Genomic DNA, 55,455 nt, shown 5'->3' with positions numbered 1-55,455 from the left:
TACCAGGAGATCATCAAGGGAGCCATCATCGTCCTCGCCGTCGTCATCGATCAATACAGACGATCAAGACAGGCAAGGGCATGAAAAGGCGCCGGCTGCAATCGAGACGTCCGCAGACATGACCGGAGCAACCCGATAATGTGGACGCCTCAAAACTTGATGGCGGCCGCGACGGGCGGCAATTTAGAGGACAGACAACATGGCGAACATCGACCTCAACAGTGATCTGGGCGAAAGCTTCGGTGCCTGGGCAATGGGCGATGATGTTTCGATGCTATCGATCGTCACCAGCGCCAACATTGCCTGCGGCTTCCATGCCGGTGATCCGGCAGGCATCCTGTCCGTTCTAGAGGAAGCGGCAAAACGCGGCGTATCGGTCGGGGCGCATATCGGCTACCGCGATCTGGTCGGGTTCGGTCGCCGCAACATGGATCCGTCCAGCACAGAGCTCATCGGCGATACCATCTACCAGATCGGCGCCTTGCAGGGTCTGGCGAAAGCGGCAGGCACCTCGGTGCGTTATGTCAAACCGCATGGGGCTCTCTACAACACGATTGCGAATGATGCCCGGCAGGCATACGATGTCATCACCGGCATCAAGGCGGTGGATCCCTCACTGGCACTACTGGCGCTTTCTGGCGCGCCAATTGTCGAGCAGGCGCGTGCGGCAGGGCTTACAGTTGTCTGCGAGGCCTTCGCCGACCGGGCCTACAACGCCGATGGCAGTCTTGTCAGCCGCCGCTTGCCAGGCGCGATCATCCACGATCCGAAAGCCATTGCCGAGCGGATGCTGCGCTTGGTCGCGGAAGGCCGCATTGCTGCTGTTGACGGCACGGACATAGAGCTCGAAGCGCAATCGATCTGTGTCCACGGCGACACTCCGGCGGCGGTCGCCATCGCCCGCGTCTTGCGCGAGGCGCTGGCGACCAATCGTGTTGACCTCAAGCCCTTTACGGAAGTCGACCATGGCTGACCAACTACGCTTTCTGCCCGCCGGCAGCGGTGCCTTTCTCGTCGAACTCGACGATCTGGAAACGACGCTGACGCTGCTCGACCGACTTCTGGCCGATCGCCCGGAGGGTGTCATTGAGCTGGTGCCCGCCGCTAGAACGGTGATGGTCCGCTTCGATCCCCGCGTGACAGATCGGGCACGGCTTTGCACACATATATGCGCGTTTGATCTTGGTCAGCGTAGCTCTCGCCAGGGAGAGACGATCGAGGTCCCGGTCAGCTATGACGGTGAAGACATCGCCGACGTCGCCGAAATCCTCGGCTGGTCGATCGATGAGGTCATTCGCCGTCACACGGAAGCCACTTATACGGTTGCCTTCACCGGCTTCGCGCCCGGTTTCGCCTATATGACATCAGACGATCCGGATTTCGACGTGCCGCGCCGCAAGAGCCCGCGCGTGCGCATTCCCGCAGGCGCCGTAGCGCTCGGGGGTAAGTTCGGCGGCATCTATCCCTCGGACAGCCCAGGCGGTTGGCAGATCATCGGCACCACTCCGTTGAAGATGTGGGATATCAGCCGCGCCCGCGCGGCGCTTCTGGCGCCGGGCGATCGAGTCCGCTTTCGTGAGATGGCCAAAGGTGCCGTGGTCGCGGCTGGCGTCCTCCCGGTGCCGAAAGCCGCACCATCCGCCACAGGACTTGTCGTCACCCGCGCCGACCGACCGGCGCTGTTTCAGGACTTCGGTCGGCCCGGACGTGTCGACCAAGGCGTGTCGGAATCCGGCGCGTTGGACCGGTCGGGTCTGTCCGAGGCCAATCTCAGCGTCGGCAATCCACACAATGCCGCCGCCCTGGAAATTGCCTTCGGCGGCTTCGCCGTCAAGGTCGATCGACCGGTGACTCTCGCTGTGACCGGTGCGCCGGCGCCTCTCGTCATTACCACCAACGACGGTCGTTCCGTCACCGCACCTTTCGGCAGGCCCTTCGCACTCGATGCCGGCGACGAACTGACGCTCGGCTTTCCGCCGGAAGGCATGCGCAGCTACATAGCGTTGCGCGGCGGGTTCGCTGTCCAACCCGTTCTCGGCTCCACGGCGACCGACACCTTGGCGAAGGTCGGGCCGGCGCCGGTTACGGCAGGCGTTGTACTGGTGCCGGCCAACGCACACGCCGTCGCCGTCGACCCCTTCCGGCATACCGCAAGATCGCTGCCCAAAGCCGGAGAAACCGTCGTACTTGACGTCGTCCTCGGCCCTCGCACCGACTGGTTCACGTCGAAGGGAGTCGAGACCCTCACGGCACAGGTTTGGCAGGTGACAGCAGAATCGAGCCGCGTCGGCATGCGGCTCTCCGGGGCCGAGCCGCTGGAGCGGCGGGATGCGGCGGAACTCCCGTCGGAGGGTACTTCGCTGGGCGCAATTCAGGTACCGCATAGCGGGCAACCCGTGCTCTTTCTGGCCGACCATCCGTTGACCGGAGGCTACCCGGTGATCGGCGTCGTCGCCCGCCACCATCTCGATCTCGCCGGCCAGATCCCAATCGGCGCCAATATCCGCTTCAACGTCGTCGCCCCATTCGATCCGCTCGTCAGGGAAACCAATCGATGAAAAAATTGCTCATTGCCAATCGCGGCGAAATCGCCATCCGCATCAGCCGCGCCGCCCGCGATTATGGCGTCGCTTCGGTCGCGATCTATTCAGATGCCGATGCCGCTTCGCTGCATGTCGATCTTGCCGACGAGGCCTATTGCCTGGGCGGCGGTCGCCCGGGCGACACCTATTTGAATATCGGGAAGATCTTGGACATCGCCCGCTGCGCGGGCGCCGATGCGGTCCATCCAGGTTATGGCTTCTTATCGGAGCGCGCCGAATTTGCCCGTGCCGTCATCGATGCCGGCCTCACCTGGGTCGGTCCCAAGCCTGAAGTGATCACGGCGCTCGGCGATAAGGTCGAGGCCCGTCGGATCGCCGAAAAGGTCGGAGCGCCCCTCGTCAAAGGGTCGGACGGCCCTCTGGCAACCGCCGAGGAAGCCATCGCCTTTGCGCGGCAGGCCGGCTTGCCGTTGGCGATCAAGGCTGCCTTCGGCGGCGGCGGCCGCGGCATGAAGGTCGTTCACCGCATCGAGGATGTCGGCGAGTTCTTCGAATCTGCCGTGCGCGAGGCGAAGGAGGCCTTCGGACGCGGCGAATGTTATGCCGAGCAATTCCTGGAAAAGCCACGCCATATCGAAGCGCAGATCATCGCCGATAGCCACGGCAATACGGTTGTGCTCGGCACTCGTGATTGCTCACTGCAGCGGCGCAACCAGAAGCTGGTCGAGGAAGCCCCAGCACCCTTCATCTCCGAGGAGCAGCGCGGCCGTATTCATGATGCCGCCAAGGCGATCTGCGCATCGGCCGGCTATACAGGCGCCGGTACGGTCGAATTTCTGCTGTCGCAGAATGGTGTCATTTCCTTCCTCGAGGTCAATACCCGTTTGCAGGTCGAACATCCGGTGACGGAGGAAACGACCGGGGTCGATATCGTCATCGAGCAGCTGCGCATCGCCGATGGGCTGCCGCTTTCTGTCACTCAGACCCCTGTCCCGCGCGGGCACGCCTTTGAGTTCCGCATCAATGCCGAGGATCCGGGGCGCGGTTTCCTGCCGACACCGGGACTAATCACGAGCTTTCGCGCCCCGTCCGGCCCGGGCATCCGGCTCGACAGCGGTGTAGAAACGGGCTCGGAAATTCCAGGTCTCTACGACTCGATGATGGCCAAGCTGATCGTTACCGGCGCCACCCGCGAGGAAGCCTTGATCCGCGCCCGCCGGGCGCTTGCCGAATTCAAAATCGAAGGTGTCGCTTCCGTGCTCCCGTTCCACCGCGCCGTGCTGGAGGAACCGGCCTTCACAGGCGAGGATGGGTTTAAGGTCTTCACCAATTGGATCGAGACGGAATTCCGTGGCGTCGAGCCTGCTCCGCGGGTTGATCCGGTGGAAGGCGGATTGCTGCGCAGTTTTATCGAGATCGACGGTAAACGCCACGCGTTCGGCCTTCCGGCGGGGCTGTTTTCCGGAGGTGCCGCGCCGAGAGTGGCGACGGGCTCAGTATCCACCACCGCAAATGAGGGTGCGCTGACAGCACCGATCCCCGGCACACTGCAAAAATGGAACGTCGAGGACGGAGCACAAGTTGCCGAGGGCGATGCCGTGGCGGTGATCGAGGCCATGAAGATGGAAACCAGGGTACTGGCGCCGAAAGCTGGCCGCATCTGCATCAAGGTCGCCCCGGGCGCAGTCGTCGCACTCGGTGCGGAACTGGCAACTATAGAGTGAGGGGTAGGCCGAGCGGATGGTGACCATTCTCGACACGATCAATCCCGACGCCAAGCGCGTGCGCCATCCTGAGAAGGCGCATCGCCCGGATACGGAGGTCATGCGCAAGCCGGACTGGATCCGCGTCAAGGCGCCGACCTCCAAGGGTTACGCCGAGACGCGGGCGATCGTGAAGGAGCACAAGCTCGTCACCGTCTGCGAGGAGGCCGGCTGCCCGAATATCGGCGAGTGCTGGGACAAGAAGCACGCCACCTTCATGATCATGGGCGAGATCTGTACCCGCGCCTGCGCCTTCTGCAACGTCGCGACCGGCAAGCCGAACGCGCTCGATATGGCCGAGCCCGAGAACGTCGCCAAGGCGGTCAGGGAGATGGGCCTGTCCCACGTCGTCATCACCTCGGTCGACCGTGATGATCTGGAAGATGGCGGCGCCGAACACTTCGAAAAGGTGATCTGGGCGATCCGTGCCGCTTCGCCGATGACGACGATCGAAATCCTGACGCCCGATTTCCTGAAGAAGCCGGGCGCGCTGGAGCGCGTTGTCGCCGCCAAGCCCGACGTCTTCAACCACAATATGGAAACGGTTGCCGGCAACTATCTGACGGTCCGCCCCGGCGCCCGTTATTTCCACTCCATCCGCCTGCTGCAGCGGGTGAAGGAACTCGATCCCACCATGTTCACCAAGTCGGGCATCATGGTCGGCCTCGGCGAGGAGCGCAACGAAGTGCTGCAGCTGATGGACGATCTGCGCACCGCCGATGTCGACTTCCTGACGATCGGCCAGTACCTGCAGCCGACCCGCAAACACCACAAGGTCGAAAGCTTCGTCACCCCGGACGAGTTCAAATCCTACGAGACCGTCGCCTACAGCAAGGGCTTCCTGATGGTCGCCTCCAGCCCGCTGACCCGCTCCTCCCATCATGCCGGCGATGATTTCGCAAGGCTGCGTGCGGCACGGGAGAAGCGGTCCAACAAAACTACCGACGATCCGCGTCACGATGATCGAATGCGATCACGTCCTGGCGACCAGGCTGTGTCCGATCGGATCGTCACACACGAAAGCCGGGGGGAAGAATGTCACTGATTGCAATGCCGCCGGCTAGCGCCGACATTCTCTCGCGTGCGTCTCAGATCATTGCAAGCCTCCAGGCAGTCCTGCCGCTCGGCACCGTCATTCACGATATCGAGGAGACGCGGGCCTATGAATGCGACGCTCTGACGGCCTATCGTTGCCCGCCGCTTGCGGTGGTTCTTCCTCGAAGTACCGATGAGGTCGCGCTCGCTATGCGTACGTGTCATGAGCTCGGCGTCCCCGTCATACCCCGAGGCGCCGGAACATCACTGGCGGGCGGTGCACTGCCGACGGCCGACAGCGTCGTGATCAGCACGATACGCCTGCGCGACATCCTCGAGATCGACACGGCCAATCGCTACATCCGCGTCCAAACCGGGGTCACCAATCTGGCGGTTACCGCGGAACTGGAAACCGAGGGCTTTTTCTACGCGCCGGATCCGTCCTCGCAACTCGCTTGCACGATCGCCGGCAACATAGCGATGAATTCCGGCGGCGCCCATTGTCTCAAATACGGCGTGACCACCAACAACCTTCTGGGGGTCCGCATTGTGACTGCGGCGGGCGAGATCGCCGAGATTGGGGGAACGGCGTGCGGCACCTTCGGCTTGGACCTTTTGGGACTGATATGCGGGTCGGAGGGTCAGTTGGCGATCGTGACCGAGGCAGTGCTGAAGATCGTGCCAAAGCCGGAAGGAGCACGACCGATGTTGATTGCCTTTGACAGTGCGGAAATTGCGGGTGAATGCGTCGCGCGCATCATTCGCTCCGGCCTGCTGCCGGTCGCGATCGAATATATGGACGATGTCTGCCTGCGGGCCGTCGAGGCCTTCGCCAAAGCCGGCTATCCGGTTTGTGCCGCGCTCCTAATTGTTGAAGTGGAAGGCTCGGAAGATGAGATTAGGAGCCAAACCGAAGCTATTCATTCGATCGCGTCCCAACTCAATCCCGTCGAATTTCGCAGCAGCAGAAATGCCGAGGAATCCCTTGCCATCTGGAAAGGCCGGAAGTCGGCCTTCGGGGCGATGGGCCGGCTTGGAGATTATCTCTGCCTCGATGGAACCGTTCCCGTATCGCAATTGCCCTATACGCTGAAACGCATCGGGAAGTTGTCGAAGGAGTATGGCCTGGAGGTGGCAAACGTCTTTCATGCCGGCGACGGAAACATGCACCCGCTCATCCTCTTTGATGCAAACACTCCCGGCGAGCTCGAAAAGGCCGAGAGGTTTGGCGCCGACATTCTGCGCCTTTGCGTCGATGTCGGCGGATGCCTGAGCGGCGAGCATGGCATTGGCATCGAGAAGCGCGACCTGATGCCGAAACAATTCACATCGGACGATCTTGCCCTTCAGATGGAGGTCAAGAGCGTCTTCGACCCCGGGTGGTTGCTCAATCCTGCAAAGGTATTTCCGTTGGATGCAAGCAGAGCTTTTCGCGAGGCGCGCGCCGATGGTGGCTAAGCCTTCTTTCGAGGATAATTGCCTCGCGCCGGTGTCTGAAGGCGAATTGTCGGACCTCGTCGCTGAGAGCGCCCGGTCCGGAACGCAGCTTCGCGTCATCGGCGGTGGTACGCGCCTTAAACCGATGAGCCCAGGGAGCGAGCGCAAGGCTGTATCCACGCGACTAATATCCGGGATTGTCGACTACGAGCCGGGCGCATTGACGCTCGTGGCGCGCGCCGGTACGCCGCTGCATCAGATCGAGACCTTGCTGGAAGGCGAAGGTCAAATCCTCGCCTTTGAACCGATGGACCATCGTCATCTACTCGAAACGACCGGCACACCCACCGTCGGGGGTGTGGTCGGTGCAAATGTCTGCGGCCCGCGCCGATTGTTTGCCGGCGCCTGCCGCGACCATCTGCTCGGTGTTCGTTTCGTCGATGGGTCGGGACGGATCGTCAAGAACGGCGGACGCGTGATGAAGAATGTCACGGGTCTTGACCTCAGCAAATTGATCTGCGGATCGTTTGGGACTCTGGGCATTGCGACCGAGGTCTCCTTTAAGACAACGCCCGCGCCGGAAAAAGAGGAAACGCTGGTCTTCAGCGATGTCACTGCATCTGAGGCAAGTACCCTCTTTGCAACGGCGCTCGCAACGCCCTTCGAGATTTCCGGGGCGGCCTACCTTCAACGGACGGCGACGATCAGAATCCAGGGTTTTTCGCAGCAGATCGCCTATCGCCGTGAACGGTTAAAAGAACTGTTTAGCAACTATTCAATCGATGTTTTCGAGGGGGAGCAAAGCAGGCAGCATTGGATGGACATCCGTGACGTCCGGCATTTTGCCGCAACCGAGCACCCCGTCTGGCAGATCCTGGTCCGGCCGACGGACGCGCCCGATGTCGCGTCTGGTCTGGAGCGGCTGGGTGGCAACACCTCGCTGGATTGGGGTGGCGGACTTATCTGGTACAACGGCGAGGCGTCGGCGGCCGACGTTCGTCGCGTCTGCGGGCGCGGCCAAGCAAGAGTGGTTCGCAGCACCAACTTCGGCCCCAAGTCGTTTTTCCCTCCTGAAAACGAATTCGTGTCGCGCGTCAGCCGGTCATTGCGAGCGACATTTGACCCTGCCGGGATCTTGAATTCCGATTTGCTGGATCACTGACATGCAGACAAATTTCGACAAGGCTCAACTCGCCGACCCCGCCATCAAACGATCAAACGAAATCCTTCGCTCTTGCGTCCATTGCGGTTTTTGCACCGCAACCTGCCCGACCTACAAGGTTCTCGGCGATGAACTCGACAGCCCACGCGGACGGATTTATCTCATCAAGGACATGCTGGAAAACAGCCGGGTCCCAGACGAGAAGACGGTTGGGCATATCGACCGCTGCCTCAGTTGCCTAAGCTGCATGACCACGTGTCCGTCGGGTGTTCACTACATGCATCTGATCGACCATGCCCGCGAATATGTCGAAACCCACTATAGGCGACCAGTTGTCGAGCGAACGCTTCGGTGGATTTTGGCGCAGATACTGCCCTATCCCGGCAGGTTCAGGCTGGCCCTTCGCTCAGCGAGGCTTCTTCGCCCGATCAAAAGCCTGCTTCCGGACGCTCGGCTGCGAGCCATGTTGGACATGGTACCGCAGCATGTGCCGGCGCCGAGCCGGAACGACAAGCCGCAGGTGTTCCGCGCCGCCGGTGCGCGACGAAAGCGAGTGGCACTTCTGACCGGATGCGCACAGCGCGCGCTGAACACAGATATCAATGATGCGACGATCAGGCTTTTGACGCGCCATGGCTGCGACGTGGTGATCCCGAAGGATCTCGGATGCTGCGGCGCGATTACCCATCATATGGGAAAGGCCGCACAAAGCCATGCCGCCGCCGCCGCTGTGATCAACGCCTTCACGGCGGAAATCGAGGGGGAGGGGCTCGACGCCATCGTCATCAATACGTCGGGATGCGGAACGACCGTCAAGGATTACGCCCATATGTTCCGCGACGGCCCGCTGGCCGGGAGAGCCGCGTGCGTCGCGGCACTGGCCAGGGACATCACGGAACTGATGAATGATCTCGGCGGGCTTCGGCAACCGCTGGTGAAACAGCGGTTGCGCGTCGGCTATCACGCCGCCTGTTCGCTTCAGCACGGCCAGCAGATTAAATCGCTCCCAAAGGATCTGTTGAAGCGCGCGGGGTTCGAGGTTGCCGAGCCGAAGGATGCCCATATTTGCTGCGGGTCGGCCGGAACCTACAATCTCATGCAGCCGGCGATATCGGCAGAACTGCGAACCCGGAAGGTAAAATCCATCGAGCTTGTCAGGCCGGATGTCATTTGCGCCGGCAATATCGGTTGCATGGTCCAGATCGGGTCGGGAACCGACATACCGTTGGTACACACAGTCGAACTGTTGGACTGGGCGACCGGTGGACCACGACCGCGTTCGCTGCCGTCTGCCGAGCAGCAGGCGCGCGAGAGCGGGTCGAGATGAGGAGCTTACGACGCGCCAAGCCGGTTGGAAACGAGCCTGGCGGCCTCGATCACGCGTTGACCTATGCGCTTCACCTGCCGGTCGGATATCCGGTGCGCAGGCCCCGATACGGAAATTCCCGCGACTGCCTCACCGTGGATATTCAAAACGGGAGCAGCGACACATCGCATCCCGGCCGCCTTTTCCTCATCATCGAAGGCATAGCCGCGTTGCCGCGTGATCTCCAATTCCTCCTTGAGCTGGTCGATCGTGCGCAAGGTATTGGCCGTGAAGCGCTGGAGGGTCGCGCCCTTGAAAAGGAAGGCGAGCCTCTCTTCGTCATAAGTGCTGAGAAGCGCCTTTCCGATCCCGGAAGCGTGCAAGGGCGAGAGCGTGCCAGGCGGAAAGAAGGCCCGGATCGATTCATGGGTTTCGACCTGACTGACGAACAAGACCTTTCCATTTTTCTCTATTCCAAGATTGGACGTCTCGCCCGTCTCCAGCATCAGTTCGCGCATGACGGGACGGCTTCGCTCGATGACGTTCGTCCGTCTGAGGAACGCGGCACCCAGGCGATAGGCCTCCGGACCGATGTGGAAAATCTGTCCGTCCGGGCTCATCTCGACATAGTCCCGTCGTTCCAGGGTTGCCAGAACGCGATGCATGGTCGCTGCGGACTGGTCCAAATGTTTTGCAAGCTCGGACAGCGTCATTCCCTCCGGCGACGCAAGCGCTTCCAAGACGTCCAAGGCGCGATCGAGCGACTGGACGACATTCTGCGTCTGGGGATCGTTGAATCCTTTCGGCCGCCCCCGGCGGCGTATCGGCACAGTCATCGGCTTCTCCCTTGCAACAACGGAATTAGATATCTGATGCACTGAAAAACATCTTCATACAATGAAAAAATATAAACTATTGAAATACATGATATTTTTTAATTAACTCATATTTTTGAAAAACATTTTCAAAAAAATATACTGTTGTTCGAGGTCGTGCTAATCATGGGTTATCACCACCAGGAAAGCTTGGAAAATGTATACGCAAAACCCCGTCTTCATACCTGGCCCGACGAACATGCCAGAAGTCTTGCGCAGGGCAACGGATCTTCCGACGATCGATCACCGATCGGCCGCCTTTGCAGACATCCTTCAGCCGGCGCTTGCCGGTGTGAGGAAGGTCGTGAAGTCCGAAAATGCGGAAATCGTAGTATTTCCGGCGACCGGGAGCGGGGGATGGGAAGCAACGATTACCAATCTGCTGAGCCCGGGGGACAAGGTTCTTGCCGCACGCTGCGGGATGTTCAGTCATCGCTGGATCGATATGTGCCAGCGCCACGGGCTGCAGGTGGATACTGTCCATTCATCCTGGCAGCAGCCGCTGCCACTGGCTGAATACGAAAAGAGGCTTTTTGCCGATAAGGGGCACGACATCAAGGCGGTGCTGGTAACGCATAATGAGACTGCGACCGGGGTCAAGTCGGACGTCGGTGCGGTCCGCCGCCTCCTCGATGACGCCAAGCATCCGGCGCTGCTTCTCGTTGATGGCGTGAGCTCGATTGCGTCCATGGACTTCCGCATGGACGAATGGAAGGTCGACGCGGCGATCACCGGTTCCCAGAAGGGCTTCATGCTTCCCGTTGGCTTGGCGATCCTTGCGCTGTCGCCGAAGGCGATGCAGGCAGCCCAATCCGCAAAGCTGCACAGGGCGTATTTTGACATCCGGGAGATGGCAAAAACCTATCCTTCGAGCGGCTATCCGTACACGCCGTCCGTCGGCCTGTTAAACGGATTGAAGATGTCGACCGAATTGCTGCTCGGGGAGGGGCTGGACAATGTTTTCAAGCGCCATGCCCGCATTGCATCTGGCGTCCGCGCAGCTGTTTCAGCCTGGGGGCTGCGCCTTTACGCGCAGGAAGAAAGCTCCTTCTCGGATACTGTAAGTGCTGTCGAGACCCCCGACGGGTTTGATGCGACCTCCATCGTCACTCATGCTGCGCAGAAATACGCCGTTGCGTTTGGCGCCGGTCTGGGTGACGTCGCCGGCCGCGTCTTCCGCATCGGTCATCTCGGAAGCATGAGCGACGTTATGGCCCTTTCAGGAATCGCGACTGCCGAGATGGCAATGGCCGATCTCGGCTTGCCGATCCGCCTAGGTTCAGGTGTGGCGGCAGCGCAAGAGATCTACCGGAACACGGCTGCTTCAGCCATTCGCAATGCAGCCTGAGGAGGCCGACATGTATATTCCGACGATCTCCGACATGTTTGAGGCGCATGACCGCATTCGCCCGTTCATCCACCGGACACCTGTGATGACCTCGGGTTACATCAATTCGCTGGTCGGCGCCGAGCTTTTCTTCAAATGCGAGAACCTCCAGAAAGCCGGCGCTTTCAAAGCCCGTGGAGCGTCAAACGCGGTCTTCGGTCTGAGCGACGAACAAGCTGCCAGGGGTGTCGCGACACATTCGTCCGGCAACCATGGGACGTGCCTGTCTTATGCCGCAGGGCGCCGTGGCATTCCCTGCACGGTCGTCATGCCGCGTAGCGCTCCGCAGGCCAAGAAGGACGCCGTGCGGGGCTACGGTGGCACGGTGGTTGAATGCGAACCCTCGACATCTTCGCGAGAGGCGGTGTTTGCCGAAGTCGTCGCGAAATCCGGAGCGGAATTCGTCCACCCTTATAATGACGCACGCGTTATCGCCGGCCAGGCGACATGCTCGCGAGAGCTTCTGGAACAGGTCGATAATCTTGACGCCGTCATTGCGCCGATCGGCGGAGGCGGCATGGTTTCGGGCGCATGCCTGACCCTGTCAAATCTTGCCCCGCGTATCAAAGTCTACGCTGCCGAGCCGGAACAGGCCGATGACGCCTACAGAAGCTTCAAGGCGGGCCACATCATTGCCGATGACGCGCCGAACACGGTTGCTGACGGGCTCAAAGTCCCGCTCAAGGAACTGACGTGGCATTTCGTGAAGCGTAACGTCAGCGATATCGTGACCGCTTCCGAAGACGAAATCATCGAGGCCATGAAGCTGATCTGGAAGAGAGCAAAGCTTGTCATGGAACCGTCGAGCGCCGTTCCGCTCGCCGCGATCTTGAAAAACAAGAGCATTTTCGCCGGCAAGCGCGTCGGCATCATCATCACCGGCGGAAATGTCGATCTCGACACCCTGCCCTGGCAATGAAGGGGAACCTCATGAACGCAGAAGCAAAATTCAATCAGCTGGACGTTGGCTATGATGTGCCGGCAGTGCCGGGCATGTCGGTAGACGAGATACAGACGCCATGTCTTATCCTCGACCTCGACGCGCTCGAGAGAAATATCCGCAAGATGGGCGACTATGCGAAGGCGCATAACATGCGTCATCGCGCCCACGGCAAGATGCATAAGTCTGTCGACGTCCTGCGGCTGCAAGAGGAACTTGGCGGGGCGATCGGCGTATGTTGCCAGAAGGTTTCGGAAGCAGAAGTGTTCGTACGCGGCGGGATCAAGGACGTTCTTGTTTCCAACCAGGTCCGCGATCCGGCGAAGATCGATCGGCTTGCCCGGCTGCCCAAGCTCGGCGCGAGAATAATTGTCTGCGTCGACGACCCGGCCAACGTCGCAGACCTTGCGAACGCTGCCCGCAAGCACGGTACGACCATTGAGTGCTTCGTCGAAATCGACGTCGGCGCGGGACGGTGCGGCGTATCTTCAAGCGCCGCGGTGGTGGATCTCGCAAAGGCCATTGCAGGTGCACAAGGGCTCCGCTTTGCCGGCATACAGGCCTATCAGGGCGCCATGCAGCATCTCGACAAGTATGTTGACCGAAAGGCGAAGCTCGATCTCGCGGTGGCACAGGTGAAGGAAGCTGTCGACGCTTTGAAGAAGGCTGGCCTGGAACCGGAACTCGTCAGCGGCGGCGGGACCGGCAGCTATTATTTCGAAAGCACGTCCGGTGTCTACAATGAGCTGCAGTGCGGAAGCTACGCGTTCATGGATGCCGACTACGGTCGCATTCTCGACGAGAACGGCAAACGTATCGACAAAGGCGAATGGGAAAATTCGCTGTTTATCCTCACGAGCGTGATGAGCCATGCCAAAGCCGACAAGGCGATCTGCGATGCTGGGCTCAAGGTGCAGTCGGTCGATTCCGGATTGCCCTTCGTCTACGGGCGGGAGGACGTGAAATACATCAAGGCAACCGACGAACACGGCGTGATCGAAGACATCCAAGGCGTTCTCAAGATCAACGACAAGCTTCGCCTGGTCCCCGGCCATTGTGACCCGACCTGCAACATCCATGACTGGTATGTCGGTGTGCGCAACGGCAAGGTCGAGACGCTCTGGCCGGTATCGGCTCGCGGCAAGGCCTACTAGTTCGCGAATTTCACTTTTGTCAGGATCAATCCGAACATGATCATCGTTCCCGAAAGCGCCATAGGCGAACTCGTTTCGCTCGAAGATTGCGTCGACGCAGTCGAAAAAGTCTTCGTATCCATGGCGGAGCGCTCGGCGCATAACTTTCCGGTCGTCCGCGAAGCAATCGGCTACGCAGACGCGCTTTTCGGGTTCAAGTCGGGTTTCGACCGCGAGGGTCTTGCCCTTGGTCTCAAAGCCGGCGGGTTCTGGCCGAACAATGCGGACAAGGGGCTGACGAACCATCAATCGACCGTGTTTCTGTTTGATCCGGAAACCGGTCGATGCCGCGCCGTGGTCGGAGGCAATCTGCTGACGGCGCTTCGTACGGCGGCGGCGTCCGCCGTATCGATCAAGCACCTGGCGCGCAACGACGCTAAAGTTTTGGGCATGGTCGGAGCGGGACATCAGTCGTCGTTCCAGTTACGCGCCGCAGTGCAGCAACGACAATTCGAAAAGGTGGTCGCGTGGAACTACCATCCGGACATGTTGCCCAAGCTTGCAGCGGTCGCCGAGGAACTCGGCATTCCCTTCGAAGCGGTCAACCTTGACCGCCTGGGCGCTGAGGCGGATGTGATCATCACGATCACGTCCTCGTTCCAGCCAATTCTCAAGGCATCACAGATTAAGCCTGGCACCCATCTGGCGTGCATGGGCACAGACACGAAGGGCAAACAGGAGGTGGATGTTGCTCTTGTCGCGGCTGCGACGCTGTTTACCGACGAGATTGCCCAGGCGATATCGATCGGCGAATGCCAGCATGCTATCGCGCAGGGCATGATCGCTCCCATCGACATCGCCGAGATCGGCGCCGTGATCAATGGGCAAAAACCGGGACGAACCTCCCCGGATGAAATTACTCTCTTCGACGGCACCGGGGTTGGCCTTCAGGATCTGGCGGTTGCGCAGGCGGCGGTCGGACTGGCGCTCGCCAGGGGCACAGCCGTCGAGTTTGATTTTTAGGTACCGCCTATGGACCGCGCTCCGCTTCGTGTTGCCATCAACGGGTTTGGTCGCATCGGCAGGACTCTTCTGCGCCAGGCAATGGACAGGGCCGATGTCGATGTCGTGCTGATCAATGATATCGCCTCGCCGGAGCTTGCTGCCTACCTTTTCCAATATGACAGTGTCTTCGGCCCCTGGCCTGGGTCTGCCGTCGTTGAAAACGATGTGCTGCACATCGACGGGTACGCGATTCCAATGGCAACCAGTGCCGACCTCGCCGAATTGGACCTGTGCGACATCGATGTCCTGTTCGAATGCACCGGTTCGGACGCCGCCGCTGCCAATGCACGTTGCTGCATTGGGAAAGGCGTTGGGCAAGTTATCGTCTCCGGCCCAGCTTCCTGGGCCGACTCGACACTGATACTCGGGGCGAACGCCGATTGTTTTCGGGGCGAGCGGATCGTCTCGAACGGTTCGTGCACGACGAATGCGCTTGCTCCGCTCCTGCGGCTTGTAGACGAACTCTTCGGCGTGATCGGCGCTCAGATGACCACGGTTCATTGCTACACCGGCAGCCAGCCAAGCGTGGATCAACCGCGTGGCGACTTCGCGCGCAGCCGCGCCGCGGCGCTGTCCATGGTGCCGACGACGACCAGCGCGCACCGTCTTTTGAAAGACGTGCTGCCGCATCTTGCCGGACTCGTTGAGGCCCGCGCAATCCGCGTTCCGACCGCAAGCGTTTCGGCGATCGATCTGACTGTCGCTGTTCGTCACAGCCGGACCGAACGTGAGATGAGCGAAGATCTGAAAAGAGCGGTGACCTCGTCGGCCACAATTGGATGGACGGACAAGCCGCTCGTCTCCGTCGACCTTCGCGCACGGCCGGAATCGCTCGTGCTTTGCGGCCCCGAAATCTCGCTGGCACGCGGCGGCCTTCTGCGGCTCTTCGGTTGGTATGACAACGAATGGGCATTTGCCGCACGCATGCTCGATATGGCGTGCTATTTGCGGACGAAGCGCGACGGAGGAAGCGATGCCGCCGTTGCTTGAGCCGATTGCTCAGCTGTCCCGCTTACGAGGGACGCTGCGTTCGAGGAAGCGGGTCATCTTTGCCGAGGGACACGACCTGCGGGTCCTTCGCGCCATTCAGTGCATTATAGAAGAACAGTCCGCCATCCCGATCGTCGTTGGCCATGAGAAAGATATTCACAAAAGGATTGCGGAAGCCAATATCGGCTTGAGGGCGGGCCATGATCTGGAGGTGGTGGAGCCGAGTGATGAGTTCGAGTTCTCCGACCAGTGGCTGGCCTACAGCTCGGCACAGCAATGGAAATGGCGTATTCCGAACCTGCCCTTGTTCATCAGAGACAGCCGCAACACGGCCTCGGCCGCGCGGATTGTAGACGGGTCGCGTGCGGATTGTGTGATTTGCGGAGCTTCGGGAGAGTTTTCCTGGCACTTCATACAGTTGAAGGAGATCCTGGCATCGCTGCAGCGGCGGACGGCCGGCACGCTGCACGTGCTATCTGCCGGCGAGCGGCTGCTATGTCTCTCCGACGTCGTCATCGAGAGTGTGGCAAATCCTTCCCAACTTGCGGAAATCGCCGTTGCCGCCGCGCAGTATGTCTCGGCGATCGGTGCGAGGCCAAGGATCGCCCTGTGTCTGGACAGATGCGGAAAAGATATTTTGTCCCTGGGCGACAAACTGCACGCGGCCGCACAGATCGTAAAGACCATGGCGGCCGACGTGGATGTTGATGGTCCGGTCGCTCTGAGGGATGCGATTGGTGCTATCGGCGGAAGCGGGCGGGCGCAAAGGACGAGCACTCGCTATAACGTCCTCGTTTTCTCCAGGACCGGAATTGCCGCGACGGTGCGAGATGTGTTGCGCTCGAATTCGGATTGGAGCGAGGTCGGCCCGTTTTTATTGGGAGCAGCAAACCGCGCCCATATCGTCACGCCGGAGATTTCATCCGAAGCACTGGTTGATATGGCGTCTTTTGCCGGAAGATGCCTGGATGAATTCAACTCGTCCGTCGGATGAACAGGGGCAGAAATGCGCATAAACCTATTGGAGGGATCATGACGACGAAGAAAGTTGACGCTGAGGTTCAAGCTTGCGATTTGAAGGCGCATTATCGGCCGGTTGCGCTAAAGGCGGTGGTCGCTGCGCATTGTATCCGCCCCAAAAGCGTCGATCGCGATTCTCGTGAGGGCGAACCCTGTAGGTTTGACCCTGGCTTCCACGGTTATCCTGAACTGGACCCATGAATGCGAAGCCCGAAACTGGGCACCCTATCGGCAGATGGTGTCATTTCATGATGTTGGCGAGTGTCTTTGAGGATGGATGACTGGTCGGATCAGGTTACCGAACTTGCGGACGGGCTCGCACCCAGTGTCGGACACCATGCAACCTTCGCGCCGAGCGTCGGGATTTTTAGGGGGGAAACGGCAGTCAGAAACGTTCCAAAATTCATGCACCCCGGCATACTCTTCGTGGTCCAGGGCATGGAAAGACTGTTCTGCGATGTTAACGTTTACAATGCAGACAAGGATCACTTTCTGCTGACATCTGCACCTGTCGCATTTCGCATCGACACGGATGCCGCCGCCGCAATCCCGCTTCTTGCCATCCATGTTGCCTTCGACCCGGCTACGGCAATGGACATTGCCCGAGAAATCACGCGGCAAGATCGGTCGACAACCAGACCCGCAGCGATATGCCGGACCTGCGGACCTATGGACAAGCCGCTGAGAGACCTCCTCGGCCGGCTGCTTAAGACACTTCGTGATCCGGTTTCCTGCCGCGTTCTGATGCCGGGCCTTATTCGCGAACTCCATTTTCTGTTGCTTCAACGTGACGATGGCCCCGCCGTCCTCGCCGGGCTGCAGGGGCAGGGAACACGCGGCAAGGTGCTGCAGACCGCTGTCGAGCTCTTGAACCGGAGGCGAACAGGAATCTCGATAGACACGGTTGCAGCCGCCGCCGGACTCGGCCCTTCATCCTATCACAGCCATTTTAGGGCGCTGTTTGGCTCTACTCCCTTGGATTATCTGAAAGCGGCGAGACTTCACGAGGCCCGCAGTTTGCTCAAATCCCCGGATATTGGAATTGCCGCCGTGGCACAGGCGGTCGGATACAAAGGTACCTCGCAATTCAGCCGCGAATTCCACCGGTATTTCGGACGCACGGCACGCGATGAGCAGAAGCTTTTGAAGGCATCCGAGAGCAATATGGACCTTATATAGGCAATGTTCCGCGTCGACCTTGAGTCTCGACTAATCAGCTTCCACTTCACCAACAGTTCATATCCCGTTGGCGAACAGGATGGGCAACGGACAAGACCACGCGCCAAAACCCACCGAGGGGTGCAATAGAAACTGCACTAAGCGTAGGTGCCCACTTAATAAGCGGTTCTTTTACGGGTCCTGTTTTTCGGACACCGCGAGTTCTTTGTGCCATCTGACAGGAGCTATTCGCCGGAAGTCACCAGGAACTGTTCGTTGTCGCGAATCCGACGCCGCGCGGCCTCGCCGAGTCGGGGGCGATCAAATTCGTGAATCCCACTCCCGGTTCTGCTCAAAATATCTGATCAGGAAATCGATAAAGGTCCGCATCTTCACGGACAATGGGCGAGAATCAAGGAAAACTGCATGGACACCAACGTCTTCGTCGATGTAGTCGGGAAGCAGTGGAACCAGCCTACCGGCGGCGAGGTCATCGCTCACGATGAAACTTGGCAGTCGGATGATGCCAATCCCCGCCAGCGCAATCTCGCGCAAAAACGCTCCACTATTGCTTCGACCGGAACCATCGACAGAAACTACGATTTCTCCGAATTGCGTCTTGAACTTCCAGCCTTGTGCATCCCCATCCGGAAGATAAAGGAGGCAATTGTGGTGCTTGAGGTCGTCGGGATGGAACGGGATGTCCTGGCGCGACAGGTAAGATGGTGCGGCACAAACAATGCGTTGAGCCGACGCTACTCTCCGCGCGATGAGGTTCGAATCAGGCATTCTGCCAATACGGATGGCAAGGTCACACCCACCGTCCATCAGGTCGATCCGATAGTTATTTAGGATCATCTCAATCTGAATCGCGCTGTACTGGGTCATGAATTCGGCCACAGCTCGAGCAACATACATCTCGCCGAAGGCGACCGGAGCATTCAAACGAATGAGGCCGCGGGGCTCGATTTGATGCCTCATCACGTTTTGATCGGCTTCCGCGAGTTCTGCGAGGATGCGTTGGCAATGTTCATAATACGCGCTGCCAGCCTCGGTCAGGTTCAAACGGCGTGTCGTCCGATTGAGGAGGCGAGTACCAAGGCGGCCTTCCAGCGAACGCATATGCTTACCGACCATGCCGGCCGACAAACCACTTGCACGGGCGGCCTCAGCCAGGCTTCCAAGCTTCACCGCGAGCACAAAGACTTCCAAACTAGTCAGTCGATCCACCAGATTACGCCCTCTCGGTATCGATTGAATGATCTATCCTCCTGATTATCATCCAAATGAATCAGAGTTAATGGAGTCCGATACTGTCCTAAGAAAGAAAGATTGGCTGCCTATGAATCGTCGTTCCGCCCTTCTCGCCACTCTGTCCGTTGCCCCTCTTGTCTTGGGGGCCGCTACTCCCGCGCATGCGGCCGACAAAGCCAAGGCGAACCGAAAGCTGCTACAAAGCTTTCTGGATGCGCTGACTGCGCATGACATGGATAAATTCAAGTCGCTCTATGTAGCCGACGGATATATTCAGCATCAGGCGTTGCCCACCAATGCCGCCTCGCTAACTGGTCGAGAAGCGGTTGTGACATATTTCGCAAAGCGGATCGAGGCGTTTCCCGATCTGGTCGTAAGCAGCGACGTCTCACTGACAGAGGGGGATTTGATCTGCGCCAATCTCATCTATACCGGCACCCACAGAGGTGAATATCTCGGAATTGCACCCACCGGAAAACACGTCACCTTCAATTCCACGGACATCATAAAGGTTCGCGACGGCAGGTTCGTCGAGCATTGGGGAGCGGCTGACCTTTTCGGCTTAAGCCAGCAGTTGCGCGGCTGACATCGGCATCTCGATGACGGATCCACGGGCTTCACCCTTGGAGCTGCGATGCCTGACGGTGTCAAGGATCCGCTCGATAAAATAAAATTTGACTCGAGGCGACCGAGTTCCCGAGGCGCGGCCAATAGATCGTTCTGCAGGTGATAGGAATTTTCTGAGATGCCTCGGACTGATCTTGCAGGCGAGCCATGGCGGCGGCACGATGACGGCGGAGTCCGAATGCGCTGACGAACCGTCGTAGCGTTGAAAGTCTGAGGTTTGGCGACCCTCTTCGGAGCGTGAAGGACCGCATTGCGCTTACAACGCAATTTCGTCTTTACAAATATCCCAATTTCTGTGAAGTAGTGTGTAACTTTACAGTAGGGAAGAATGTCTTGAACCCGACACGTTTTGCCACCCGCCTCAATTCTTTCGCATCCGGCGCGCATCTCGCGTGGCCGGGGCAGTCCGGAAAGCCGTCCGTGATGCAGATGGCGGAGCGTGCGGCCCGCGTCGATGGTTTGACCGACCTCGACCTCAATTATCCCGACCATGTGAATGAGAATCCGGCTGAATTGTCGCGGAGGCTCGGCGACCTTGGCTTGCAGATCAATGGCTTCGCGATGCGGTACTACACCAACCCGGACTTCAAACTGGGCGCATTCACTCATCCGGAAAAGGCTGTTCGCCGTGAAGCGATCGAGCTGACGAAAAAGGGCATTGACGCCGCACGTGAGGCCGGCTCGAAGCTGATGACCATCTGGCTCGGGCAGGATGGCTTCGATTACGCCTTCCAGGCCGATTACGCTGCCATGTGGCAACACGAAATTGACGGGATCCGTGAAGTTTGCCAGCACGACCCGGAATGCCTGATCTCCATCGAATACAAGCCGAACGAGCCGCGCTCCTATAGCCTCATGCCGGATGCCGCGACAACGCTGCTCGCCATCAAGGAAGTCGGCGCCGACAACCTCGGAGTGACGCTCGACTTCGCCCATGTCCTCTATGCCGACGAACAGCCCGCCTTCGCTGCGGCCCTGATAGCGCGCCACAGCCGGGTTCTCGGCGTGCATCTGAACGATGGGTACGCCAAACGCGATGACGGGCTGATGGTTGGCGCCGTTCACACGCTCCAGACCGTCGAGTTGCTCCGCCAAATTCGCCGAGACGGCTATGACGGCGCGATCTACTTCGACACCTTCCCTGATTTGACCGGTCTCGATCCGGTTCGCGAATGCGAGGTGAACATCAACACCGTCCAACGGATGTTGAAGGTTGTCGACCGCCTCGAGCAGGACAATCGCCTTTCGAGCGCAATTGACCGACAGGACGCCGTTTCCACGCAGGCCATCGTACAGGAGTTGATGTTCGGCGCGGATCACTGAAACAACTTAACTTTCCGGGAGGAATTCCATGAACAGATTTATTGCCGCGGCTCTTGCCGCCACCCTTTGTGCTGGCATCGCAACAGCGCAGGAATTGAAACCGCTCAACTCGGACTCCGAGCCGGACCGCATGGACTGGTCCGATCTCGACGCTAAGCTTGGTGCACTGCCGAAACTGCCGGAAGGTCTCAAGATCGGCGGTGTCTCCAAGACTTTGACCAATGAATACTGGCGCTCGCTCGGCGAGGGTTACCAGAAGTTCGCGAACAAGATCGGCGTGACCGTCGCCTATCAAGCCGCCCAGAGCGAAGGCGACCAACTCGGCCAGTTGACGATCGCCGAAGGCATGGTCACCCAGGGTTACAATGTTCTGCTCGTGTCTCCGCAGACGGACGCCAATCTCCAGCCCGTCATGGAACAGGCCAAGGCGGCCAATGTCCCGGTCGTGAATGTCAACGACGCCGTGATCCCGCAGGCGGAACACTATGTCGGCAATGTCCAGCGCGACAACGGCGTCCGCGTCGCCAAGTGGTTCATCGACAACCGCCCCAACGGCGGCAAGGTCGCGATCATCGAAGGCCAGGCGGGTGTCTACGCTGCCGTGCAGCGTACAGACGGCTTCAAGAGCACGATCGAGGAAGGCGGCAAGTTCACCGTGGCGGCCAGCGTTCCCGGCAACTGGGATCGTCAGATGTCCTATGACGCGGCGACCACCATCCTGCAACAGCATCCGGATCTCGTCGGTTTCTATTGCAACAACGACGGCATGGCGCTCGGCGTAGTCGAGGCTGTCAAGGCCGCCGGCCTGCAGGACAAAGTGGTAGTTTTCGGCACCGATGGCATCTCGGACGCCTACAAGTCCATCGAAGCCGGTGAGCTCACGGGCACAGTCGACAGTTTCCCGGTTCTGACGGGCGAGGTCGCGATGGAAGTCGCCCTCCGCCTCGTGACGGGCCAGAAGCTGCCACGCGTCGTGGCAACGCCGCAGGCGCTGATCACCAAGGAAAACATCAAGGACTTCCAAGGCCAGGGTATCGATGTGCGCACGGTGCTGATGAAGGCCGCGGGCAAATAAACGCCTACCAAGGCGGGACGGCCGGCGTGCAGCCGGTCGTCCAAACTCAAAGGTTTCAGTTGCATGGCTACTCCCAGACTGGCGTTCGAAAACATTTCCAAGGCTTTCCCCGGCGTGAAGGCCCTGTCCGATGTCTCTTTCGATGTCGCGCCAGGTGAGATCCACGCGCTTCTTGGTGAGAACGGCGCGGGAAAATCGACCCTCCTACGCATCCTCTCCGGTGTCTTTCGGCCGACGGAAGGCGACGTGAAGGTCGATGGGATAATCCAACATTTCCGCAAGCCGGAAAGCGCCCGCCAGGCAGGCATCGCCATGATCCATCAGGAACTCCAGCAGGTTCCTCATCTCACCGTCGCCCAGAACATGTTTCTCGGTCATTCCCTCACCAGGCTCGGCGGCATTATCGTCGACCGTCGCGAGCAGGAGCGGCGAGCAGCTGAAGCCCTGGCGATGATTGATCCGGCGATAGACCCGTCTGCTCCGATTTCATCGTTGAAAGTGGCCCAGCGACAAGTCGTGGAGATTGCCCGGGCGCTTCTCGATAAAGCCAAGATCGTCGCCATGGACGAGCCGACATCGAGCCTCACACCCAGTGAGTTCGACAAACTGGCCAAAATCATCGAGCGGCTGGCCGCGAGCGGCGTGTCGATCATCTATGTGTCCCACAAGATGGACGAGGTCTTCCGGGTCTGCCAAAGGGCATCCGTCATGCGCGACGGGCGGGTCGTCCGCGCGGGCGTCGATCTTCAGAAGACGGCGCCAGACGACGTCATTGCCATGATGGTCGGTCGCGAATTGCTGACCGAGGAGCACCATTCGCACGCAACCCGCACGGTGGGCGTCGAAGTTCGCAATCTTTCGAGCCATCGTATTCACGACGTCTCGTTCGACCTCCATCAGGGAGAAGTTCTGGGTGTGGCCGGTCTGGTCGGCTCCGGCCGGACCGAGCTTCTGCGTGCGATCTCCGGCGCTGACCGGGTGACGTCAGGCACGGTAAAGGTCGACGGGACGATCTTGGCGCTATCCGATCCTCGTGCGGCGATCGCCGCCGGAATTGGCCTGCTACCGGAAGAGCGTAAGCGGGAAGGGATCATTCCGGGCAGGTCGGTGACGTCAAATGTGGCCCTGCCTTCGATGGCGCGTTTCTCCAAGGCTGGTATCATCAACCACCACAAGCTCAAGCGGACGGCGGAAGACCTTCTTAAGCGGGTCAATCTTCGGCCGTTTCAGCTCGACCGGCAAATCAAGCTTTTCAGCGGCGGCAATCAGCAGAAGGCCATCATCGCACGCTGGCTCGCCGCCGGCTCGCGCATCCTTCTCTTCGATGAGCCGACCCGCGGCATCGACGTCGGCGCGAAATCCGAAATCTATCATCTGATCGAAGACCTCGCCGCCGACGGGCATTGTGTGATCGTCGTTTCCTCAGAACTTCCGGAGGTGATGAGGGTGTCCGACCGTGTGCTCGTGATGCGCGACGGCGCTATCGTGGCCGAACTTGGTCGCGACGAGCTCAGCGAAGAAACCATCGTCTCCCATGCCGTCGGCGCGCCCGACAGCCGCCTCGGCGCGGCATGACCAACAGGAAGAAGCTTATGTCCGACACCATCGAGAATGCCGCAGCGCCATCGTCCAAATTTTTCGGATCGTTCTCGCTGCGCGACGCCGGCACGCTGATCGGCCTTTTCGCGATCATGCTGATCTTCGGCCTATTGGCTCCCGATTTTCTCTCGCAGCGAAATCTTCTTAACATCCTCCAGCAGTCGAGCATCAACGCCTGCCTCGCGCTCGGCATGACCCTGGTGATCATCTCCGGAGGCATCGACCTCTCCGTCGGGCCGACCGCGGCGATCGCAGCGGTCATCTCGGCCACGCTGCTTGTGGCGGGCATCCCGGTTCCTGTCGCCATCCTTGCTGGGCTCGGCATTGGTGTTCTCTGCGGCCTCGTCAATGGCGTGCTTGTCGCCTATGCCGGACTGCAGCCCTTCATTGTAACGCTTGGCACGCTCAGCACCTATAGAGCCATTGCGCTCATCTATACCGGCGGCAACCCTGTCCTGGGCGTCCCGCAGGGCTTCCGGGCGCTGTTCAACGGGAACGTCGCCGGAATTCCAAATTCGGTCGTCATGGTGGCTGTCGTCGCTCTCTTGGCCTGGGTGCTTCTCAAGAAGACTCCGCTGGGTGAATACCTGCTCGCAGTCGGCGGCAATGAAGAAGCCGCTTATGTCGCCGGTGTGCCGATCGCCATTACCAAGATCACCGCTTATGTGATTTCCGCTGTTCTGGCGGCACTCGCCTCGATGATCCTCATCGGCCGCCTTGGTGCCGCTGAACCGATCCTGGGCAACCTGTGGGAACTCGACGCAATCGCTGCAGCGGCAATCGGCGGTGCTTCGCTGATGGGCGGCAAGGGCAGCGTCATCGGCACGCTGCTCGGCGCGATCATTCTGGGCGCCATGCGCAACGGATTGACGTTGATGAATGTGCAGGCCTTCTACCAACTTCTTGCCACTGGCCTTATTATCCTTGTCGCGATGATGATTGATCGCGTCACAAGGGGACGGGGATGAATTTTGCAAATGATCTCAAGGCGGTAGGCCCACGCATCCGGATGATGATGCCTCAGCTCACCCCCTTGGAGGCACGGGTCGTCGAGACGGTGTTCGGACTGAGGGATTTCTCGGAAGACACCGCTCTCAAGGACTTGGCGGCCGAGGCCGGGGTGTCCGAGGCGATGGTGGTGAAGATCACCAAGAAGCTGGGCTTCACAGGCTTCCGTGACTTTCGCACGGCGGTCTCGAGCTACAACAGACTCCCGACAGCGGAAATGCATCAGGAACTGTCTGCGGAAGACAGTTCCCAGGAAATCATCCAGAAAGTCTTCCGCACATCGATCAACGCGCTCGAAGAAACCCTTGCGATCCTCGATGTCGATGGCTTCGACCGTGCCGCCGACTTGTTGGCGAAACGGGGTCAACGCGATTTCTACGGTGTCGGAGGCTCGGCGCAAATCGCGCGAGATGTCGCTCACAAGTTCCTGAGGATCGGCGTCCGGTGCAACGTTCACGACGACTCGCACATGATGTTGATGTCAGCATCCCTGCTGGGCGCAGAGGACGTGGCCATCGGCTTCTCCCATTCGGGCAACACCACGGCGGTGATCGAAGCAATACAGCTCGCGCGGAAGTCGGGCGCGCGGACGATCGCCATCACCAATTACGGCGGATCGGCCTTGGCCCAGATCACCGACATCGTTTTATGTTCGACGGCGCAGGGATCGCCTCTGATGGGCGAGAACGCGGCGGCGCGGATCGCACAGCTCAACATACTCGACGCGCTTTTCATGGCGGTCGCCAAGAGAAACTACCAGGCGGCGGAGAGAAATCTCGAAAAGACGATGTCCGCCGTCACATCCAAACGCAAGGACAAGCTTCCATGACCACCGCCTCGCCCTCCGTCGTCGTCCTCGGCAGCCTGCACTACGACATCATGGTGCACGGCCCGGCACGCCCGCGGAAGGGGGAAACAGTGACGGGAAGCAGCTGGTATCCGAAATGCGGCGGCAAGGGCGGCAACCAGGCCGTTTCCGCGGCCAAGACCGGCGTGCCGTCGCACATGATCGGTGCCGTCGCCGACGATGATTTCGGACGCGCTTTGACCGACAATCTCGCGCGGAGGAATGTGGATCACCGCTTCGTGAAGACGGTGGCCGGCATCGGGAGCGGCATGAGCGTCGCGATCTTCGACGGCGAAGGCGACTACGGCGCGGTCATCGTCTCGGGCAGCAACCTCATGCTCGGGCAGCCGGACGTCGACGCCGCCAGGGAGGTCTTTACTGCAGGCGGCGTCTTGGTGTTGCAGAACGAAGTTCCCGATCACGCCAACGTCGCAGCTGCACGGGCGATGAAGGGCGTCGGCGGCCAGGTCGTCCTTAATGCCGCGCCGGCGCGACCGTTGTCGGACGATCTTGCCAAGCTCGTCGACGTTGTCGTGGTAAACGCAATCGAGGCAGAACAGTTGGCGCAGGTTCCGGTCGACAGCTTGGCGGGAGCGCTGAAAGCGGCAACGCGGTTGGCAGAACGGTTCTCGGTCGTCGTGGTCACGGCCGGTGGGGAAGGGGTAGCCTGCGCCACTAGGGAAGGCGAAGCGTTTTCCATCGAAGCCGTTAAGGTCGAGCTCGTTAGTACGCACGGTGCCGGCGACGAGTTCACCGGAGTGCTTGCGGCTGAACTCGCCCGCGGATGCGGAATCCGCTCGGCACTGGATTCGGCCAACCGCGCCGCCGCTGTACTGGTCAGCACGCCTCAGCAACGAGATGGCCGGCAGATGTAATAACGGGCGAGGTGTCGCCTGGTTTCGGAACGGATCGTCATCCGGCAAGCGCTGCAGGCCCTACGCGCTAGCTTTGTGTTCTCATCCTCCTGCGTCTCAGCCACTTCGCTTCGGACACGCCCATCCCGCCCTATTTGGATTTCTACTTATAGATGTAGTTTCGCCGCCGGCAGGCGCATGGGCTATAGGACCAACTGACCACCGCAAGGTGCTTGAGCACTCATGTCCCTTAACGTGTCATTTCGCTCCGAACCACTGCCCGCTGAATGAGCGTCGCCTCTAAAGTGGAGACCAAGCGAGGGCAGTCTGAAAATTTACACCGATCCTGAGCGGAAGGTCCTTTCCCAACAGGTTCTTATTCGGCCGAATTTGCAGGTTCGGCCCCAGGCCCATCAATCACCGGACGGGTCCGAGCGTTGAAACTGCTCGGCATCCACCAGTTAGGATCGTTGCCTAGCAACATCTGGAAAAAGCCGGCCGCGTAGTCGGTGTCTTGGGTCGCGTTTTCCCGAAACGACCACCAGCTTCGAAGATCATCGACCATCTGGCTCACATGGACGTCCATATGAAATTCCTGCCCCATCGTGGCAGCATAGACCGACAGGCAAAACGTCGTCGCCACATATCCTTCAGGCCAAAACGCTTCTGGTGATTTCGGATCAACGCCGGTAGGAGCGCACATTGCCCTGATTGGCATATCTGCGACCAGTTCGCGCAGTACGAGAGACGGCGCAAACTGAAAAAACTCGCGTCGCTCCGCCCGCTCGTTCGGCTTCTGGCGGTCGATGCTATCCAGCCAGCGCACAAACGCTCCTGCCAGCTTGACGTCGTCGATGGCGAAGTTGCAAGCCATCGCTTCGCCGCAAAACACGGCGTGTGCATGAAAGGCCGCCTTGAACCAATGCAACTGCCTGACTGCCACCCTTAAAGGCTTATTGGTTCGGGGTAGATTGTGCATCGATCGTGACAAATCAAACATGGCCGGCGCACCGTTGAAAAAGCGCGGCCAAAGCTGGGCCATCTTTCTCCCGATAGAGATCCATGATCTTTTCTTGAAGAGCGACTGCTATATCGGTCGCGGCGGCGATCATCACTTCTCTACCAGCGTCGTCCGATTCTGCGAGCAGCGAGAGCATGCCGGCAAAAACCGCGACGACAATTATCTCGGGTCGCGCCACGGGTGACCGGTCCTCCAACTGATCAACTGTGATCAATCCCTCATCTGCAAGGTGCAGCGTCAATTGGGCCGCAAGCTGGTAGACGTCTTGCGACGCAGCCGTTCGAACAAAGGCCCTCAGAGCGGCGCTCTGATTGATCAGCGTTCTCTTAGCGCCGAGATGGCTCAATACAAGCTTCATTGTCTCATAGAAAGCGACCGAAAACTCGTATTGCGGCCGCGATGAAGCAATGACTTCGCGGAAGCTTTTGAGTTTCGCCGAATCCTCCAGGACCGAGTGCGCTAATTTGCACGCCAATTGATCAACGTTGCGGGCAAGCACTTCAATCTCACCAAGAGCGGAAAGGGCGATCTCCGATGCCGGTGCCGGGAGTCGCCGTGGGGCTGTCTCCTTTACCGTGTCACGCCCCCTTCTGAGCGTATAACGCAACGATCTCAGAACATCTTTCAAATGCGTCGTTTGTGGAGCGAAATCGGGCGACATGCCAACTTACCTCAGTGCACCTCTGTCAGAGCCACTACATCATACTGCAATTGACGCCTCGGGGTAGCTTTAATAAACGCACGAGTCGCATCATAATTCGCCACGCCAGCCTGGCTTCCCAAGCCGGTGGCGTTTAGTGCAGAGGAGGCTTGGCCGAGTTCGACTGCATCTTGAGGCGACAGTCCCCGCACCAAGCCGCTTGCGAACCCGCCGTTGAAGCAATCGCCGCACCCGCACGTGCACTTCACATCGACCTGGAATGCCGGCGAATGGAACTCCAGGCCGGTCTCATCATGATAGTAGGCGCCCTCTGCTCCCAAGGTCAGAATGACACATTTAGCTCCTCGGCTAAGAAGGAAATCCGCCAGATCCTTATTGCGGGTCAACCCTGAAAGGGCCTGAGCTTCCTCTTCAGAAGGCAGGAAATAATCGGTGTAGGGTAAGAGGGCTTCGACCTTGGGGAGATCGTTGGATGTCGAGGCGAAGACATCGAGCGTTGTTATCACACCGCGGCGACGAGCTTCAGCCATGATTTCACCAGTGCGACCACAGTCATCCATCCGGTTCATCAGGCCGACTCCGCCGACATGCAGGATCTTGGTGTCAAGAACGCGGTCTATTTCCGAATCTGAGACAAAGAATGCATCGGTCGCACCACGCTTGTGGAGCGCCGGTCGCTGACCGTTCGGCCGTGTCGTCACGATGGAACAGGAGGTTGAATAGCCCTCGTAGCGCCGCATCATGGTGGTGTCTACGCCGAAGGACTGAAGTTTCATGCGGACCCAGTCGCCCATGTCATCATAGCCCACTCCGCCGACAGCTTGCACCCGCAGGCCGTATTTGGCGGCCACGATGGCGGCGGAGCCGGCAGCGCCGGATACGGCCAGGGTGAAGTCTTCCACGAAGAGGGTTTGGCCTCCTGGCGGAATATCCGCGACCGGTCGGCAAAGAGCATCGAAAGTGTAAAAGCCGACGCAACTGAAATCAAAGGTCGCCGACATCACTGAACTCCGATCCTGTTGCCATCGGCGTCGAAGTAGTAGAGCCGGCTAGGATCAAACCCGATCGATACGGTGGAATCAATCTTTGCACGGAAATCCCGTCCAGCTTTGATTTCGAAGGTCCTCTCTGGAGTACGGACGGACAGGTAGGTGATGTCGCCGGTCGGCTCGATGCCGTAGACGGTGCCTTGGAGATTCTCGCCACCGATCAGGCAATCCTCCGGCCGGAAACCGAGAGTAACCTGACCGGAGAGCGTTGCCGGGCAGGCGACCTTCACGCCAGAAGCCGAGAAGATTCCACCTTGCGCCGAGCCCGACACCAAGTTCATCGGGGGCGAACCGATAAACCCCGCAACGAAAGTATTCGCCGGATTCGAATAGATCTCATCGGGAGTGCCGATCTGCTGGATGATCCCTTTGTTCATGATGACGATTCGATCAGCAAGCGTCATTGCCTCGATCTGGTCGTGGGTCACGTACACTGTGGTCACCTTCAGGTCGCGCTGCATGTGCTTGATCTGGACGCGCATGCTGGCACGTAGCTTTGCATCGAGGTTGGAAAGCGGCTCGTCCATCAGAAAGACTTGCGGCTGGCGAACAATAGCACGCGCGAGCGCGGCGCGCTGTCTCTGACCACCCGAAAGCGCGCCAGGCTTGCGTTCGAGAAATGGCCCGAGCTCAACCATATCCGCGGCGCGACGAACGAGGCTGTCATGTTTGTCCCTGGGGATGCGCCTCATTCTCAGGGGAAACCGGATGTTCTCATAGATCGACATGTTCGGGTACAGGGCATAGCCTTGGAAGACCATGGCAACGTCTCGATCTCGGGCATCGACTTCGTTCATAACATTGCCGCCTATGCGGATCTCGCCGCCGGTCGGTTGTTCCAGGCCGGCAATCATGCGCATGGTTGTCGTTTTCCCGCAGCCGGAGGGTCCTAAAAGGACGAGAAACTCCTCATCAGCGATATCGAGACTCACGTCTTGGACACCAAAGAAGGAGCCAAAGCTCTTCACGACGTTTTTAAGTTCAATAGAGGCCATGGATTATCCTTTCACAGCGCCCATCGTGAGGCCGCGCGAGAGATGCTTCTGGATCAAGATAACGAGGATCAAGATCGGAGCGAATGCGAGGAACGAGACGAGTGCGATTGCGTTGTAGATCACCCCGTCGGAGCCGCCTGTGAAGTTGGCGAGCGCAACGGACATCGTGTAGGCCTTGGAGGTCGATGCGATGAGGAGGGTGAAAAGAAATTCGTTGATTGCGAAGATAGCGGCAATCACCGCAGCCGTTATGATACCGGGCAGGCATGCTGGGATCATTATTTCCCAAAGAATGGTCAGATCTCCGGCGCCGTCGGTACGGGCGGCGTCTTCCAGTTCTTTTGGAATATCCAGCATATAGCTGCGAATGATCCAAGTGACGAGACTGAGGTTGATGGCCGCGTAAATGAGCATTAGAGCCCAGATGGAATCGAGCAGACCCATATTCTTGAACAGGAAGAAGATTGGCACCGCAACGATGGCCGGCGCCATCATCCGCGTCGACAGGATGTAAAAACCGATATCCTCTCGGCCCCGGAACTCATAGCGGGCCAAAGCGAAGGCTGCAGGAATCGCCAAAATCAGATCAATGACGACAGAGCCCGCCACCGCAGCGACCGAGTTTCTCAGATAGGAAGCTATGGGCCAATCGCTGACGAGCAGACGCCAGGCGTCCAAGCTCCAGGTGGGCCAGTAGATCGGCCTTGGGACAATGATTTCCGTTCTTGGCCTGAAGCCGATCGTCAGGAACCAGATGATTGGAACGAGACAAACGAGCGCCCATGCGACAAGAATTATGTAGCGAAGGAGGAGGCTTTCACCGCCGCTTTTTCGAATACTGGCCATGTCATGATTTCCCGGATTTGAATGCGCGTTTCACGACAGTTTGTGCGATTATGATCGTGAAGATCAGCATCAGCACCGATGCCGCGGACGCGTATCCGAAATTGAACATCCTGAAGCCCTGACGATAGATGAAGTAACTCATCGTCTCCGTCGCACCGCCTGGTGTGCCTTGGGTCATGATGTAGACGTTCGTGAACATTGTTGTGATGTCGATGCCGCGCAGCGTTACGGCGACCACGATGATGGGCCGCATCATCGGCAATGAGATGTTCCAGAAAATGCTGCTCCAACTTGCCCCATCCAATCGGGCCGCTTCCTCAATCTCCTCGTCCTGCCCCTGAAGAGCGCCGACAAAGATAATGAAAAGAAAGGGCGTCCACTGCCACACGTCCGCGACGATCAGTGTAAGTCTGGCGAGCCAGATGGACGCAAGCCAGTCGACATTGTTGGAGACCACTCCGATCGACATGAGAATATCGGAGATTACCCGGCCGTCATTGAAGGCCAGCTTCCAGATGAATGCCACTGCCGAGGGCATGAAAAGCATCGGCATCAGGAAAATGATGCGCCAGCCGCGAACGAACGGGTCACGGTAACAAAAGAAGGCCACAGCCATCGCGATCACGGACTGCAGGGCCAGGGAGATACCGCCGATGATGGCGGTGTTTCCCAACGCGGCCCAGAATTCGCGATCTTGGATGATCCTCGAGTAGTTGCCGAGCCCCACCCACGACCAGTTCACGAACTTGACCACAAAGAGGCTTTGGTACATCGCGAATAGACCTGGATACAGGGTGATCGCGAGCAGGTAGGCTACAGCAGGTCCAACCAGGAGATACGGGAAGACCTTCCTCGCCGTAGCCGAACGGGGACGAGGTCTAGCGGGTATCTTTACGGTGGAGGCGGCAAACGCCGCCTCCGTTTCAAGTCTTTGAGCTGAATGTGTCATGATCTTAGAAAGGCAGTGCCTTGCCTTTGCCTACATAGAGCCCTGGTTCTGCGTCCGCGTAAGCGATCGGGGCGTTTCCACCAGAGAAGCCATTCTTCTCCAAGATACCCTTCCAGGCCTTTTGCCCGTTCTCGAGGGCTTCCTTGGCTGAAATCTGACCCGTGACTGCGCGGTTGATTTCATTCCCGAGTGCCTGCTCCATTTCGAACATCCCAGGAATACGGGGCGCGCACCATGCGTGCTCCAGGCTGTCCGCCCAGACCTTCATGGGTTGGCTAACCGCCCGAAGACGTTCGTTTCCGAGAACGGAGCGATAGCCTGGAGCAACGCCATTCGCATTCGCTTCGTTCATCGCCATGATAGACGAAGTCGTGAGGAACGCGAGCATAAGGAAAGCGCCCTCGGGATTTTGCGACGTGGCTGCCACGCAGGAGGTCGACCCTGCAATGTTCGGCGGGGCAAATACACCGCCCGAAATCCGCGGCTCGTAGATCGTAATGAAGTCATCGACAATCTTCGACTGATCAGGCCGCATGGCTTGCGTGCCGCTGTCCTGCCAGCTGATGTTGGCTGCAACCTGGCCACCAAGCCAGGCGGCGCGGTTTTCACCCCAGCCTGCACCGGAAACACCTTCGATGGCATTTTTCTGAAGAGCCATGATGATATCCATGGCTTTCATTCCGGCATCACTGGTGAGCTGTGGATTCCATTGGCTGTCGAACAGGGAAAGACCGGCTTGCGCGGCGATGTGCTCCCAGGTGTAAGTTGCCCAGAAACCACGGGCCGCCATTAAGCCGACGCCGGCTACTCCACCGCCGAGCTTGTTTGCTTCGGCAGTGATACGAATGAGCTCGTCGTAGGTCGGCACCGATTGAGCTCGATCGATGGGTCCGCCAAGTATCTTCTCCATGATCGACTTGCGCAGGTGCACCATCTGAACATCGCAGTCGAACGGGATGCCGACCAGCTTGCCGCCGACATAGCCGTAGTTCAGACGATAGGTGTCATAGAAGTCGTCGAGCGGTAGCTTCCATTTCTCCGCATACTCGCCGAGATCGGCAAGGAAGCCCGGACCTGCAAAGTCCCCGAGCCAGGGCGAGAAGAACTGCAAAGCATCGAAGGACGCGTTGCCGGAAATGAACTCCGAAACCGCCTTATCGTAGAAGCTGTCGTCGGGGATTGGAACAAGTTCGACCTTGATGCCTGACAGCTGTTCAAAAGGCTTAAGTCCCTCGGCCGCAGACTCCTGGTCAGCAGCGCCTACGGCAAACCTGACTGTCTTTCCGCTCTGCTCCGAGCGAACCTTTTCCCAGTCTACCGTACGAATCCAGTCCTTCGCCGGATCCCACAGGGGATCATCGGACATTTTGTAGAGCTTGCGGTAGTCCTCGCGGACATAGTCTTTAACGGAAATCTTGTCCAAAACGGATTGGACATCCGGAAGACCCGATTGCGCAAATGCGGGCAACCTGAGGGCCGAGGCTGCGCCTGCAGCGAGCCCGAAAGCTGCGGAATGCCTCAGGAATCCGCGGCGGGATACGCCCGAACTTAAAACTGTCATGTTGTACTCCTCCCAATCCGAATAAATCAGTTGAATGCCAATGGAGGCAAGTAGGTTTGGCGCGGCCTCCACTCCGCTCCCGTAGCCCTTGCCTGTCCGGAAGGACGAACAATTGCTATTGAAAAATACAATGTGTTCATATTTCGCGACTGTCAACCATTTTTTCGCCGGGTACTCAGCGCGACGTTAGAACATCGTATAAATTATAAATACCTTTGTGCACCGCAACGCTCGTCTGGAGAGCAATTGAAGCCGATCTATCCAGTGTGTGATAAATCTTGTACAGGACAGGAAATTCAGAACTCGGCGACGCGGCGATCCGTTGCGGAAAACGGGTGGACCCCGCATCGCGTTACCCGCGCCAAGTTTGATAGATCCGGAAGGAAGCTAAATGCAGACCACGCCTCCAGTTGTCATGGTTCAGAGCGAGTCTGAAAGGCTGCGGGCACGAGTGGCGTGGCTCTATCACATAGAGAATTACACACAGAACGACATTGCTGCCCAGTTGGGCATCAACCGTGTCATGGTCGTTAGGCTTCTTGCGGAAGCTCGTCGCCGCAACGAGGTCCGTGTTACAATATCTTCGGCGCTTTCCGATATGATCGCTCTTGAAAGGGAGTTGGAGGCTACCTTCGGAATAAAGCAAGTGATTGTCGCGCCGTTCGCTGATGCTGAAGGTGATCCGACCAAGGTGATTGCTGCAGCAGCGGGAACGCTGATCACAGGCATGATGCATTCCGGCATGATCGTCGGCGTGGGTTGGGGGCGTACCCTCTACAACACATTGCCATTTATTGCCGGCGCAGCTCTTGATGACTTCCGCGTCGTGTCGCTGCTCGGCGGTATTTCTGCTGCCCGTCGCTTCAATCCCGCAGAGTTTGCCTGGCAGTTCGCAGAACTGTTTAAGGGCGAGGGCTTCCTCGTCACGGCGCCAGCTGTGGTTGACAGCCCGGAGACAAAACATGCCTTGCTGGAACGATGTGGCCTTGCCGCCATCTTTGAGATGGCGGATAAGCTCGACGTGGCGCTTCTCTCGGTCGGGGGCATCTCTGCTCTGACAACAAGTTATCGAACCGGATATCTTAGTGAAGCCGATCGCCGCTCCTTGATAGATGCCGGTGCGGTTGGAGACGTTCTCTACAACTTTATTGACAAAGACGGGAATGTCATTGACCACGAGGTCAACGCTCGGGTTATCTCGGTGAATCTCGAGCGACTGCGGCGCACCCCCGAGCGTATCCTAATCTCGGGCGGGCCGGAAAAGCTGGAGGCGCTTCGCGCGTCTCTTGTTACGATCAAACCGACAACTTTTGTGACCGACGAACAGACCGCGGGCGCGTTACTCGGCTCAACGGCTGCGCGCCCTGAGCGCGAACGAGCGTAGACGCCAATAATTTTGTCTGCGCATTGATATTTGGCACCGCCCGGAGGCCTTTCCTAAGGCCCTTATGCCGCGCAGCATAATCGCGTGGACCATAGCACTGCCTATCCTAAGCCAAATTCGCGACCGAAAGGCGCCACCCGCTTCCGGTTGCGGCTGTTGAGCGCCTTACCAGGCAGCCTGCGCATGTGTTTATTGTGCTGATAAAAGTTCGTCGCACGCCGCTAAAACGAGGAATATTGACCAATCTCCGGAGCCATAAAGAACATACGTGTTGACGAAATAACAAATGTACATTACCAATCGTCCCGGATGAATTTGGGAGGAATGGAATGCCCATTAACGTTGCGCCAACCGGGCTCGCACGCGATCTGGTGCGTCGAGAGACCGAGGGAAAGCCTATTCGTATCGGCCTGATCGGCAGTGGGGAGATGGGCACCGACATCGTGACCCGCGTCGCCCACATGCCTGGGATTGAGATCGGGGCAATCTGCGATCTCAACGTCGCCCGTGCTCGCGAAGCCGTCGATATCGCTTACCAGGCCGATGGCCGTCATCGCGAAGCCGTAACTGCGGATCAGCTCAATTCTGTGATTGAGGGCGGGAAGATCGCCATCACGGCCGATTCCGCCAATATCCTGAATAGCGGACTGATCGATGTGGTGATCGATGCCACTGGCGTCCCGGCCGTGGGCGCAGAAATCGGTCTGGCGGCCATGGAGCATGGCAAGCACCTCGTGATGATGAACGTCGAAGCGGACGTCACGATTGGCGCATATCTCAAAAGCGAGGCCGAGCGGCTCGGAGTGACCTACTCCCTCGGCGCCGGAGACGAGCCATCGTCTTGCATCGAATTGATCGAGTTTGTGACGGCGATGGGTCATCCAATCGTTGCGGCAGGCAAAGGCAAGAACAACCCCCTGAACATCGACGCGGTCCCCGACCAGTACGCCGAAGAAGCGGCGCGCCGAAACATGAACGTTCGCATGCTTGTCGAATTCGTGGATGGTTCAAAAACGATGGTGGAAATGGCCGCCATTGCAAACGCAACGGGTCTTCTGCCGGACAAACCGGGCATGCACGGGCCGGCGGCCACGCTCGACCAGTTATCGACGGTGCTCGTGCCTGAAAAAGACGGCGGCGTGCTGACAAAGGTCGGCGTCGTCGACTATTCGATCGGAAAGGGTGTTGCCCCTGGCGTGTTCGTTGTTGCCGACATGTCCCATCCGCGAATCTCGGAGCGGATGGAAGATCTGAAGATGGGGAAGGGCCCGTATTTCACCTTCCACCGGCCGTATCATCTGACGTCATTGGAAGTACCGCTGACCTGTGCCCGCGTCGTTCTTTACGGAAAGCCGGACATGGTCCCCCTGTCTACCCCTGTGGCCGAAGTATGTGCGGTGGCCAAGAAGGATCTCCAGCCTGGCGACAAGCTCGATGCAATCGGCGAGTACTGCTACCGCGCGTGGATCATGACTGCGCCTGAAGCTCGAAGCGCCTCCGCAATTCCCTGCGGCATGCTGCAAGGAGGCAAGGTCACCGCGCCGATCAAGAAGGGCGAGTTGATTACCTACAGCAATGCATCGGTCGCGGAAGGCTCTCGTCTTGCCGCCTTGCGCGCCCGGCAAGACGCTCTTGTTTACGGCAGGGAGGCATAAATGGCGAATTCAGCAAGGGCGATCAAGAGTGCCGAGGCCAGCAATCTTCCTTTCATCTACCGACAATATAGCCGCGAGCAGTTGCTGGACGCTCTTCGGAAGATGCACCTCATTCGCCAGTTCGAAGAAGGCGCTGAGGAAAGCTACACGCGTGGTCTTATCCATGGAACGATGCATCTGTCGATCGGCCAGGAAGCAAGCGCCATGGGCGTTTGCCTCCCGCTGACGCAACAGGATCAGATCACCTCCACCCATCGAGGCCACGGCCACTGCATCGCCAAGGGCGCTGACGTCAAACGCATGTTCGCGGAGTTCTTCGGCAAAACGACTGGCTATTGCGCCGGCCGCGGCGGCTCCATGCATATTGCAGACGTTACGACCGGCAATCTCGGCGCGAACGGAATCGTTGGAGGCGGCTTACCCATCGCTGTTGGCGCCGCGCTGACATCCAAGCGGCTCAAGACCGGAAAAGTTGTCGTCTGCTTCTTTGGCGACGGCGCAAACAACGAAGGCGCCTTCCACGAAGCCTTGAACATGGCTGCCATTTGGAAGCTGCCCGTTATCTTCGTCTGTGAAAACAACGGCTACGGCATGTCGACGTCGACCGCGCGCTCGACGGCGGTTGCCAATATCGCTGACCGCGCCAGCGCTTACAGCATGCCGGGCGTCATCGTCGACGGCAACGTGCTCTCCGAGGTGGCCGAAGCCACTCACAATGCCGTTGAACGTGCGAAGCGCGGTGAGGGGCCATCACTCATCGAGTGCAAGACTTATCGCTATCGCGGCCACTCCAAGAGCGACCGAAACCGCTACCGCACGAAAGACGAGATCGACGATTGGATGAGCAATCGAGATCCAATCATCCGGTTCGAAGCGCAGCTCCGGGAATTCGGTGTCGCAAATGACGCAGAGCTGGAGGCAATCCGTCAGTCCGTTCGCGATGAGATCGCGGCAGGTATCGAATTCGCAAAGGTAAGTCCGGCGCCTGACGTCGCTGAGTTGGCTGAGAATGTTTATACGGAGCAGGCATAAATGGACACCGGTGTTCGAGAACTCAGCTACTCCCAAGCCATCCAAGAAGCCATGGCGATTGCGATGGAGGCGGACGAGCGCGTCATTCTGATGGGCGAAGACATCGGCGTTTACGGTGGCGCGTTTCAGGTAACCGGCGATCTCATCGACAGGTTTGGACCGGAACGCGTGATGGACACCCCGATTTCCGAACTAGGCGGTGCAGGCGTCGCCGTTGGTGCCGCGATGACCGGATTGAGACCGATTTTCGAGTTTCAGTTCTCTGATTTCGCGGCACTGGCGATGGAGCAAATCGTCAATCAGGCCGCCAAAATGCGCTACATGCTTGGCGGAGAAGTGTCAGTGCCGGTTGTTATGCGATTTCCGGCCGGCTCCGGCACCGGGGCGGCCGCTCAGCATAGCCAGAGCCTGGAGGCGTGGTTGGGACATGTGCCAGGCCTGAAGGTCATTCAGCCCGCGACACCATACGATGTCAAAGGCATGTTGCTTGCCGCTGTCGCCGATCCAGACCCGGTCATGATCTTTGAGCACAAGCTTCTGTATAAAATGAAGGGCCCGGTTCCCGAGGGTCATTATACCGTTCCTCTCGACAAGGCGGAAATTCGTCGACAGGGCAAGGATCTTAGCATCGTCGCGACGTCGATCATGGTCCATAAGGCGTTGGATGCAGCCGAACAACTGGCCGGCGAAGGCATTGATGTCGAAGTAGTCGATCTTCGTTCGGTGCGGCCGATCGACAGGGCGACCGTGATTGCAAGCGTGAAAAAGACGACCAGACTCCTCTGCGTATACGAAGGCGTCAAGACGCTCGGTGTCGGCGCCGAGATAAGCGCCATGATCGCCGAAAGCGACGCATTCGACTATCTCGATGCACCGATTGTCCGGCTTGGGGGCTCCGAAACGCCGATTCCGTATAATCCGGAGCTTGAGAAGGCTGCCGTTCCGCAAGTCCCAGACATTTTAAATGCAGCGCGGGATCTTGTGAGGGGAGCGCGATAGTATGGCAACAGAAATCATCCTCCCGAAGGTCGACATGGATATGGCGACCGGCAAGATCTCGAAGTGGTTCTTCAAGGAAGGTGACCGCGTCGGGAAGGGCGACGTCCTGTTCGAGATCGAAACCGACAAGGCGGCAATGGAAATTGACTCCCCGGCTACGGGTATTCTTAGGAACGTCACGGGCGAAGAAGGCGTTGATATCGCGGTAGGGTCGGCAGTCGCTTGGGTTTACGAGGAGGGCGAGGATCATCAGGCTGCCTCTCAGTCATCCGCTCCGGCCGTTCCCGCAACGATTGGAGCTCCCAGCGCGACCGCCGCCCATCCAGTCAGCACTCAAAACCATAATGCACCAGCGGATGCAGGAGGCGCAATCAGGGCTACGCCCTTGGCACGGCGTCTAGCGCGGGAAGGCGGCGTCGATTTGGGTTCTGTGGCCGGAACCGGCCCGCATGGAAGGATCGTGAGCGCTGATGTTTCAAAGGCTCGCGTTGCCGAGGCGACGATCGCTCTGCCAGCGCCTGTTGGCGTTGAAAATATTGGCGAACAGCTGTCTTCCGACGGCTCTCTGAAGCTGTTCGCCGAAGGCACCTACGATCTGCAACCTCATACACCCATGCGAAGGACGATCGCCCGGCGATTGCTGGAAGCAAAGATAACGGTTCCACATTTCTACCTCTCGGTTGATTGCCATATCGATGCTTTGCTCAAGCTGCGAACCGAACTGAACGCCTCGGCGCCAGTGTCGGATGGCACACCAAAATTTAAGTTGTCGGTCAATGACATGGTCATCAAGGCCTATGCGCTGGCCCTCGGATCAACGCCCGACGCGAACGTGTCTTGGACTGAAGAGAACCTCGTGCGCCATCATTTTGTTGACGTGGGAGTTGCAGTTTCCGTGGCGGGCGGGCTGATCACGCCAATCATCCGACATGCGGAATCCAAGACGCTTTCGACGATCTCCAATGAGATGAAGGATCTGGCTGCACGCGCCAGATCAGGGAAATTGAAGCCGGCCGAGTACCAGGGCGGTACAGGAGCGATATCGAACCTCGGCATGTTCGGGGTGAAGGAATTCGCAGCGATCATCAACCCTCCCCATTCAACCATCCTGGCTGTGGGCTCTGGGGAGAAAAGGCCCGTCGTCAACGCTCAAGGCGAGTTATCGAGCGCGACCGTAATGACCGTGACATTGTCAACCGATCATCGTGCGGTGGATGGCGCTCTTGGCGCAGAGCTGATTGGAAAATTCCGAACGCTCATCGAAAACCCGATGAGCATGCTGATCTAGTTTCCTCCCAGCCTCGGGGGATCCTGCCGCGACGCTAACACGTTGTGACGGATCCCCCAATCTTTTCAAGGAAAACAGATGTCCTACGACGTCATCATCATCGGCTCCGGTCCCGGCGGCTATGTCGCCGCCATCCGCGCCAGCCAGCTCGGCCTCAAGACCGCGATCGTCGAGCGCGAGCATATGGGCGGCATCTGCCTCAACTGGGGCTGCATCCCCACAAAGGCGCTGCTGCGCTCGGCCGAGGTGCTCGACCATGCCAATCACTTCAAGGATTTCGGCCTGGTTCTCGAAGGCACGGTCAAGCCGGATGCCAAGGCCGTCGTCGGCCGCTCGCGCGCCGTCTCCGCCCGCCTGAATGCCGGCGTCGGCTTCCTGATGAAGAAGAACAAGATCGACATCATCTGGGGCGAGGCGAAGATCACCAAGCCAGGTGAGATCGTCGTCGGCAAGTCGTCGAAGCCGGTGGTCGAGCCGCAGCACCCGCTGCCGAAGAACGTCAAGGGCGAGGGCACCTATAACGCCAAGCACATCATCATCGCGACCGGCGCCCGTCCGCGCGCGCTGCCCGGCATCGAGCCGGATGGCAAGCTGATCTGGACCTATTTCGAAGCGCTGAAGCCGGACGCGCTGCCGAAGTCGCTGATCGTCATGGGCTCCGGCGCGATCGGCATCGAATTCGCAAGCTTCTACCGCTCGATGGGCGTCGATGTGACGGTCGTCGAAGTCATGCCGACCATCATGCCGGTCGAGGATGCCGAAATCACCGCTATCGCCCGCAAGCAGCTGGAAAAGCGCGGCCTCAAGATCTTCACCAGCGCCAAGGTGACCAAGGTCGAGAAGGGGGCGGGCAGCATCACCGCCCATGTCGAGACGTCAGACGGCAAGGTGCAGCAGATCACCGCCGACCGGATGATTTCGGCCGTCGGCGTCCAGGGCAACATCGAAAACCTCGGCCTCGAGGCGCTCGGCATCAAGACCGACCGCGGCTGCGTCGTCACCGACGGTTACGGCAAGACCAATGTCGCCGGCATCTATGCGATCGGCGACGTTGCCGGCCCGCCGATGCTGGCCCACAAGGCCGAGCACGAAGGTGTCGTCTGCGTCGAAAAGATCGCCGGCCTGCCGCACGTTCATCCCACCGACAAGGGCAAGGTTCCGGGCTGCACCTATTGCAATCCGCAGGTCGCCTCCGTCGGCCTCACGGAAGCCAAGGCCAAGGAGCAGGGCCGCGACATTCGCGTCGGCCGCTTCTCCTTTGCGGCGAACGGCAAGGCGATCGCGCTCGGCGAAGACCAGGGCATGGTGAAGGTGATCTTCGACAAGAAGACCGGCGAACTGCTCGGCGCTCACATGGTCGGCGCCGAAGTCACCGAGCTCATCCAGGGCTTCGTCGTCGCGATGAACCTCGAAACGACCGAGGAAGAGCTGATGCACACGATCTTCCCGCACCCGACCGTGTCCGAAACGATGAAGGAAGCAGTGCTCGATGCCTATGGCCGCGTGCTGAACGCGTAAGTCGCCGGATGAGATTAGCTTCATCGTGTGGGGAAACATAGAGGCGGCGTTATGGAATGCCGCGAGAGGGAAAATTCGGATGGCAAGGATAACCCTGAGACAATTGCTGGATCATGCGGCGGAGGTAGGCTACGGCGTTCCCGCCTTTAATATCAATAATATGGAACAGGCGCTCGCCATCATGGAGGCCGCGGATGCGGCTGATGCTCCTGTCATCATCCAGGCATCACGCGGCGCGCGCGCTTATGCCCATGACATCATGCTCAAGCACATGATAGACGCGGTCGTCGAAATCTATCCGCACATCCCCATCTGCGTGCATCTCGACCACGGCAACGATCCGGCGAGCTGCATGACGGCGATCCAGGCGGGCTTCACCTCGGTCATGATGGATGGTTCGCTCAAAGCGGATGCGAAGACGCCGGCCGACTGGGACTACAATGTCGGCGTCACCAAGCGAGTGACTGAGATGGCACATCTCGGCGGCATTTCGGTCGAAGGTGAGCTCGGTGTGCTTGGCTCTCTCGAGACCGGTATGGGCGAGGCGGAGGATGGGCACGGCGCGGAAGGCAAGCTGTCGCACGACCAGTTGCTGACAAATCCGGACGAGGCAGTGAAATTCGTGCGCGAAACACGGGTCGATGCACTGGCGATCGCCATGGGAACCTCGCACGGTGCCTATAAGTTCACGCGCAAGCCCGATGGCTCGGTGCTGGCAATGAATGTCATCGAAGAGATCCACCGGAAGCTGCCGAACACGCATCTCGTGATGCACGGGTCGTCGTCGGTTCCGTTCGAGCTGCAGGAAATCATCAACAAGTATGGCGGCCAGATGAAGCCCACCTGGGGTGTGCCGGTCGAAGAGATCCAGCGCGGCATCAGGAATGGCGTGCGCAAGGTCAACATCGACACCGATGGCCGGATGGCGATGACCGGGCAGATCCGCCGGGTCCTGCAGGAACATCCGGGCGAATTCGATCCGCGCAAATATCTGAAGCCGGCAATGACCGCGCTCACCACGCTTTGCAAGGAACGCTTCGAACAGTTCGGTACCGCCGGCATGGCGGCGCGCATTACGCCCTTTCCCGTTTCGGTGATGGCAAAGCGCTATGCATCCGGGTCGCTCGATCCGGTTTTCTCTTAGCTCCGAACACGGCACGGCCGCCCGAACACTTGTTTCTACAAGCCACGAAGAGTTGGATCTTCGCGGTTTTTCCGGGGCGAAAACGCAATTTCGTGAACATTTTCGCAGGCTGGAAGTAATTTGTAAAACCGAAAGGTAAACTTAAGTTGTTCGTGCCAGAGTGTCTCGGCTTGGAGAGAAAATGCTTTGGGAGGCGAAATGGACAGGATTCTCGCGCGGTTCAGAATTCAGACCAAGGTCCTGATACTGGTTTTTCCGCTGTTGATCACAATCGCCGCGGTCGGCGCCACGGGACTTTATGCGACAAGAGTGCTGGAAGCGCGGCTGAACGTCTCGAATGACGTAGTCCGGCTGCTCTCAGGGTTCAAAGGTGTTTATGCCGGCATTACGGCGTTTCTTCGCGAGCCCGATGATGCGACATTCACGCGAGCCTCCAACATAACGACGGCGCAGATCAGCGAAATCGACCGTGCGATCGAAGGAATTCCGGACGCCCAGGATGTTGCGGAATTACGGAAGGCGCAGGAAGCTACGCGAACAATCCTCTCTTACGTAAACGAGATATGGAGGATTCGACAGGACCGGTCGCGGCTGACAGATAACATTTCCAGACAACTCGACGCGCTGAATTCCCTGCAGCTGGAGCTCGGCAAACACGCATTCAAGATCGTCGCACAAGCTAATCAGCTGGATAATAAACGAAAATCGAGGCTTTCCGACACGCTGACCCTCCAATCGGTTCTGAACGACTGCGAAAATCTCGCAATACAACTACGGTTGATGGAGGGCTGGTCTTTTCGTCCGGAAGGAACAGCTGTGCGAGCATCCTTCGAAGATTTTGCACACAAACTGTCAAAATCCGATCGTCTTCTGAATTCATTCGGTGTCCCAGGCGGATCCAGTATAGCCGATCGGATGTCGGCGTTTCTAAAGATAAGCGAGGCTCAGGAAACGAGGAGCCAGCCCGAGGAGTCGGCCATCGCAAACGACCTGGCTGGTTTATCGAAAACATTGAGGGCGGAGAGCGCGGCAGCCGTCAATCAGGCCGCCGCCGATCTGATTGGTCGGAACGGGGGTTCACTCGACGCCGACAAGGTGACGAAAAAGCTCCGGTCTATCGTGAGCAACAGCAGCGACGTAAAAATCACCTTTGCCAGCATTCTGGGCGAACCGACTGAGGATAATGTGAAGGCAGTAGAGCGAGCTCTGTTTGTTTATACGGGTGAGGTAAGCTTGCTGACGGAGTTAGTCCCGATCGATCCCTACTTCGGCGAGATCCCCAATACGGTGAAGGCGATCGCCGATGATTTGCGTGAGAGTGCCGCCGGACTGGAAGCAAATCGAGCTGGTTCCGAGAAGCAGTACCGATCCGCAACTGACAAGATCAACGAGATCTGGGAACTAATGGACGCGTTTGCGGACAGTCAACGGCAAATGGCATCGACTGAACGGTCGCTGGCGAATTCCGTCTCGCTAACATCGATGGCTTTTGGATTTTTCATCGCAATGGCATCAGGTACGGCACTCGTCATCACGCTCAAGCGGCCTATCGGCTCAATTACCGACATTATGCGCCGCTTGGCCGGCGGTTCGTTGGACGTCGTGATTGAAGGAGACCGACGAAAAGATGAAATTGGTGAAATGGCGCGTGCACTTGCAGTGTTCAAAGAGAACGCAGCTCAGAAGATTGCCATACAGGCGCATACGGAAGATCTTCATCGAATGGCAGAGTCGGAGCGGGAGACAAACGAACGCGAACGAGCTCTAACCCAGAAAAATATCGAGCTAGCGGTGACTTCACTTGCTAGCGGTCTTAAAAATCTGGCGAGCAAAGACCTGCGGAAAACTATCGATGTCTCGTTTGCTGGGGATCTGGATACGCTCAGACGAGACTTCAACAGCACTATCAGCGGCCTGAGCTCGACCATGCTGGACGTCAGGGCGACGTCAGCCGAGATTCACATCAATGGCCGGCTACTTGCAGAAGCCTCCGAAGAACTTTCTCGCAGAAATGAACAGCAAGCAGGCTCGATCGAACAAACTGCGGCGGCGATCGAAGAGATCACCATAACTGTCGGGGAAGCGTCAAAGCGTGCAGCAAGTGCCGCTGACATCGTACAGCGGGTCAAGCTGGAAGCAGATGGTTCACTGGTTATCGTAGGGAATGCCATCGGCGCAATGTCACGTATCAAGGAGGCATCCGATCGCATAACGAGCATCGTCACCGTCATCGATGGCATCGCATTCCAGACAAATCTTCTGGCGTTAAATGCCGGAGTTGAAGCTGCCCGAGCTGGAGACGCAGGAAAGGGGTTTGCTGTCGTCGCGCATGAAGTCAGAGAACTTGCTCAACGTGCCGCTTTGGCGGCAAAAGAAATCGGAGCGCTTATTCACCATTCGACCAGCGAGGTGGACGCCGGAGTGGATTTTGTCGAGCAAACTGGCCGCGCCCTGGACGATATCGTGCTGAAGATTGGTGACGTTTCGCGTGATGTCGGCCAATTGGCACTTTCGAGCCAAAGCCAGGCAAGGAGCCTCAGCGAAGTCAACGACGCCGTCAGCACGATGGAAAGAGTGACGCAACTCAACGCTGCAATGGCCGAGGAGGCTGGCGCAGCCACTCGCCGGCTTGCGGAGCAAGTCGACGACCTCGTCCAGCTCGTCGATTCCTTTGCACTGAATGCAACGCCAACCGTTCACACCGAAAAGGCTGCCTAGGCCGGGATTGACCGAACTCGCTGCGCTTACCCACAACCTAACAGCATCAGATAAGGATAGTTGACCTGTTGAAACTCGATGAAAATAAGAAATTCTCAGCCTTTCTTTTTGATATGGACGGGACGCTTCTGACTTCCATAGCCGCTGCCGAGCGAGTTTGGGGTGCGTGGGCGCATCGCCAAGGCCTCGATCCAGTTGCGTTCTTGCCAACAATGCATGGGCAAAGAGCGATCGACACTATTCGTCGGCTGGAACTCCCCGGTTTGGACCCGGAGATTGAAGCGGCAAACATCACCAAAGCCGAGATCGAGGATGTTGAAGGGGTCGTCGCGATCGCGGGAGCCGCAGAGTTCTTAGCTGCGCTTCCTGATGATCGTTGGGCGATTGTCACATCTGCTTCAAAACAGCTCGCGCAAAGGCGACTTGAAGCCGCCGGGCTAGCCATACCTCGCGTTATCGTGACCGGGGAAGATGTCGCAATCGGAAAACCAGACCCCCAATGTTTTCTTCTCGGGGCGAAGCGGCTAGGATTTCGGGCTGCGAATTGTCTTGTTTTTGAGGATGTTGAAGCTGGCGTCAAAGCGGGACGCGCGGCAGGCGCGGACGTGATGGTCGTTACGGCCGCCGGTCATGGGCTCGATTTGCCGGACATCCAAACAATGGATAATTACACCAACATCGTTCCCGTTGTCTCGGCGGAAGGCCTACTGTCGATCAAGCCTATGTGCCAGCCACAGTTTGGCACGTCCGCGAGACCCGTTCCATAAATCAACGGTTATGTCGACGTGGGATGGGAATCGGCAGTCGATGGCTCGAATCCTTTAAGGAAACGATGCACGGAGGCCGCGCCTGTCAGATCCGTGCGATTCCAATAGCGGCGCGCGATATCATGATTGTCCGCTGCGAACAGAGCGACGTGGCGGGTGCGCAGTTACCGACATCAGCAGGCTTCCTCCACCCCACTGAAACGCTCGCCACCAAGGCTCTCGACCAAAAGACCGGCAGGCTGATCGCTTGTAAGCGTCCGGTGACACCGTCTTTGAGATTTCCCGCGAACACCTGAAGTTACGCCACTAATTCCGTCATTAGAGACGTCATCAAGGATGAACTATGGGCCGCATGGAGATTTTGACAGGCGTCGAACGTCGCCGCGACTGGTCTGACGACGAGAAGCTTTCGATATTGCAAGAAGCGGCAGACCCGGATGCCAGGATCGCCGACGTAGCGCGTCGGCACGATATCAAACCGCAGCAGATTTATACCTGGCGTCGGAAGTTCGCGGCGGAGCAGGCTGAGCCGATGGTTTCTTTTCTACCGGTCGCACTGATGGCCACTGGAGCGAGCGACGAAGCTGAGCATCCAACTCCGACGGACAAACCTGCAGGAAAGCGGTCGGCACGTCCCATGCGGATCGAGATTGGTTGCAAGGGTGGCCGCGTCTTGAAGGTCGAGGCCAACATTGCGCCTGACGTCCTGAAGGCGCTGATCCGCTCGGTTGAAGACGCATGATCGCGCCCGGCGCAAATGTGCGCGTCTATCTCGCCTGCGGTGTGACGGACATGCGCAAGGGGATCGATGGCCTGATGGCGCTGGTGCAGTCGTCACTTCGCCAGAAGCCCGCGTCGGGTTCAGTGTTTGCGTTTCGAGGGCGTCGTGGTGATCGCATCAAGCTGCTGTTCTGGGATGGCCAGGGGTTCTGCCTCTACTACAAGGTCCTGGAGAAGGGCCGCTTTCCTTGGCCTTCCGCGACCGATGGCACGGCCCGGCTGACGGCGGCGCAGTTGTCGATGCTGTGGGAGGGTATTGACTGGCGGCGACCCGCCTGGACCTCTGCGCCGACACGGGTTGCGTAAAGCAGATGCCAATCTTTACAGATAGATAAGTGGCAATCTGAGGGCAAATCGGCTATAAAGTTTGGCATGGAAGCGAGCCCTTCGATCCTGCCTGACGACGTCGATGCGTTGCGTGCCATCATCGCCGCGCAGGCCGATCAACTGGCTGAACAGGCTCGAAAGCTTCAATCCCGCGACACGCTGATCGACAAGTTGAAGGCGCAGCTTGCGGTTCTCAAACGGGCACGGTTCGGCTCGTCGTCCGAGAAGATGGACCGCGCCATCGAACAGCTCGAACTGGCGTTGGAAGATATCGAGGCGGCCGAGGCGGAAGCCATCATCTCGGCATCACCATCAATTGCCGGTGCGGCCAAAGCCAAACCGAGCCGCCAGCCATTCCCCGATCATCTGCCACGCCATGACGTGACGCACCAGGCGACTTGCTCATGCCCGGTCTGTGGCGGCTCAGACTTCATCCGCGCTGGCGAGAGTGTCAGCGAGGTTCTCGATTATGTCCCGGCCTCGTTCCGTGTCGTGCGCCATATCCAGCCCCGCTTCACCTGCAAGGGCTGCGACACGCTGGTCCGGGCCGAGATGCCGTCGCTGCCCATCGAACGCGGCAAGCCGGGGCCAGGTCTCGTCGCCCATGTGCTGATCGCCAAATATTGCGATCATCTGCCTCTCTATCGCCAATCCGAGATTTACGCGCGGGAAGGCGTCGATCTTTCCCGCTCGACCATGGCCGACTGGATCGGCAAGGCCAGCACATTGCTGGAGCCGCTGCTGGTGAAGCTTCGGGACCATGTGTTCGCTGGCCATCGACTTCATGGTGACGACACGCCTGTTCCGGTTCTGGAGCCTGGCAAGGGCAAGACCAGGACCGGGCGGTTGTGGACTTATGTTCGCGACGGCCGTCCCTACGGTGACACGATCCCACCTGCAGTCTGCTACTTCTTCAGTCCGGATCGTAGAGGACTGCATCCCAGGCAGCATCTGGCCACCTTCTCCGGCGTGCTGCATGCCGACGGCTATGCAGGCTTCCGAGACCTCTACGAACCACGCAAGCCAGGCGGCCCACCGACCATCCTGGAAGCCGCCTGCTGGGCGCATGCAAGACGCAAGTTCTTCGATCTGACGACGTCGGGTAAAGCGCCGATTGCAGAGGAGGCCCTGCGGCGGATCGGCGAACTCTACGACATCGAAAAGGCCATTCGTAGTGAGCCGCCAGATGTGCGGAAAGCTGTGCGGCAACATAGCAGCACTCCCAAGGCCGAAGCCTTGCGGCTATGGCTGGATGGCAATCTCAAACGCCTGCCGCAAAAATCCGGGACAGCGGAAGCGATCCGATACGCACTTTCCCGCTGGAAATCGCTTTGCCGCTTCCTTGAAGACGGCACCATCGAGATCGATAACAATGCGGCGGAACGGGCGATCCGGCCAATTGCGCTCGGCCGCAAGAACTGGCTGTTTGCGGGATCAGACAAAGGCGGCGAACACGCCGCTGCAATCCTGTCGTTGATCGAGACCGCAAAGCTCAACGGCCTCGATCCGGAAACCTACCTGCGGGAGGTCCTCACCCGCATCGCCGATCATCCCATCAACCGGATCGACGAACTCCTGCCGTGGAACCTGCAAGTTCCGTCAGAAATGGCCTGACCGGACGCTTACGATCGCTTCGCCGTCCGCCTTCGTGGCAGCGCCTAACCGTCGGTTTAAGGTGCTGCGCTTGGTTTAACAAAGCGGCCCGAAGGGCTTCCCAGTTCCGGGTAGAGCCGAGGTTGCTTCCCATCCAGATCCCTTATGCCGAACTCCATTCCGAGTTGAGCGGAGATAAATGCTTCACCTGATCGTTCCATCAGATCTGGGTCACGCCAGAGGCGCTCGATGACCAGTCCAGTAAATTCCGGTGTTTCAAAGTTCGGAAGATCTGCAGCCAACTTAGCGGGGAGATTTTCCTTCGGAATCGCCCTGAGCATGTCAGACAGGATTAGCCCCGGCCAAATCGATACGGACGACACCCCGTGTCGCCGCAAGTCAATTGCCATGTCGAAATTCATTTTGTCAGTGCCAGCCTTTGCCGCGCCATAGGCTGGCCCGTAGTGGTATGACACGGCGCCGTAAAACGAGATATGCGCCATCAGACTTTTGCCAGTCTCGATCATAAGAGGGGCTGCGAAATAGGAAGCCACGTAGTTGGACCGCAGGCCGACCGTGATCATGTCAGCAAGGCCAAGCGGTTTCTCCCAAAATCCACCGGGAGCAGGCAGTGCCCTAAGGTCCACGGCTGCAGCATTATTTACGAGAACATCCAGTCTGCCAGCCTCCTTTCCTACACGCTCCAACAAGGCCTTGACCTGTGAGTCGTCTGCATGGTCACATTGGACAGCAACGCCTTTGCCGCCCTTGGAATTGATTTCTTCGGCCGCATGACCAAGCTCCTCCAGGTTCCGGCCGGTGATATAAACTATCAAGCCCTTACCTCCGAGTGCTCTTGCGATGCCGCGTCCCAAACCACGACTGGCACCGGTAACTACTGCTACATTGCTTGACATAATTTTGTTGCCCTTCGACGACGTTGCCGTCCTCTTGTCAGTGCCTTGCCGGGTTACGTTAATGAACGGTTGTTCGTTTGAATGCGGTTCATTCTAGCGCTGCCATTTGCCTCTATCGGGGACCAAATCACTTTCGAGGGTTTCCCAGTTTGGTGTGGGAAGCCGCCTCAGTGAACAACCCTTTCGAGACGATGAAGACACCGGTATCGAATGACAAACCACCTCGTGTGAGGCGACCCTGTCGGAAGCTGTCGCTCGCTAATTTTTGTTGGGCCTCAGGAATTTGCAGCGAGTCTAATATGCGGTCTCGCATTGTCCAAGGTGAAGTGGGCTGCTAGCGAATTTAGGATATCGGCCTGCGCAGCAAGATCATGAGCCACAGCCGCAGCTTCCTCCACCTTTGCTACATTGTCCTGGGTCGCCCTGTCGATATTGCTCACCGCATCCTTGATGCTGGTGACAGCAATCGATTGCTCTCGTGTCGAGGTGGCGATGGCGTCGACATGCGAATTGATTTCCCGAAAACTCAAAACGATCTTCTCCAAGGTTCCTTTCGTTTCCTGAACCAAGTCCACGCCTTTTTGCACATGACCACTCGACCGCAATACCAACCCCTTGACCTCCTTGGCCGCGCTCGCAGATTTTTGCGCCAGTTCACGCACCTCCTGAGCGACCACAGCAAAACCCTTGCCCGCATCGCCGGCCCTGGCCGCCTCCACGCCGGCGTTCAGCGCAAGCAGATTGGTCTGGAACGCGATGGAATCAATGACTCCTAGAATATTGTTGATCCCCGTGGAGGAACTCTCGATATCGCGCATCGCAGCGATCGCACTCTCCGCGATCCGGCTGGACTGGCCGGCATTCGCCGACAAATCACGAACAAGTTCTCCCGCTTGAGCAGCACGGCGTTCGGCCATCGCAGCCGTAGTTGCAACCTCCTCAAGTGCTGCAGCTGTTTCTTCGACATACGCGGCATGCTTTTGGATCGACAACGACATCTGATCGGAGCCGTTTCGGATCTCCTCGGACGCTGCCCAAACAGTTTGTGAGTTGGTACTCAGCCGTTCTACTATTGATGCAAGCTCTTTGACGGTCGTATTGAAGTCCCTACGGAGAGGATCGAATTCCGGCGGCATCCGATCGCCGATCGCGCACGATAGGTCGCCCGTCGCCAAACGGTGCAAGGCTTTCGCGATGCGGGTAAAAGCCGCTTGACGATCCGCAATCTGCTGCTGTTCTGTTTCGCGCGCAGCCTTCTCGGCCTGGCGTAGTTTTGCAACTTCCCGCATATCTTGCCAAAAGGAGACCACACAATTGCGACCTTCGATGGTCGCAAAAAAAAGCGTGACGACAACGGGCAGGGGAGTACCGTCAGCTCGTTGGTGGAGCCATTCGAAACGGGTCCATCCGTTCTTGAGTGCAAGTTCGGTGTTTTCCGCGACAGCTGCTACCGGATCCCTGCCGTCCGGCTGTTCTTTTGGAGAGAAATCCGCGGGGCCGAGGCCAATTATTTTTTCTCTCGGCATAGCCAGAATTGTTTCTGCGGCTTTGTTGCAGTGAACAAATTTATGGCCCTCTACAACGAAGTAGGCATCCGGGGAATTTTCAAAGATGATATCTGAAACCTGCTGTTCAAACGAAAGATTTCTCTTGAAGATATTCATGTTTCACAATTCTTTTCATTTGGCTCGGCATCGGCATCCCGAAGAATACATTCCGTATTTCGGAGTCGCGCGACGCGTTGCTTTTGGCGGGCAACGGAAACCAAGAACTCATCAAGTTACCTCGAAACTGGATGAGGACCACATGTTTCCTGTTGAAAATCCTGATTCAATGAGTCGCTGCAAATCATTTGGGCGACCTGGTTACCTCTCCGGCACTCGTGCTCGTCACGAGCCGTTCACATGGACGACAATTCGCTGGGGACGGTTAATGAGGCGTTTCATCAAAAGGTCAAACTACACATTGTTTCGCAAATCGGATTCCAGCTTCGCCATCTCTCGGGGAGGGTTCGATACAAGGGCTCCAAGCGGACGATGACGAACGATCGTGGCGGTGGCGGACGATATGATCAGTGGGTAAGCAGCACCGGGTGGGGCACAATCGCTTCTGTTCCAGAGACCCGCAGGGTCGATATCCGATTGGTCAGGGGGCGAAGATCAACAGCACTGCTGGTCTTCAAGGCTGGTGGTGCTTGGCGGCGCCGACTGGTCCGAAGTGATACCGGTTCCTTTCAGACACTGTTGAAATTGCCCATGCAAACCATGTATCGCTGCTCCGAACCCAGGCAGTGTCGAAGCCTGAAGCTGGCGGGCCGCTCGTTCTGACCGGCAAAGCAGGGACGAAGATGATCCGAACAAACCCAACCGACTGCATTGTTGCTGAAGGACGCGATCCCGCAGAACTGTCGGCTGCTCTGTCGACTGATGATGTCAGGATAACAGCACAATCGAACGATAGGGACCGTTTTTCCTTTCGGTTCGAGTATGTCAAAGCCGACGGAATTGTGATCGGGTTCTGCCGCTATGACGGTACATGCCAAATCAAACGCGAAGGCTTGAGCAACCGGTTTCAAATCTTCCTGCCACGTTACGGAGGTACCCGCTTCATAGCCAATGGCCTCGAGATCCCGACATCATCGACCCAAGGTGCCATCCTCGACGGCAAGATCAATCAAGGCGCTGACTTCGCCGGCCCGCGGGGACACCTTTTTTTGACCATTGAAGAGGTTTTTTTGAGAAGCCGGTTAAGCAATTTGCTCTCTATCCCGGTTTCCGGAAGTCTTGATTTTCGCCCGCAGATTGACCTGGTGGACGGCCCCGGTCGGGAGGTAAGGCGTATCGCCGCCGCATTGCGAGCTGGCCTTTGCGACGGCGGGCCACTCAGAAGCGCGCCGGTGGCTCGAAAAAACCTCACTGAAGCGCTCGTCAGTCTGATCCTCGAAGCGTTGCCGCACCGTTTTTCACCATGGCTGGGACGTAATACACCGGCTTTGCCGCGACACGTGAAAAGAGCGATCGAGTTCATGAGGGCGAATATAGGGGAGCCTTTGACGCTACAAAAAATTGCCGCTGAAAGCGGTGTCAGTGGACGGGGTCTTCAAATTGGATTTCAGCAATTTAAAATGACAACCCCCATGGCCTATCTCCGGTATTTGAGGCTCGAAGCGATGCATCAAGATCTCAAGACTGGTCAACCCGAAATGGAAGTGCAGGAAACAGCCTTGAAGTGGGGTTTCACACACTTTGGGCGAATGGCGGCTGATTATTGCGCTCGATATGGAGAACTACCCTCAGAAACCTATAAGCGCGCGCTTGCGGAGTGAACCACTGAACCGCTTTTATCCTTGTGCGGAAGCTTCAACACTGCGGCAACGTGCGTGCCGTAACTTTTGGCTTGCTGCACTATGGGGAAGAAAACTGCTCAACGAGCCACCGACCTGCTGGTCCGAGCGCACGGTCCTTCTGATGGGCAATGACAAGGGGAAAGCTCGGCATCTTGTCGGATCCCTCCCAACTGTCGGGTTCCAGTTCGACCAGACGACCTGCAGCAATATCTTTCGCGACGACAGGCGTGAAGCTGGCGACGGACAACAGATGGAACAGTGCGTCGCGGCCATTCTGGGGCGTTCCTCGGCAGATCTCCGGCCACCATTAAGTTCCATAATAGGCGTTCTGCCTCGAAGGTCGGTTTTTCAAACCCTTAGCTCATTTGAATCAGGCGTCGCCGGTTCAGATCCTTTCAACTGCTGCAGAACCTCGCCTCTGTGATTCAGGCCGACTGCACGAGGTTCAGCTAGCGCCGCTGCGGCTCCCGGCGACGGTAGAGGATTTGAAGATCTCCGTCGTCGGTGCACTCGATCAGCGGCGAGACGGCGAAGATCTGTTTGGTCAGCTTCGATATGAGTATCGCAGCCGATCTATAGCGACATCGGCACACACCCCAAGCACAGATTGCAGAGAAGACTTGTGCGAAGATCCTGAAGCCGGAAGCACTGGAAGAATGGCAGGAGGGCAACCATGGCGTCTGGCGCGATTCCGCTCCGATAGCCGGCGAATTCGACATGATCGCGGTCACACGAGCGCTGAGCATCAAGCCTATTCATATCTCTGCAATTCTACTTCCACCAACAGACCTTCCAGCCACTCTCTGAAGGCATTTAGAGGCGGGTAAGTCGCACGCGACCGTGGCCAAACGAGCCAGTATGCGCCCGAACCCGCTACTGACCTTTTCAAGATGGGAACGAGGCGGCCCTCTTTTATCTCTACGTCAGCGAGATAGTCCGGAAGCAACGCAACTCCCAAACCTGAAATCGCCGCCTGGGTCATGGTGCCAAACTGGTCGAACAGCATCCCTGTCAGCTGCGGAACGTCGGCCTCCTGAGCCCCGAACCACGTCTTCCAAGCGTTCGGACGGGTCTCCAACTGAAGGAGGTGATAACCAGCGACATCTTTGACGCTCTCGATCGGACGCTTTGCCGCTAGGGCCGGCGAAATGCAAGCAGTGAGTCTTTCATCAAAAAGCTTCAGGTGAGCGGCATCGCGCCAGTCGTTGGTACCGAAATGGATCGCAGCGTCGAAGCTCTCGGAATCGAAATTGAATCTCCTAAGACGGGTCGCAAGATTGACCGTGATTCCGGGATGATCCGTCAGAAATTCCCCGAGCCGAGGCGCAAGCCAGCGAGTTCCAAACGCTGGCAGTATCGCGAGAGAAAGGGTGCCTCCGCCTGGATTGGTCGTGAACTCCATGCTGGCCCGTTGGATCAAGTCCAGTGCCCGCGCAATATCCGTGCCATAGGCAATTGCTGCTTCGGTCGGAATAAGCTTTTGCCGGTAGCGCTCGAATAATGGTCGCCCCAGTTGCAGTTCCAGATTTTGAAGGAGCCGGCTCACTGTGCTTTGGGTAAGGTCCAGATCCCGGGCTGCGGCCGACGTCGAACCGGTTCGCAGCACTGCCTCGAAGGCGGAAAGCAAGCTGACGGACGGAACGAAACGTCGTGACCGCATGAGAACCTATGCTTTTTATACATCATCGTAGGGAAAAATGCCGTTATTCAGCGGACGAGGCAAGCATTATCTGAATAGGTATTGCTACCGTGCGTTCCGCACTTGATGGAGATCTCCTTGGCCAACGCTCATCCCTCCAATCAATCTCATACCCAGAAAGCTGATCCCTTTATTTGGAACGACCCCTTCCTGCTGGACGATCAACTTTCCGGCGAGGAGCGGATGATCCGTGACTCGGCCGCCGCCTTCGCCGAAAGCGAGCTTCTGCCGCGCGTGCAGGATGCTTATCTTGAAGAGAAGACCGATCCAGAACTCTTTCGCCTCATGGGCAGGGCCGGCCTGCTCGGTGTAACGCTGCCGGAGAAATACGGTGCAGCGGATGCCAACTACATCGCCTATGGCCTAGTTGCACGCGAGGTTGAGCGCATCGATTCCGGCTATCGGTCGATGATGAGTGTGCAGTCCTCGCTCGTCATGTACCCGATCTTCGCCTACGGCTCGCAAGAGCAGAAGGACAAGTATCTGCCGGGCCTCGTCGCGGGCGAACTGATCGGCTGCTTCGGCCTGACCGAGCCGGATGCTGGCTCCGACCCCGGCGGCATGAAGACCCGCGCCGAGAAGATCGAAGGTGGCTACCGCCTGCGCGGGTCCAAGATGTGGATCTCCAACGCGCCGATTGCCGACGTCTTCATCGTCTGGGCGAAGTCGGAAGCGCATGACGGCAAAATCCGCGGCTTCATCCTCGAGAGGGGTATGAAGGGCCTATCGGCGCCAAAGATAGGCGGCAAGCTGTCGCTACGCGCCTCCATCACTGGCGAGATCGTGCTCGACGGTGTCGAAGTCG

48 protein-coding genes (1 of these 48 only partly in view) are annotated in these 55,455 nt (G+C 58.4%); 36 read left to right on the top strand and 12 right to left on the bottom strand.

All coding sequences use genetic code 11. The features are described 5' to 3' along the window. Positions 1-199: 199 nt before the first annotated feature. The 7 genes from CO666_RS11650 to glcF are packed head-to-tail and all read left to right on the top strand — an operon-like array spanning position 200 to position 9,267. Positions 200-973, top strand: coding sequence for a LamB/YcsF family protein (locus tag CO666_RS11650; RefSeq protein WP_097612207.1), 774 nt, complete (start codon positions 200-202; stop codon positions 971-973). Next, a complete protein-coding gene (locus tag CO666_RS11645; protein WP_097612206.1) occupies positions 966-2,558 on the top strand; it encodes a 5-oxoprolinase subunit B/C family protein in 1,593 nt (530 codons plus the stop codon). Before CO666_RS11650 ends, CO666_RS11645 begins: the two co-directional genes overlap by 8 nt. Next, entirely contained in the window at positions 2,555-4,267 is a 1,713-nt protein-coding gene (locus tag CO666_RS11640) for an acetyl/propionyl/methylcrotonyl-CoA carboxylase subunit alpha (RefSeq protein WP_097612205.1), read from the top strand. Before CO666_RS11645 ends, CO666_RS11640 begins: the two co-directional genes overlap by 4 nt. 16 nt (positions 4,268-4,283) lie before the next feature. Further along, positions 4,284-5,351 carry a lipoyl synthase gene (gene lipA / locus CO666_RS11635; protein WP_097612204.1) on the top strand — a complete coding sequence of 356 codons (1,068 nt, stop codon included), beginning with the start codon at positions 4,284-4,286 and terminating at the stop codon, positions 5,349-5,351. Further along, a complete protein-coding gene (locus CO666_RS11630) occupies positions 5,342-6,799 on the top strand; it encodes an FAD-linked oxidase C-terminal domain-containing protein (protein WP_097612203.1) in 1,458 nt (485 codons plus the stop codon). The genes lipA and CO666_RS11630 overlap by 10 nt, the downstream gene beginning before the upstream one ends. Continuing rightward, positions 6,789-7,940, top strand: a complete 1,152-nt coding sequence (locus CO666_RS11625; RefSeq protein WP_097612281.1) for an FAD-binding protein — start codon at positions 6,789-6,791, stop codon at positions 7,938-7,940. The genes CO666_RS11630 and CO666_RS11625 overlap by 11 nt, the downstream gene beginning before the upstream one ends. A gap of 1 nt (position 7,941) precedes the next feature. Further along, positions 7,942-9,267 carry a glycolate oxidase subunit GlcF gene (gene glcF, locus CO666_RS11620; RefSeq protein ID WP_097612202.1) on the top strand — a complete coding sequence of 442 codons (1,326 nt, stop codon included), beginning with the start codon at positions 7,942-7,944 and terminating at the stop codon, positions 9,265-9,267. 5 nt (positions 9,268-9,272) lie between these two features. Here the strand turns inward: glcF and bhcR are convergent, their stop codons facing one another. After that, on the bottom strand, positions 9,273-10,082 hold the full coding sequence (gene bhcR / locus CO666_RS11615; RefSeq protein WP_097612201.1) for an HTH-type transcriptional regulator BhcR: 810 nt from the start codon (positions 10,080-10,082) through the stop codon (positions 9,273-9,275). A 196-nt stretch (positions 10,083-10,278) separates the two neighbouring features. Here bhcR and bhcA point away from each other — a divergent pair, with 196 nt between their 5' ends. The 8 genes from bhcA (at position 10,279) to CO666_RS11580 (ending at position 17,835) form a co-directional block, all read left to right on the top strand. Then, positions 10,279-11,469, top strand: coding sequence for an L-aspartate--glyoxylate aminotransferase BhcA (gene bhcA, locus CO666_RS11610; protein ID WP_097612200.1), 1,191 nt, complete (start codon positions 10,279-10,281; stop codon positions 11,467-11,469). Positions 11,470-11,479: 10 nt separating this feature from the next. After that, positions 11,480-12,427 carry a beta-hydroxyaspartate dehydratase BhcB gene (bhcB, locus tag CO666_RS11605; protein WP_097612279.1) on the top strand — a complete coding sequence of 316 codons (948 nt, stop codon included), beginning with the start codon at positions 11,480-11,482 and terminating at the stop codon, positions 12,425-12,427. An 11-nt stretch (positions 12,428-12,438) separates the two neighbouring features. Further along, the gene (gene bhcC, locus CO666_RS11600) at positions 12,439-13,602 is read left to right on the top strand and encodes a 3-hydroxy-D-aspartate aldolase BhcC (protein ID WP_097612277.1); all 1,164 of its coding nucleotides are present in this window, start codon (positions 12,439-12,441) and stop codon (positions 13,600-13,602) included. 36 nt (positions 13,603-13,638) lie between these two features. Further along, positions 13,639-14,604 carry an iminosuccinate reductase BhcD gene (bhcD, locus tag CO666_RS11595; protein ID WP_097612199.1) on the top strand — a complete coding sequence of 322 codons (966 nt, stop codon included), beginning with the start codon at positions 13,639-13,641 and terminating at the stop codon, positions 14,602-14,604. Between the two features lie 9 nt (positions 14,605-14,613). Beyond that, positions 14,614-15,636 (top strand): type I glyceraldehyde-3-phosphate dehydrogenase, encoded by a 1,023-nt coding sequence (locus CO666_RS11590; RefSeq protein WP_097612197.1) that lies wholly within the window; start codon positions 14,614-14,616, stop codon positions 15,634-15,636. Continuing rightward, on the top strand, positions 15,620-16,630 hold the full coding sequence (locus CO666_RS11585) for a phosphate acyltransferase (RefSeq protein ID WP_179869659.1): 1,011 nt from the start codon (positions 15,620-15,622) through the stop codon (positions 16,628-16,630). The genes CO666_RS11590 and CO666_RS11585 overlap by 17 nt, the downstream gene beginning before the upstream one ends. A 38-nt stretch (positions 16,631-16,668) precedes the next feature. Continuing rightward, positions 16,669-16,857 carry a hypothetical protein gene (locus CO666_RS33620; protein WP_143540286.1) on the top strand — a complete coding sequence of 63 codons (189 nt, stop codon included), beginning with the start codon at positions 16,669-16,671 and terminating at the stop codon, positions 16,855-16,857. Positions 16,858-16,929: 72 nt separating this feature from the next. Then, positions 16,930-17,835, top strand: a complete 906-nt coding sequence (locus tag CO666_RS11580; protein ID WP_097612194.1) for a helix-turn-helix transcriptional regulator — start codon at positions 16,930-16,932, stop codon at positions 17,833-17,835. A 300-nt stretch (positions 17,836-18,135) separates the two neighbouring features. Here the strand turns inward: CO666_RS11580 and CO666_RS11575 are convergent, their stop codons facing one another. Next, on the bottom strand, positions 18,136-19,044 hold the full coding sequence (locus CO666_RS11575; protein ID WP_245436775.1) for a LysR family transcriptional regulator: 909 nt from the start codon (positions 19,042-19,044) through the stop codon (positions 18,136-18,138). Positions 19,045-19,072: 28 nt separating this feature from the next. Here CO666_RS11575 and CO666_RS11570 point away from each other — a divergent pair, with 28 nt between their 5' ends. The 7 genes from CO666_RS11570 to CO666_RS11540 all read left to right on the top strand — a co-directional run bounded on the left by CO666_RS11570 (position 19,073) and on the right by CO666_RS11540 (position 26,422). Then, on the top strand, positions 19,073-19,654 hold the full coding sequence (locus tag CO666_RS11570) for an ester cyclase (protein ID WP_097612192.1): 582 nt from the start codon (positions 19,073-19,075) through the stop codon (positions 19,652-19,654). Between the two features lie 374 nt (positions 19,655-20,028). Further along, positions 20,029-21,018, top strand: a complete 990-nt coding sequence (locus CO666_RS11565) for a sugar phosphate isomerase/epimerase family protein (protein ID WP_097612191.1) — start codon at positions 20,029-20,031, stop codon at positions 21,016-21,018. A gap of 28 nt (positions 21,019-21,046) precedes the next feature. Beyond that, on the top strand, positions 21,047-22,093 hold the full coding sequence (locus tag CO666_RS11560; RefSeq protein WP_097612189.1) for a sugar ABC transporter substrate-binding protein: 1,047 nt from the start codon (positions 21,047-21,049) through the stop codon (positions 22,091-22,093). A gap of 63 nt (positions 22,094-22,156) precedes the next feature. After that, entirely contained in the window at positions 22,157-23,668 is a 1,512-nt protein-coding gene (locus tag CO666_RS11555; RefSeq protein ID WP_097612187.1) for a sugar ABC transporter ATP-binding protein, read from the top strand. Between the two features lie 17 nt (positions 23,669-23,685). Further along, entirely contained in the window at positions 23,686-24,660 is a 975-nt protein-coding gene (locus CO666_RS11550) for an ABC transporter permease (RefSeq protein ID WP_097612186.1), read from the top strand. Continuing rightward, positions 24,657-25,529, top strand: a complete 873-nt coding sequence (locus CO666_RS11545) for a MurR/RpiR family transcriptional regulator (RefSeq protein WP_097612185.1) — start codon at positions 24,657-24,659, stop codon at positions 25,527-25,529. Before CO666_RS11550 ends, CO666_RS11545 begins: the two co-directional genes overlap by 4 nt. Beyond that, entirely contained in the window at positions 25,526-26,422 is an 897-nt protein-coding gene (locus CO666_RS11540) for a ribokinase (RefSeq protein WP_097612184.1), read from the top strand. The genes CO666_RS11545 and CO666_RS11540 overlap by 4 nt, the downstream gene beginning before the upstream one ends. Before the next feature lie 355 nt (positions 26,423-26,777). Here CO666_RS11540 and CO666_RS11535 read toward each other — a convergent pair whose 3' ends face one another. The 7 genes from CO666_RS11535 to CO666_RS11505 are packed head-to-tail and all read right to left on the bottom strand — an operon-like array spanning position 26,778 to position 33,639. After that, the gene (locus tag CO666_RS11535) at positions 26,778-27,443 is read right to left on the bottom strand and encodes a hypothetical protein (protein WP_245436774.1); all 666 of its coding nucleotides are present in this window, start codon (positions 27,441-27,443) and stop codon (positions 26,778-26,780) included. Beyond that, positions 27,394-28,083, bottom strand: a complete 690-nt coding sequence (locus CO666_RS11530; protein ID WP_097612183.1) for a hypothetical protein — start codon at positions 28,081-28,083, stop codon at positions 27,394-27,396. The genes CO666_RS11535 and CO666_RS11530 overlap by 50 nt, the downstream gene beginning before the upstream one ends. Before the next feature lie 11 nt (positions 28,084-28,094). Next, the gene (locus tag CO666_RS11525; protein WP_097612182.1) at positions 28,095-29,084 is read right to left on the bottom strand and encodes a carbohydrate kinase family protein; all 990 of its coding nucleotides are present in this window, start codon (positions 29,082-29,084) and stop codon (positions 28,095-28,097) included. Then, positions 29,084-30,127, bottom strand: a complete 1,044-nt coding sequence (locus CO666_RS11520; RefSeq protein ID WP_097612181.1) for an ABC transporter ATP-binding protein — start codon at positions 30,125-30,127, stop codon at positions 29,084-29,086. Before CO666_RS11520 ends, CO666_RS11525 begins: the two co-directional genes overlap by 1 nt. 3 nt (positions 30,128-30,130) lie before the next feature. After that, positions 30,131-30,973 (bottom strand): carbohydrate ABC transporter permease, encoded by an 843-nt coding sequence (locus CO666_RS11515; protein ID WP_097612180.1) that lies wholly within the window; start codon positions 30,971-30,973, stop codon positions 30,131-30,133. A gap of 1 nt (position 30,974) precedes the next feature. Further along, the gene (locus CO666_RS11510; RefSeq protein WP_097612179.1) at positions 30,975-31,922 is read right to left on the bottom strand and encodes a carbohydrate ABC transporter permease; all 948 of its coding nucleotides are present in this window, start codon (positions 31,920-31,922) and stop codon (positions 30,975-30,977) included. A 4-nt stretch (positions 31,923-31,926) separates the two neighbouring features. After that, positions 31,927-33,639: an ABC transporter substrate-binding protein gene (locus tag CO666_RS11505; protein ID WP_245436772.1), complete on the bottom strand. Its 1,713-nt coding sequence runs from the start codon at positions 33,637-33,639 to the stop codon at positions 31,927-31,929. Between the two features lie 235 nt (positions 33,640-33,874). Here CO666_RS11505 and CO666_RS11500 point away from each other — a divergent pair, with 235 nt between their 5' ends. The 12 genes from CO666_RS11500 to tnpC all read left to right on the top strand — a co-directional run bounded on the left by CO666_RS11500 (position 33,875) and on the right by tnpC (position 48,709). Continuing rightward, positions 33,875-34,867 carry a sugar-binding transcriptional regulator gene (locus CO666_RS11500; protein WP_097612178.1) on the top strand — a complete coding sequence of 331 codons (993 nt, stop codon included), beginning with the start codon at positions 33,875-33,877 and terminating at the stop codon, positions 34,865-34,867. Positions 34,868-35,196: 329 nt separating this feature from the next. Beyond that, the gene (locus CO666_RS11495; RefSeq protein ID WP_097612177.1) at positions 35,197-36,522 is read left to right on the top strand and encodes an NAD(P)H-dependent oxidoreductase; all 1,326 of its coding nucleotides are present in this window, start codon (positions 35,197-35,199) and stop codon (positions 36,520-36,522) included. Then, positions 36,523-37,554, top strand: coding sequence for a thiamine pyrophosphate-dependent dehydrogenase E1 component subunit alpha (locus CO666_RS11490; RefSeq protein ID WP_097612176.1), 1,032 nt, complete (start codon positions 36,523-36,525; stop codon positions 37,552-37,554). Beyond that, a complete protein-coding gene (locus CO666_RS11485) occupies positions 37,555-38,553 on the top strand; it encodes an alpha-ketoacid dehydrogenase subunit beta (protein ID WP_097612175.1) in 999 nt (332 codons plus the stop codon). A 1-nt stretch (position 38,554) separates the two neighbouring features. Beyond that, on the top strand, positions 38,555-39,841 hold the full coding sequence (locus CO666_RS11480; protein ID WP_097612174.1) for a pyruvate dehydrogenase complex dihydrolipoamide acetyltransferase: 1,287 nt from the start codon (positions 38,555-38,557) through the stop codon (positions 39,839-39,841). 78 nt (positions 39,842-39,919) lie between these two features. Further along, positions 39,920-41,359, top strand: coding sequence for a dihydrolipoyl dehydrogenase (gene lpdA / locus CO666_RS11475; RefSeq protein ID WP_097612173.1), 1,440 nt, complete (start codon positions 39,920-39,922; stop codon positions 41,357-41,359). Positions 41,360-41,438: 79 nt separating this feature from the next. Next, the gene (fba, locus tag CO666_RS11470) at positions 41,439-42,503 is read left to right on the top strand and encodes a class II fructose-bisphosphate aldolase (RefSeq protein ID WP_097612172.1); all 1,065 of its coding nucleotides are present in this window, start codon (positions 41,439-41,441) and stop codon (positions 42,501-42,503) included. Between the two features lie 198 nt (positions 42,504-42,701). Then, entirely contained in the window at positions 42,702-45,221 is a 2,520-nt protein-coding gene (locus CO666_RS11465; RefSeq protein WP_097612171.1) for a methyl-accepting chemotaxis protein, read from the top strand. A 113-nt stretch (positions 45,222-45,334) separates the two neighbouring features. Then, entirely contained in the window at positions 45,335-45,988 is a 654-nt protein-coding gene (locus CO666_RS11460; protein ID WP_097612170.1) for an HAD-IA family hydrolase, read from the top strand. A 343-nt stretch (positions 45,989-46,331) separates the two neighbouring features. After that, a complete protein-coding gene (gene tnpA, locus CO666_RS11450; protein ID WP_097612168.1) occupies positions 46,332-46,730 on the top strand; it encodes an IS66-like element accessory protein TnpA in 399 nt (132 codons plus the stop codon). Further along, positions 46,727-47,074, top strand: coding sequence for an IS66 family insertion sequence element accessory protein TnpB (gene tnpB / locus CO666_RS11445; protein ID WP_081177312.1), 348 nt, complete (start codon positions 46,727-46,729; stop codon positions 47,072-47,074). The genes tnpA and tnpB overlap by 4 nt, the downstream gene beginning before the upstream one ends. A 66-nt stretch (positions 47,075-47,140) precedes the next feature. Continuing rightward, positions 47,141-48,709: an IS66 family transposase gene (tnpC, locus tag CO666_RS11440; protein WP_097612167.1), complete on the top strand. Its 1,569-nt coding sequence runs from the start codon at positions 47,141-47,143 to the stop codon at positions 48,707-48,709. Positions 48,710-48,765: 56 nt separating this feature from the next. Here tnpC and CO666_RS11435 read toward each other — a convergent pair whose 3' ends face one another. After that, positions 48,766-49,605, bottom strand: a complete 840-nt coding sequence (locus CO666_RS11435) for an SDR family NAD(P)-dependent oxidoreductase (protein ID WP_097612166.1) — start codon at positions 49,603-49,605, stop codon at positions 48,766-48,768. 275 nt (positions 49,606-49,880) lie between these two features. Further along, positions 49,881-51,269 (bottom strand): methyl-accepting chemotaxis protein, encoded by a 1,389-nt coding sequence (locus CO666_RS11430; RefSeq protein WP_097612165.1) that lies wholly within the window; start codon positions 51,267-51,269, stop codon positions 49,881-49,883. Between the two features lie 626 nt (positions 51,270-51,895). On the opposite strand from CO666_RS11430, the gene CO666_RS11425 reads away from it, so the two are divergent. Next, on the top strand, positions 51,896-52,930 hold the full coding sequence (locus CO666_RS11425; RefSeq protein WP_143540284.1) for an AraC family transcriptional regulator: 1,035 nt from the start codon (positions 51,896-51,898) through the stop codon (positions 52,928-52,930). Between the two features lie 772 nt (positions 52,931-53,702). Here CO666_RS11425 and CO666_RS11415 read toward each other — a convergent pair. Then, positions 53,703-54,611: a LysR family transcriptional regulator gene (locus tag CO666_RS11415; protein WP_097612162.1), complete on the bottom strand. Its 909-nt coding sequence runs from the start codon at positions 54,609-54,611 to the stop codon at positions 53,703-53,705. Between the two features lie 222 nt (positions 54,612-54,833). On the opposite strand from CO666_RS11415, the gene CO666_RS11410 reads away from it, so the two are divergent. Next, positions 54,834-55,455, top strand: the 5' portion of a protein-coding gene (locus CO666_RS11410) for an acyl-CoA dehydrogenase (RefSeq protein ID WP_245436780.1). 494 nt of this gene lie beyond the right edge of the window; only the first 622 of its 1,116 coding nucleotides appear in the window; the start codon lies at positions 54,834-54,836; its stop codon lies off the right edge, out of view.

The organism is Rhizobium chutanense (genome assembly GCF_002531935.1).
Classification (GTDB): domain Bacteria; phylum Pseudomonadota; class Alphaproteobacteria; order Rhizobiales; family Rhizobiaceae; genus Rhizobium; species Rhizobium chutanense.
The sequence above is the reverse complement of the archived record's forward strand: the minus strand, read 5'-3'. Positions and strand labels throughout refer to the sequence as shown.

Coding starts and splice junctions, on each gene's coding strand:
- CO666_RS11650 (WP_097612207.1), top strand. CDS start 200: ATGGCGAACATCGACCTCAACAGTGATCTGGGCGAAAGCTTCGGTGCC.
- CO666_RS11645 (WP_097612206.1), top strand. CDS start 966: ATGGCTGACCAACTACGCTTTCTGCCCGCCGGCAGCGGTGCCTTTCTC.
- CO666_RS11640 (WP_097612205.1), top strand. CDS start 2,555: ATGAAAAAATTGCTCATTGCCAATCGCGGCGAAATCGCCATCCGCATC.
- lipA (WP_097612204.1), top strand. CDS start 4,284: ATGGTGACCATTCTCGACACGATCAATCCCGACGCCAAGCGCGTGCGC.
- CO666_RS11630 (WP_097612203.1), top strand. CDS start 5,342: ATGTCACTGATTGCAATGCCGCCGGCTAGCGCCGACATTCTCTCGCGT.
- CO666_RS11625 (WP_097612281.1), top strand. CDS start 6,789: ATGGTGGCTAAGCCTTCTTTCGAGGATAATTGCCTCGCGCCGGTGTCT.
- glcF (WP_097612202.1), top strand. CDS start 7,942: ATGCAGACAAATTTCGACAAGGCTCAACTCGCCGACCCCGCCATCAAA.
- bhcR (WP_097612201.1), bottom strand. CDS start 10,082: ATGACTGTGCCGATACGCCGCCGGGGGCGGCCGAAAGGATTCAACGAT.
- bhcA (WP_097612200.1), top strand. CDS start 10,279: ATGTATACGCAAAACCCCGTCTTCATACCTGGCCCGACGAACATGCCA.
- bhcB (WP_097612279.1), top strand. CDS start 11,480: ATGTATATTCCGACGATCTCCGACATGTTTGAGGCGCATGACCGCATT.
- bhcC (WP_097612277.1), top strand. CDS start 12,439: ATGAACGCAGAAGCAAAATTCAATCAGCTGGACGTTGGCTATGATGTG.
- bhcD (WP_097612199.1), top strand. CDS start 13,639: ATGATCATCGTTCCCGAAAGCGCCATAGGCGAACTCGTTTCGCTCGAA.
- CO666_RS11590 (WP_097612197.1), top strand. CDS start 14,614: ATGGACCGCGCTCCGCTTCGTGTTGCCATCAACGGGTTTGGTCGCATC.
- CO666_RS11585 (WP_179869659.1), top strand. CDS start 15,620: ATGCCGCCGTTGCTTGAGCCGATTGCTCAGCTGTCCCGCTTACGAGGG.
- CO666_RS33620 (WP_143540286.1), top strand. CDS start 16,669: ATGACGACGAAGAAAGTTGACGCTGAGGTTCAAGCTTGCGATTTGAAG.
- CO666_RS11580 (WP_097612194.1), top strand. CDS start 16,930: ATGGATGACTGGTCGGATCAGGTTACCGAACTTGCGGACGGGCTCGCA.
- CO666_RS11570 (WP_097612192.1), top strand. CDS start 19,073: ATGATCTATCCTCCTGATTATCATCCAAATGAATCAGAGTTAATGGAG.
- CO666_RS11560 (WP_097612189.1), top strand. CDS start 21,047: ATGAACAGATTTATTGCCGCGGCTCTTGCCGCCACCCTTTGTGCTGGC.
- CO666_RS11555 (WP_097612187.1), top strand. CDS start 22,157: ATGGCTACTCCCAGACTGGCGTTCGAAAACATTTCCAAGGCTTTCCCC.
- CO666_RS11550 (WP_097612186.1), top strand. CDS start 23,686: ATGTCCGACACCATCGAGAATGCCGCAGCGCCATCGTCCAAATTTTTC.
- CO666_RS11545 (WP_097612185.1), top strand. CDS start 24,657: ATGAATTTTGCAAATGATCTCAAGGCGGTAGGCCCACGCATCCGGATG.
- CO666_RS11540 (WP_097612184.1), top strand. CDS start 25,526: ATGACCACCGCCTCGCCCTCCGTCGTCGTCCTCGGCAGCCTGCACTAC.
- CO666_RS11535 (WP_245436774.1), bottom strand. CDS start 27,443: ATGGCCCAGCTTTGGCCGCGCTTTTTCAACGGTGCGCCGGCCATGTTT.
- CO666_RS11530 (WP_097612183.1), bottom strand. CDS start 28,083: ATGTCGCCCGATTTCGCTCCACAAACGACGCATTTGAAAGATGTTCTG.
- CO666_RS11525 (WP_097612182.1), bottom strand. CDS start 29,084: ATGTCGGCGACCTTTGATTTCAGTTGCGTCGGCTTTTACACTTTCGAT.
- CO666_RS11520 (WP_097612181.1), bottom strand. CDS start 30,127: ATGGCCTCTATTGAACTTAAAAACGTCGTGAAGAGCTTTGGCTCCTTC.
- CO666_RS11515 (WP_097612180.1), bottom strand. CDS start 30,973: ATGGCCAGTATTCGAAAAAGCGGCGGTGAAAGCCTCCTCCTTCGCTAC.
- CO666_RS11510 (WP_097612179.1), bottom strand. CDS start 31,922: ATGACACATTCAGCTCAAAGACTTGAAACGGAGGCGGCGTTTGCCGCC.
- CO666_RS11500 (WP_097612178.1), top strand. CDS start 33,875: ATGCAGACCACGCCTCCAGTTGTCATGGTTCAGAGCGAGTCTGAAAGG.
- CO666_RS11495 (WP_097612177.1), top strand. CDS start 35,197: ATGCCCATTAACGTTGCGCCAACCGGGCTCGCACGCGATCTGGTGCGT.
- CO666_RS11490 (WP_097612176.1), top strand. CDS start 36,523: ATGGCGAATTCAGCAAGGGCGATCAAGAGTGCCGAGGCCAGCAATCTT.
- CO666_RS11485 (WP_097612175.1), top strand. CDS start 37,555: ATGGACACCGGTGTTCGAGAACTCAGCTACTCCCAAGCCATCCAAGAA.
- CO666_RS11480 (WP_097612174.1), top strand. CDS start 38,555: ATGGCAACAGAAATCATCCTCCCGAAGGTCGACATGGATATGGCGACC.
- lpdA (WP_097612173.1), top strand. CDS start 39,920: ATGTCCTACGACGTCATCATCATCGGCTCCGGTCCCGGCGGCTATGTC.
- fba (WP_097612172.1), top strand. CDS start 41,439: ATGGCAAGGATAACCCTGAGACAATTGCTGGATCATGCGGCGGAGGTA.
- CO666_RS11465 (WP_097612171.1), top strand. CDS start 42,702: ATGGACAGGATTCTCGCGCGGTTCAGAATTCAGACCAAGGTCCTGATA.
- CO666_RS11460 (WP_097612170.1), top strand. CDS start 45,335: ATGGACGGGACGCTTCTGACTTCCATAGCCGCTGCCGAGCGAGTTTGG.
- tnpA (WP_097612168.1), top strand. CDS start 46,332: ATGGGCCGCATGGAGATTTTGACAGGCGTCGAACGTCGCCGCGACTGG.
- tnpB (WP_081177312.1), top strand. CDS start 46,727: ATGATCGCGCCCGGCGCAAATGTGCGCGTCTATCTCGCCTGCGGTGTG.
- tnpC (WP_097612167.1), top strand. CDS start 47,141: ATGGAAGCGAGCCCTTCGATCCTGCCTGACGACGTCGATGCGTTGCGT.
- CO666_RS11435 (WP_097612166.1), bottom strand. CDS start 49,605: ATGTCAAGCAATGTAGCAGTAGTTACCGGTGCCAGTCGTGGTTTGGGA.
- CO666_RS11430 (WP_097612165.1), bottom strand. CDS start 51,269: ATGAATATCTTCAAGAGAAATCTTTCGTTTGAACAGCAGGTTTCAGAT.
- CO666_RS11415 (WP_097612162.1), bottom strand. CDS start 54,611: ATGCGGTCACGACGTTTCGTTCCGTCCGTCAGCTTGCTTTCCGCCTTC.